Raw genomic sequence first — 57671 nt, 5'->3', positions numbered from 1 at the left:
TCTCACGTTATTCTCACCGGCAGAGGTGCCCCAGCCGCCCTGATTGAGCGAGCCGACTTAGTAACGGAAATGACCCTCGTTAAGCATCCGTTCCGGGAACAGGGCGTCAAGGCGCAGCCAGGAATCGAGTTTTGAAGTTCAAAAAATCAAGAAACCCGTTTTCTTGAAGAAAACGGGTTTTTGGAGGAGCTAATTGTTTTTCTGGTGATTAGTCCTTGGTTAGTAGCAACAAACTACTGACAACTACCTTGATTTGCACCGCCAAAGCTTACTAATTGTTAGAAGTTAACTTTACAAGCGTTCAAGATTTGCTGGTCGTTAGCGCTAATTTTGTTAATTGGGTGATAGCCCTGGAGCCGTAAACTATCTTCAATGGGCAACCGACTATCGGCAGAGGCGACTGGGGGGGCTTCGCTGAGGGCAATTGAGTGAGAATATGTTGTACTGTCGTAGGGGTCTTGAACGGTTAGATTGATTTGCTGTGCCCCAACCTTGCCGGAAAAACAACTATATTCTGAGGAAGGCATATAAAACGCACCCCTTACCTTTCCCTGACGCGCCTCAAATACTATATATTCTTGACCAATCTCTTCTGTCTTTTGGGAGCTACCATACAAATAAATACCGTCAGCCACTGAAGTGTCTGATGCTGGCATTTGTGCAAGGGAAACGGAATTTGTGCCAACGATTCCCGTCTTACTAAAGGATGTTGGTGCTTGCAATGCAACTGTGCTGGTTGCGAAGCTCATCGTTAGAAGTAATCCTAGGGCAGGTACTTCAAGCGGAAGCCGAGACATAAATTGCTGATAAAACTTGTTAAGCACCGTTTTTTCCCCCCTAGCAATTACGAGCAGACACCCTCAAGCATCTAATTACAAAGTACCTAATTCCTTAGGTGTAAAGCTTCACCCATTTGAATGAACCGTAGGTCATCCGAAAGGAGTTTTTTTTGTTAAGACAAGCAACGCATTCATCTTTGATTCCCGGTTATTAAATTGCCTTCTAAAATCAAAATGCGTATTTATACTCACTTTATTCACCCGTTTTATGAGCTTTCCCAAATCGGGTCAGTGTGGGCTTGTCTGTAGTGCTTGTTCCTTAACTGTGGATGACTTCACCGGCAGCCGTTTGAGTTCCCGAACTGCGTTACGAAACTTTACAAAAATACAAAAAAAGAGCAGTAACAGATTTTAGATGTCTACAAAAAACTTCAACAGGTAGACACATCTACTCGACAGGGGCTAAAAGCGGGGATTGAAATGACTGAAAAACCCGCCCTTACTTAGCTGTAAGGACGGGTTTTAGGAGCGATCGCTATAGGATGATGTGGGAGGCAGGAGCATAGCGGGTCGATCCCGCCTCTACAATTAACTAGCAGCGATATACTCGCGGACATTCGCCTGACGACGGCGCAGATGGGCGAGGGCTTGGTGTTCTAGCTGGCGTACCCGTTCGCGGCTGAGGCTTAGGCGTTCGCCGACTTTTGCTAGAGATAGCTCGTTACCATCTTCCAATCCAAAGCGCAGAGTTAGCACTTCCCGCTGCTGTGGGGTTAGTTCTGCCAGAAGATCGTCCAGGTCTTGCCGCAGCGACTCCTGAGTCATATAATGGTCAGGGGTTGGCCCTTCGTCTTCCAGAAGGTCTTGCAGTTCGGTATCCTGGTTATCGCCAACGCGCACATCCAGAGAAATTGGTTGACGGGCGATATTCAAGTACTCGCGGATCAAGGCGGGTTCTAAGTCCAGCGCCTTAGCGATTTCACCGGGGGTAGCACTGCGACCAAGCGTCTGAGCTAGTTCCCGTTGCACCCGCTTAATTTTATTAAGCTTTTCGGTGATGTGGATGGGCAAACGAATCGCACGGGCTTGTTGAGCGATCGCGCGAGTAATCGCTTGGCGAATCCACCAGTAGGCGTAGGTCGAAAACTTGTAACCGCGCATCGGGTCAAATTTCTCGACGCCGCGTTCCAAGCCGAGAGTACCTTCCTGAATCAAATCCAGGAATTCCATGTTACGCTTCTGGTACTTCTTCGCGATCGCGACCACTAGACGCAAGTTAGCTTCTATCATCTTGCGCTTTGCCCGCGTTCCCAGTTTGATTATCCGGTCAAGTTCGGGTTCACTCAAGCTAACATGGTCTGCCCACTCTTGATGAGTTGGTTCTCGCTGCAATGTCTCAGCCAAGGTCTCCTTCGCCTCCAGCAGCGCCATCATTTGCTGCACCTGCTTGCCGAAGACAATCTCTTGTTCGTGGGTCAGCAGGGGCACGCGCCCAATCTCATGCAGATAGGTGCGAACCATATCAGCCGTAAACGTGGGTTGTTTAGTCGTCTTTTTTAGGGTGTTGGCAGTGGGCATGAGTGAGTGGTGACTCCGTAAACAAGCAACAATTCTGTAGCAGGGGTTGACCTTAGCGGGAGATTGCCAGCTCTTACAATGAGAGTAGCTAGGTCAATTAGTGGAACACATCCTGCAAAAGTTGTAAAGATCGCCTACCCAATTGAATAGGCAAACATAACACACAAAAAGCTAATCGTCAAACCTTTCGGCTGGGGGATGCCTTAAAGAGCTGGTATCGACCCCCATTTAGCCACTCCTGATAGGTAATAAAGGCTAAAAAGTCAAAGTCGGTATGAGTTTGTTTTACATTTCTATCGTATCACTAATGATAGACGACGCTCCAGGTTGAAAGGTTCATCCGATTGGGTTAAACTTGCTGCTCTGGCAAATTCCTGTTAACCCTTGAGTACCACCCGGAAAATCATTAGCTAAAAGCGTCCTATCTGTGTCCTATATATATAATCATCCACGGAAAACCCTTCAACGGGTACTCTAGTCCTTGTGGGATAACCGAACTATTTTTGCCTAGAAGTCCGTAGTCAATAATCATTGGACTATTGACTACGAATTAAAAACCACGATCAAAAACCAATATCAGCTTTAGCGGCTTCAGCCGCAGCGAACACTTCATCGTCTGGCATCTCTTCCCAGCAAGTATCGCCAATTTCTCTGTAGAACGTTTCATCGTAAGGACGAGTCCGCACCACCACAGGCATTGGAACCGCGTGACCCAAAATTAAAGCTTGTTGCTTGGAATCCAATTTTGCTAGAACGGAACGCAGACTCATGCCGCCAGAGACGCCGGTAAAAATGGCATCGATGTCTTTGTCATCATTTAGCAAAGCCGTGATGCGGGTACCTATCTGGGACATCACCTCATTATCAATTCCAGAGGGACGCTGATCTACCACCAGAAGGGTGACAAAGTATTTTCGCATCTCGCGGGCAATTGTACCGAAAATGGTACTTTGCACGATGGCGGAGTCAAGGAAGCGGTGGGCTTCTTCTATCGTAATGACTAGCTGCTGAGGACGATCGATGGGGTTTTTGGTCTGCAAAAACAATTCAGACTTACTTACATAAGCTTTGTGAATGCGGCGGGTGATCATATTCGTCACCAGCATATAGGAGAGCATATCTGACTGAGAACCAAACTCAATCACCACGTGCTGACCTGCATCGAGGCATTGCAAAATTTGATTGACGTAGTTGTGGGGACAGGCAGTACGTAGATATTTGAGATTTTCCAGGCGCATCAGCTTACGCTGCAACGCCATAATTGAACCCTTATGACCCTTCTTCTCCTCGCAGAACATCTGGATTTCCTCGTTGGTCATATTCAACAGTTGGACAATCCAGGAGTTGCCAAACTCGGCGTGCAGAATATTGGCATTGTCCAAAGCTGCTTCGGAAAGACCTAACTCATTCCGCACAAGCATGATGTCTTGGACTTCGATTTGGTCGTAGCTGAGGTACAGTTCCTGAGAGTCACGCACCCCGCGCCGCTTGGTAGATTGGGGGTCAAGGGTGTAAATTTGCACCTGTCCTGGGAATAGCTGCCGCAAGCCTTTGACAGTGCTGAAGTGTTTGCCTTCGCGGACAGCTTCCCAGCCATATTCCGAGTGCATATCAAAAATTAAATTGACCGCTGCCTGCCTGCGGATGATGCCAGATAAGAGTAAGCGGGTGAGAAAGGATTTGCCGGTGCCAGATTTCCCGAAAACGCCGTTGCTGCGTTCCACGAATCGGTGTAAATCCAGACATACGGGCACATCCATATCCAAAGGTTGACCGATGGCGAAGTTGCACCGAGTGGGGTCATCTTCCCAACCGAAGACGGCGCGGAAATCGCGTTCCGTCGCATCATAAACCTGGCTGAAATGACTGGGAATTGTCTTAACGGGCATCAACTCCATCTCAGTATCAGCACTGCTTTGTAGTTGAAACGATCCCAGAGTTGCACCGTTGGATTTGCCGTTGGAGTTAGGATTTTCGGCACCCACCACATAAGCGCCTACTGACTTTGTTGCTTCTCGTGTCAGCATTAACATCGGCGTCAGATTGATGGTGCCATAGGTGCCACTCCCTGCTAGAACCGCTTGCAAAAAAGTGTCCTCTGGACTGGGAGGGTTGGCAACAATTCGCTGACTGGAGGTGCCCAGCGAAACGTCTGTGAGCATACAGAAGAAATCTGAACGGGCACCTTTGACTACCAGAAATTTGCCAACCCGCATATCCTCTACAGAAATATCGGGATGTAGTCTTACTTCTAGTCCCTGACTGAGGGAGCCTTGAATTACCGACCCTAATGGCATTTCCATAATCGCTTCTGGAGTCTTTTTAGTGTTGCTTCAGAACACTTAGGCATCCAAAGTTTACCCTAATTCTCGGAGCCTAACTATTCGCTCAATCTTAGATTTTGGATTTTTCAACCAATCCAAAATCTAAAATCTAAAATGGATTGCCTAATCTATCTCAATTGATGTTGGCGTTGAGCCTGTGGCTCCGGCGGTTGTGTTGGCACTTAGGGGTTTGCGATAATCGGCATAAAGGCGATCGCGCCAGTTGAAAAATGTCTCGTAAGCGCTACGGTCAGCCAAACCAGGGATTCCTTTGCCTCTAAGGGTTTCGGGAAGGTCAAGATAGGGGCCAGAGGGAAATTTAATCAGCATACTCAGCCCAGCGACGGCAAAATCTGCCAAGGTTGGATAGTCGCCGACTAAGTAAGGGCTTTCCAATAGTAGCAGGGATAGGCTCTCTAGGTCTTGCTGAAGATCCTCTGTCGCCGCTTGTACGGCATCGGGGCCGTATCCGACGCCAAGACCCAGGAGATTCAGCACTTCACCAGGCAGTGCCCCCACGAGAGTCTTGAGAGCATCTGGCGTGTTGCTGGGTAAAATCGAGGTGCGGAAGCTCTGATTTTGGCTGAGTGCCCCAAACAACACCTTACGACTTTTGAGACCGATAGATTCATCTGCCCAGGCTTCAATCAGTAAGCACAGTCCCTTTTGTTTCGGGTCAACGGGGATTAGGGGTCGGTCGGGATATTGCTTATCGAGGTACTTAGCGATCGCTGTCGAATCAGCAATTACTGTATTGCCATCCTTCAGGACAGGTACCTGTCGTTGACCAGACATGCGGAACAATTCTACCTGTCCCACTCCTGGCGTTACCTCAATTTTGCGGTAGGGCAGACCTTTATAATCCAGCAGCAGTCGCACTTTTTCGGAGTAGTGGGATAGCTCAAATTGGTACAACTCCAGCATTTTTTATCTCCTTCTATTTTTAAGTAACACTGTTAATCTAACGTTTTTAGCCTACTATTGTTATTATTTGCATCGCTGGAACTAAAAGCAAAAGTTATTGTTTTTGGGCAGTTACACTTATTGAATTACTTATTTTTACTGATAAAAAATCCAACTTGGAAAATTACAATTTTACCAAATTAAAAAATTAGTTCAAATGGCTTTATTTTTATTCTTAATAAAAAATGAGCAAATTGGCTCTATTAAATGCAGCCAAATAACGACGGCTGTAACACAAAATAGACCCAATAAAAATACCCCAGGCTAAGCTGGGGTGCTTTCTAAATGCTAGATGGTAATAAAAGGGAACCCTTAATTAAGCTCTCTGGCGAGTTAACAAGCCCCACAGGAATAGCAGAACCATTGCGCCTAGAACAGCAAAAGCAATACTCGGTACTGTCAACGCTCCGTAGGCTGCGCCTCCCGATGACCCCAGTAAAACTTGGCCTAAGTAACCACCAACCAAGGCACCTAAAATACCTAATACCATTGTGGCGAGGATACCGCCGCCTTGATGACCGGGATAAATAGCTTTAGCAATCGCACCTGCAATCAGACCTAAAACAATCCAAGCAATAATTCCCATTTTTTTGCTCCGTTCTTATTAATGTTTTTTGTTGATGTTGTTATCTTTTTGTTGTTATTAGAATAACAAGCTGGCTTAATTGTCCACCTCTATCAGAGGGTATAATCAAAAGGCATAGATAATGAAGCTATTGCTTAAGTTTGTTTATATATAAAGAAGTAGTATTTCCAGTTAATTAACTCGATTGCAATAAATTTTGGCTGACTGAGGGCGGTTGAAGCCAGAAACGGCAATCATGACTCAACTCGCCCAGTGGAGAGAGCGGTGCTAGCCTCAGCAAAGCGGAGAACAAAGCTCTATTTAGTCAGACGCGCGAACTTTTTACTCCCCTAACAGAAAGTAGGCAGGAGGGAGAAAAGCCGGAATCGCTACGAAATAGAAATAGTTTCTGCCTAGATGAGCGTGGGTAAACGTAGGCGCGATCGCAACAAAATTCTCCTTTTAGTCTGAAGAGCATACCAGCCGCCTTGCAACCTCTAACTCTTAACAAGCCGCCACGAAGAAAGCTAACGCTGACATTCTTAATAAGAAATAAGTTGCACCTTTTCGCCTATTTAGCTACTTAGATTGTTCAATCCCCCTGTGTTGTCCCGGTTTCCCCATCGGTTGGCAGAGGAACTCACACTTTAGGCAGAGGTAAACATATGTAACAAAATGTGAACTTAACTAAGTCTAAGTTTTTAGGGAAACCCTTAGCAATGACCAATCAAAAACGCAACAGTTTGATTAAACAACTGGCTAGCCTGATGGGAGTTATCGGTGCTAGTACCCTTATGGGTCTGCCAGCTGGTGCCCAGGTGAATCCCAACCCTGAAATTCTTCAATCAGACGTTTTCAGCAAGCCGCCCTACAATCGCGATCGCAGCGCTCAGTCGACCCCAAGAACCGTACCATCCCCTACCGCTATCCCTAGCCAAGGCGCTCAGCCGCAGCCATCTTCTACAGAAGGGATGATACAATCCCCCAGCAACAGCACTCAGCCCCCTGCTACAGAAGGGATGATGCAATCCCCCAGCAACAGCACTCAGCCCCCTGCCACAGAAGGGATGATGCCAGCCCCCGGCGAAGGTCCTGACCCGGCTGCTACACAAGGGACGATGCCTTCAAGTAGCAACTTGGTTGCGCTTGCTGCCCAAAATGGTTCATTCAAAATTCTAACTGCTGCTTTGGAAGCCGCAGGTTTGACCGAAACCCTCGAACAACAAGGACCGTTCACGGTTTTTGCACCGACTGATGCAGCATTTGCAGCTTTACCCGAAGGCACTGTCGAAAAGTTACTGCAACCAGAAAATAAAGCGATGCTGGTTCAGATTTTGACCTACCACGTCATTCCCGGCAAAGTGAGTTCTTCCCAGTTGAAATCTGGAGAAGTGACGACAGTTGAAGGCAGCCCAGTCACCGTTAAGGTTGGAAACGATGGCGTGATGGTGGGCAACGCCAATGTCTCTCAGGCTAACATCGAAGCCACTAATGGCATCATTCATGCGATTGACAAGGTGATTATGCCACCGATGCCGACCAAGTAGATGTGAAACAGAGTCATCGTTTGTAACGCTAACGTTTCAAAAGAATAAACACCGTTCCGAGAAAGCTTGGGGCGGTGTTTTTTATCTCTGGCTATGAATAATTTGGTACTGAGGAAATTCAGGATAAATTAGAATACAATCGACACAAACATGGAGCATTTTGCTTCATGGGCGCTGAGGAGTGGGGAAATGGAGCGTTTCAAGGATTTATTTCTGCAAGAAGGAGTCGCCTTAGAAGGTGACAGGAAAAAGGTAAAAAAAAGCCTTTTTTACTTTTTATTTTTTGCGTTTTACTTTTTGCTTCCCGTAACCGATTCGGCTTCCGGTAAGATAGGGTTTGCTTTTTGTCAGCCAGCATCGGCTCAAGCAGCATACGGCAGCTATGTGGGTGTTGGTGCTACAGTGGGGATTAATGATAATGATTTTGGAGAAGGTCGCCAAATCGGTGGGGTGGTTGCTGTACGCTACAAACTCTTGCAAGCTCCCCTTTCCTTAAGGGCACAAGCGCTAATTGGGGCGAGTCCAGCGGTTGTGCCAACGATTTCCTATGATATCCCCCTCAACTGGCAAACAGATGTCTATGTGGGTGCAGGCGTTGCTTTTGGCAGTGGGAATCGGACACCTTCGCCGGTAGGGGATAAAACCAGTTTTGCGATTCAACCGGGGATTGATTACGTCGTTCCCAACAGCAATGCTGTTCTGTTTGGCAATGCGATTATTGCTTTTGATGCCTACCGCGATGGCGGTGGTACTGCTGTTTCAGTGCAGGGTGGTGTGGGTTTGAGATTTTAGGATTGCCTGTGGCGAGACAGTGGATTTGAAATGATATGCGATCGCTCGCTTTAGATTTCTAGACGCCTGCGAATCTGCTGCACAATTACGTCCAGCGGCTCGGAAACGTCCACCCAGAGGGCATTCTGTGGTTCCTCAAGGGTGTCAAACTGGCTTTGCAGGAGTGTTTTGGTCATAAAGTGACTTTGACGCTCCTCCAGCCGCTGCGCGATCGCCTCAAAACTCCCTTTGAGATAAACGAGGCGCATCTGTTGTGGATCTCGCCACAGCATCTGACGATAGGATTCTTTTAAGGCAGAACACGCTAGTACCCGATTCTTGCCTTCCTGTAGCCATTGGTCGATGGCGTGTTGCATTGCTTGCAGCCACGGCATTCGGTCGGCATCGGTCAGGGGAATGCCTCGGCTCATCTTTTCAATATTAGCGGTTGAGTGGAAGCAGTCGGCGTCGCTGAAGCCCCAGTTTAGTTCTTGTGCGAGTAGCTGGGCGACGGTAGATTTGCCGCTACCAGATACGCCCATGACGAGAATAATCACTTTTTTATTACTAATCCGTTTCAGTTATTTTAAAATGCGATCGCTTCCATAATCTTGTCGATTTTAAATAATTGAAATTAAGCGATCGCGCCCATTAAATCGCCACACCTACATAAAGATATACTATTAAATAGTTACACGACTACGGAACGGTAATCATGACCCAGAAAACCCACAGACGAGTACCGCGTGGCAGCCGAATTTTTCCCGATCGCCCCCCGCTTTCTCCAGAAGAGATAGCAAAACGCAAGGCTGAGGATGAAGCATTTGGTAAGCGATGTCGGGAAATTTTTAACCAAGTTTACCCGGAATTAGTCGCGGAGCATTACGACTGGTTCATACATATTGAGCCAGAAAGCGGAGACTATTTCATTGACCCCGATGAAGAAGTCAGTTTCCAAAAAGCCAAGCAGAAGCACCCTACAGCAGTGCTGATGGCAATGCGCCTGAATGGAACCGGGACTTGCGGCAGAATATGATCCAAGGCTATTTTGGCGAGAAGGGCGAGCTATTTTTTGAGATTGACTTAATCGCGGATGATGGTTCATTAGTTACAGTGAATGCGTTGCTAGACACCGGATTCACTGACTGGTTGGTAATGGATATCCAAGATGTAGAGAGTTTGGGATGGTCATTTGTCAAGAAAGAGCAAATGCAGACAGCAAGGGGAGAAGCAACGTTTAATCTTTATCGAGGAACTGTTGTTATGGAGGGTAAAGAGTTTACTATTCCCGTTTTAGGGGGTGAAGAAATTACCGAGGTTTTACTGGGTTTACCCTGGCTAGAAAATCGGCGGTTAGTAGTAGATAGAAAAGCAGGTTTGCTGACGTTAGGAGAAGAGTAAGGAGAAAGCGATCGCCTTCCAAGCGCTTCATAAAAAACAACGGCGATTTCTCTAATCTTCCATCATCATTTCCCACAACCACCCGACAATATTTTCAACTAAATTCGGCTGATAACAGAGAAGAATTGCAGTGACAAGAAGCCATTTGCTAAAAGCAATACCGCTGCGATACGGCTAAATTTCGCGCTGTTTCCTTCTGTTGCCAAGAATACTAGAACGCCGTGGCGATCGCAGTGCCGTAAGCTCTATGCACAACTGCCATCAAATACTGAGTCAAAGTATACGCATCAACTCCTAACTCAGTCCGCTCCTCGGCTGCCAAAATTCCGGCTTGAGCGTGCCACCAAGCCGCACTTTGCACCATCTCTGCGATGGGTAACTCTTGCTGAGATGCCGTTGCGACCAATCCACCCATTAGCCCCGTTAGCACATCTCCACTACCGCCACGGGCTAAAGCGGGAGTGCTTTCGGGAACAATCCATACTGAGCCACCAGGATGGCAGATCGCAGTCCTTGCCCCCTTCAGGAGTACCACTGCCCCACTCTGCTGGGATGCTTCCCGAACTGCACTCACCCGATCTTTCATGGCATCGGGTGCATCTGGAAACAAACGCTTAAACTCACCTGTATGAGGCGTGAGAACAGTGGGTGCTTGTCGTTTAGATAGGGTTGAAATTGTATTGAACTGGGCGAGGATATTCAAGCCATCAGCGTCTAAAACAATCGGCAAATCGCTTTCTAATACTTTTTCCACGACTGACGTGGCATCTTTTGTCAAACCGGGACCACAAGCGATCGCATTATACGAACTCAAATCAATTTCTTCTGGCAAAGATGCGATCGCACCTGTCTCGGTTTCTGGACAACCGATAATCAGCGCTTCCGGTAATTGAGCCACCAACAAAAGTTTCAGGGATTCTGGCACCGCAATTGAGAGCATCCCGACGCCACTGGATCTGGCTCCCAAACCGGATAAAATTGCCCCTCCCGCATACTTGCGAGAACCGCAAATCAGCAGCAGATGACCTTGTTTGTACTTGTGAGTCACGGCGGCGCGAGGAATCGGAAGATGCGCGATCGCAACTGCCGGTGTCACCCGCTGAATGTTGGGCGTCTCACCCAGTACCGCCGAGATATCCGCCACCGGGATACCAAAATCAATCAGTTCGGCTTTTCCAACAGATTCCAAGGCTCGATCTTGCAGAAATGCTAATTTCCACAAGCCCAAGCAAAACGTGTGAGTTGCACGAACCGCCGTTCCCAGAACTTCCCCAGTATCGGTGTGCAAACCGGAAGGCAAATCGATACTAATGACTGGCTTAGACCACTGATTAAGTTGATGAATCGCAGAAAATATCGGTTCTGCGATCGCTCTTTCCAACCCAAACCCAAACAAACCATCAATAATGAGATCGCATTCTTGTAGCGGCTCAATCTCCTCAACACAGGGAATGCCCAAACTCTCAGCATACTGGGCGTGTTGCAAAGTTAATTCTTTCAGCTTGGCAATTGGACGATAGATAACAACTTCATAACCCTGAAAATGCAACTCACGGGCGACCACCAACCCATCGCCCCCATTGTGACCTGGCCCTACCAAAACGCCTACACGCAGTCCCTTCTTACCTCCCCCCGTCAATGGGGGGAATGAGGGGGGGAAACAAGGATAAAGCGCTTGAACTCGACTGGCAATCAGTCCCCCCACCTTTTCCATCAAAGCCGCCACCGGCATTCCAGCAGTAAAGATACGCCCTTCAATCTCGCGCATCTGCTGGGCAGTCACCACCATTTGCTGAATCTTTTCCTGCCTTTGTTGCATCTGTGCCAATTTCAGTGCTGATTCCTGTGAGTTCTAAGTTTTATCTTATTCAGCATAAGCACGGGCAAGGTCTTCCCGCCCCTACGCAGGGGCGCGCTATTGACCGAAATAAACAACCCGCGCATCCATACCATTAGACCGAAGAAAGCGACTCCAGCGTTCTGCTTGTGACTGATTCTCAAAAGGGCCGACCGCAACGTGGGGTCCGCGTGGTACTTCTCTTTGAAACACCTCATCCTTGGGGAACCCCAGCCGGATCATGTGGGCAGCAATGTCAGGTAAATACTCCTGACTCCCTGGAATCACAACGAAATAGGTAACTTCCTCCACTTCATCCCTACGAGTGACTGGACGAGAATCGAAATTCTCTGCATCAGCATCAAAATTCTCCTCAGAATAAGCGCTAATTTTCGCCCGAATGCCCCATTCTTCCAGATCCCGAATCCGCTGCTGGGCTTTAACTTCATCAGCAAATACTCCCGCTTGGATTACACCCCCGCCGTACCGCACAAAAGCTTCGGGTTCTATTTTTCGGACTTGGGCTAACAACAGTGGGCTATCCCCATTAATAAAAACCCCAAAGAGACGAGAATTCCGACGCACCGGGGGAGAATTCTCATCTCTACTTCTGCTGGGTGTCCTTCTGCTAGGTGTAATTGGTGGTGGTGCCTGAAATTCAATCTCACGCCTGCCCGAAGGATTCGGTGAAATCGAGGGCAAAGTATCTTGAGGAAACGCTGGCGGAGTATTTGGTGATGTAGGTAAGCCAGGAAGCACATCAGGTGGTGTAGGGAGAGGTCTGGCTGCTGCTGGAATCGGGCGTGGAATGAGCAAATATCCACCCCAGAACAAGCACGAGGCAAGGGACAACAGCCAACAGGTTTTTCTTTCCCTGTTGCCATGAGTGAGTAAACGCTGCTGATTGCTCCTCATTTAAAATCAGCTCTCCTCGGCGATCTTCCAGGAATTGTGCGGACAAAATTTGTAGTCAATCTAGCATAATTAGTCATCAGTCCTTCATCATTAGTGATTAAAACGTTGGAATATTGTCAGGTTGGAACGTTCTAACTTGATAACGCCTACAGACAAAGGACTAATCACTCTAGACAAATGACGATTATCAAAGTGTTAGTCTAGAAAAGAAAAAACTGATAATTCAGTAATTCACTTTTTCGTTCTATGAATAAAGTCGTCGTCGGCCTCTCCGGTGGAGTTGATAGTTCCGTCGCAGCTGCCACCCTCCATCATCAAGGATATGAAGTTGTTGGTCTTACCCTCTGGCTAATGAAGGGTAAAGGTCAATGCTGTTCTGAGGGAATGGTCGATGCGGCTTCTCTTTGCGAACAGTTGGGCATTCCCCATTACATTGTTGATAGTCGGGATGTTTTTCAGGCAAATATAGTCGATTACCTGGTTGCGGGATACGAATCGGGGATTACTCCGTTGCCTTGTTCTCAGTGCAATAAGGCGGTGAAATTTGGCCCGATGCTGCGCTATGCCTCTGAAGAGTTGGGGATTGATAAAATTGCCACGGGTCATTATGCGCGGATCGGGTATGACGCAGAAACGGGACGTTATCAGCTACGTCGGGCTGTAGATTTATCTAAGGATCAGTCGTACTTTTTGTACGATTTGAGCCAAGAAATGCTAGCGGGATCGATGTTTCCGTTGGGAGAACTACACAAGACAGAAACTCGGCGTATCGCCGCAGAATTCGGCTTAAAAACCGCTGATAAGCCAGAAAGTATGGATTTGTGTTTGGTTGAATCCCACGGTTCCATGCAGACGTTTCTAGACAAGTACATTTCCCAGCAGACGGGGGACATTGTTGACCAGTCCGGGAAGGTGTTAGGTCAGCATACGGGTATTCATCACTACACGATTGGACAGCGGAAGGGAATTGGTGTTGCGGCGGCGGAACCGCTGTATGTGGTGGCGTTGGATGCGGTACGGAATCGAGTGATTGTAGGCGATCGCGCTAGCACTCACAAGCCTGAATGCACCGCAGCGCGGTTAAACTGGGTTTCTATCCCAGAACCCACCAGTCCCATCCGCGCCGAAGTGCAAGTCCGCTATCGTTCAAAGGCAGTGCCAGTCACCGTAATTCCTCTGGAAGATTCGCGAATCAAGCTTGTCTTCGATGAACCTCAGTTCGGGATTACCCCTGGACAAGCTGCGGTTTTGTACGATGGAGACATTGTACTCGGCGGTGGCATCATCGACAGGTTTGAGTAATTAGAAACTCAAAGGCTCGCCAAGATACGCAAAGGGAATTATACTTAGCGTCCTCCGCAAGAAATAGATAATTTATTTGGAGGCAAAGATAAAGTCTTTTGCCTCTTTTTTATCCATATTTAATCAGCTACAGAGGTAATTTTGTGGGAAAATCATGAATTTAATTTAGACTTTTTTCTGATTAAAACTGGATAAGTGAAGCCATTACAGATTCTAAAATTCTTCAAACAGCACCAAAAAGTTATCCGAGGCATCTCTTGCAGCCGCAGAATAGAAGCTAATTATATTATCCTATCCGTGCCGTAATGTTATACATTTCCTGCATCGACTCTTGAAAACGGTTGAATTAAAAATTCTGTCCTGTTTCTAGGTAAAGCAAGATACTGTCTGGTACCTTTATATCCCTTCAAAAATGCCTATCTATGAGCTTTTGGAAAGAATAAAACCTAGACCTGGTATGTACTTGGGAAAGAAGTCTATTACCTTATTAAAGGCATTTATTTCCGGGTACTATTTTGCTAGACAAACAAATAATGTTGCTATTCTAGAAGAAATTCCTCCATTTGGACAATTTCATGATTGGATTGCTAGATATTACAATTGGGAATCATCAACAGCAGGATGGAATAACATTATTTTGCAAGAAGTTGGAGACGAAGCCAAAGCTCTAGATGTTTTTTTTGAGCTACTCGAATTATTCAAACAACGATTGCCCATCTTAAAGCATCGTGTGTTTCTAAGTTCGCAGCATACATCTACCAGAGTCGTGCGTCGGTATCGCTATGTAAATGGGGAAAAAATAGAGCTATCTCCACCTCAAGAAATTAGAATTGTGCAATACATACCTGACTCTGGTTTCTATCTCTTTCAAATATCGCAGGAGTGGGGAGCTTCCGAAGAAGGTTACTTTGAAACAGAGGAGTTAGCGATGGAACAAGTCTATAAAGAGTTTCAAGTTACCTTGGATGAATGGGAAGCGATCGCATAATGAGCGCAAACACATTAGTTGAAAAATCGCTCCTCTTCAACCCCAAGAGAAGGGAACTGGGGGGTTAGGTTTTTCACCGTCCGGTTCTATATATTGGTACGATGTTTTTTGCAGCTAAAATTAACAATTCGATATGAGTCAGCGTCCAGACGGCATAGCACCTCACGGCGGTCAGCTAATTAATCGCATCGCAACACCAGAACAACGACAAGTATTTCTCGATAAAGCCGACTTTCTGCCCAGAGTGCAACTCGACGAACGAGCAACATCGGATTTAGAGTTGATTGCCATTGGTGGATTTAGTCCGCTGACTGGCTTTATGGAACAAGCAGACTACGATCGCGTAGTGACTGAAATGCGGCTTGCCAATGGGCTACCGTGGGCAATTCCCGTCACGCTTTCGGTGGATGAGTCGATTGCGGCGAATCTCAAAGAAGGCAGTTTGGTGCGTCTGGATGACCCGACAGGTAGATTTGTGGGGGTTATGGAACTCACACAAAAGTATCGCTACGACAAAACCCGCGAGGCGGTGAATGTTTATCGTACCCACGATGAAAAGCACCCAGGCGTTAAGGTTGTCTACAAGCAAGGGGAAATTAATCTCGCGGGTTCAGTTTGGCTGTTGCAACGCGACTCTCATCCTTTATTCCCTAATTACCAGATCGATCCCGCTCAATCTCGCGCCATGTTCAAAGAAAGGGGATGGAAAACGATTGTCGGCTTCCAGACTCGCAACCCCATCCACCGGGCGCATGAATATATCCAAAAGTGCGCTTTAGAAACCGTAGATGGCTTGTTCTTGCATCCCTTAGTGGGAGTCACTAAAGATGATGACATCTCGGCAGAGATTCGGATGCGCTGCTACGAGATTATGCTGGAACACTACTACCCCCAAGACCGGGTAATTTTGGCAATTAATCCCGCCGCGATGCGCTACGCTGGCCCTAGAGAGGCAATTTTCCATGCCCTGCTTCGCAAGAATTACGGCTGTACGCACTTCATCGTTGGACGCGACCATGCGGGTGTCGGCGATTATTATGGAACTTACGATGCTCAGCACATTTTTGATGAGTTTGAGCCGGGTGAATTGGGCATCACGCCGATGAAGTTTGAACACGCCTTCTACTGCACGCGCACGCAGACAATGGCGACGACAAAGACGAGTCCCAGCACTCCCGCTGAACGCATTCATCTATCGGGAACGAAGGTGCGAGAAATGCTACGTCGGGGTGAATTGCCACCACCAGAGTTTTCTCGTCCAGAAGTTGCGGCAGAATTGGCAAGGGCGATGCAGGTGCCAGAGGAAGCAAGCAAATTTAAGATTGCAAGTTTCAAATTTGAAATTTGAGAGGGGAGGCGACTTAAATTTGAAAATTTGCCATTCTTTCTATTCTCTAAAGCCTAGCCCCTGATAGGCTGATCGAGTACTGGCTAATGGCTAATGGCTGATATGGGATTGAATCGGCGAAGTTTTCTGCAACGGGCGGGGTTGGCGCTAGCGGCGCTGGGCGTAAGCGAAACGGCCCTATCTCTACTGGGAGATCAAAGCTTTGCGGTGCCTCTGCTAGATCGCTATTATCAGGCGCTGGCACAACCGAGTGGGCGGAAGTTAGCGCTACTGGTAGGAATTAATCAGTATCCGCGTGGGACAGAGACGCGATCGCTTCCGTCTCTCCAAGGTTGTGTCACAGATGTAGAACTGCAACGGGAACTTTTGATTCATCGCTTTGGTTTTCACCCTAGCGATATTCTGACGCTGACAGATAGCCAAGCAACGCGGCAGAATATTGAAACTGCTTTTCTGGAGCATCTCACAGAGCAGGCGGCGGCGGGAGATGTTGTCTTGTTCCACTTCAGCGGCTGCGGTAGCCGCGTCAGAATCGGGGCTGAGGAGAATGGACTGAGGACTTTGGGTGCCGATAAATCTTCACTCAGTCCTGAGTCTACCCTTGGGGACGGGGAAAGGGTTGCGGCTGCACAGCTAACGCCTACAGTCTTCAACACTCAAAATAGTTTGGTGCCAGTAGATGGGGTGCTGCTGACGAAAGGGGCACCGGCGAATGATTTGTTGGAAGAGACTCTGCTGTTGCTGTTGCGATCGCTTCCCACAGACCAAGTCACAACGGTACTGGATACCAGTTACACTGACGCCGATACTCTCCTCCACGGCAACTTGCGGATTCGTTCTGCCCGACAACCGCTAGCAGAGCAAGCGAGTGACGAGGAACTCGCTTTTCAGGAACAACTCCTGCTGCGTCTCAAATCTTCGCGGGAACAGCTCAATAAGCAGTATAAGCCCGGTCAGATGCCTGGAATCGTGCTGGCAGCGGCTGGACCCAGTCAACTGGCGGCAGAGGCTCCTTGGGGCGGTTTCAGCGCTGGATTGTTCACCTATGCCCTGACGCAACATCTCTGGCAGGCGACTCCTCCCACTACGGTTCAAGTCAGTTTCAGTCGAGCAGCTGGGATCGTCGAGCAGCTGGCGGGGAAAGAGCAACAACCCCAGTTGAGCGGTCAAAAAAGTAACCAGCCTTCCTTGTTACCCTATCAGCCGGAAATTAGTATCGGTGCGGATGGCGTCGTTACAGCGGTGGAAGAGGGCGGTAAAACGGTACATCTGTGGCTAGCAGGATTACCTGCACCCGTTTTGGAATACTACGGAGTGAATTCTCAGCTGAGTGCTTCCCTACCTATGTTGGAAGCTCAGACTCCAGACAGCAACGCGACAGGTGAAGTTTCCTCAGTTCCGACTCAACTGCAACTCCACATTCGTTCCAAGGAGGGTCTCACCGCCAAGGCGCGAGTTATCGGCAGCACAGACACTTCTAGCCTCTCTAGCCTCCAAGTGGGGCAACTGGTTCACGAATCCGTCCGGGTGTTGCCCAAAAATATAGGTTTGACAATTGCCTTAGATGCCGGACTGGAGCGAATTGAACGGGTGGATGCTACCAGTGCTTTTGCCAGCGTTCGCGCTGTATCATCCGTGGTAACGGCAGGAGAGCAACCCGCCGATTATTTGTTTGGCAAGGCGCAGACACCCGATTATCAGGGGGGATATGGGTTATTTTCTCTCGGTCGGGATTTGATTCCCAATACCGTTGGGGAATCGGGTGAGGCGGTGAAGGCGGCTGTGAATCGGTTAGTGCCCAAACTGAAAACGTTGCTGACAGCGAAATTATTGCGTCTGACGATCAATGAAGGGTCTTCCCGCTTGGGAGTGAGAGCAACGTTGGAGATGATTTATCCCAACCAAAAGGTGCTGCTAAACCGAGAAACGCTGCGGATGACAGGGGACGCCGTTGTGGATTCTAATTCCAGAAGCGAGTCATCGCGTCTCGACAACTCAAAAATTACTTCTGAGGGAGGCATCCCCGCCATCCCCATCGGTAGCCGCATCCAGTACCGAGTTCAAAATTATAGCGATCGCCCGATCTATTTGATGCTTATCGGCGTTGATAGCGGCGGTGCTGGTGTTGCTCTCTATCCGTTGCAATTTCCCCAAATCGGGGACAGTCCGGATGCGAAACCAACGATCAAAGAGCTGGTCGTCGAGGCGGGTGCTACCCTGCTCGTGCCACAACCTTCTGGCTCTTTTGAATTGACGATTCACGGTCCTAGTGGGTTAGAAGAAACTCTTCTAATTTGCTCCTCGGCACCCTTTACCCAGACGATGGCGGCTGTAGCATCAATTCGCGGGTTGAAGGGAGAGGGAGTGGGCGAGTTGTTTAAGCCGCTGAGTGTGGCGCAGGCGGTGCTGCAAGACTTGCATCAGGCGAGTACGTTAGGGAAGCGGCATGAAGGGGAAACCGAAGCGATCGCTTCAGTCCCTACCGAAACGATTGCTGTCTCTTCTGACTCCTACGCTCTAGATGTGAGAAGCTGGGCAACACTCAGCTTTATTTATCAGGTGGTTTAAAAGCGATCGCCCTACCTTTACATTTCAGATGTGCCGATGGGTTGGGACTGGGAAGGGGAAATTAGCGTTTTGAGTTTTAGAGACGCGATAAATCGCGTCTGAGTTTTGAGTGAGAAGAGCATTCTTTAATTCAAAATTCAAACCCCTGGCATTGAGCGAAGCCAAGGGTTATAACTCAAAAAGTCTTTACCCATTCCCCATTTCCAATCCTCTGCGACTAATCTGCAAATTAAATGCACATCGGCTGATAGTTTTGGCACGGATTGGGAATACTAAGACTGAAAGCTAACAGGATGAAAAATGAAAATTCCCAATCTGGTTGCGATCGCAAAGCTTGCGCTTCCTGCACTGGCGCTTTCTTCCCTGCTAGTATCTGCCGTTGCTACCACTGCCCAACCCCAGCCTAATTCACCTCCAACCTTGTCGAATCAAGAACGAGAGGAACTAGAACGACTGCGGCAAGAGAAAGAGATACGCGATCGCGTCCAAGCTGAAGTTGACCGAGCCTTTAGCCGCATCACCACGCTGCTCAATACTTTGGTACTTGTTCTGACGCTGTTTCCGATTGCGATCGCTGTTAGTGCCGTTCTGCTTCGTCGCAGTATGACAAATCAAATAATTTCAGATGCTCAAAAGGAATTCGCGCAACTACAAGAACAACTTACTAGACAAATAGAAGAGACAGTCAAGGCTAACTTAAAATTAGAACAATCTGCTTTACCGCAAGAAGCTAATCTTTGTGGAACGGATACTTTAAACCAATTAAATACAACTTTATCCCAAGCTCAGATTATATTAAAAGACCTAAAAGAACAGAAACAAAGTGTACAACAAGAAATTGCAAAATTCAGTTACGCACAAGCTGTTAAAATTCCGACCGTTATAGATAGAGAAGTTGAAACCTCTAACTTTGAGCATTTTTATCAAAATCATGAACTGGTTTCCGATACCCTATCGGAGCCTATAGCTCAAACAAACGATGCAGTGTCTGAGCAAAGAGTGGCAGAAACAGAATCTGTCAATCAAAATCTTGATTTAAACGCCAATGATTACTTGATTTTAGGTAATTCTTGCTTCTCTGAAGGTCGATATTTAGAGGCAAATCAATCTTATAACTTAGCGGTTAAGATTGAACCAAACTTTTCGGAAGCTCGATATAACAATGCTCGCTGCTATGCAATGCAATACCGCCTTAATCTAGCAGTCGGAAACCTACAATGGGCAATTGATATTGAGCCTAGGTATAAAGAAATCGCTAGAAATGACGAGGCTTTTATCGCAATCCGAGGAGAAGAGTTATTTAAGCAACTATTGGATGAATAGTTTTATCTAAACTCTCTTTGTAGGTTTATTTATTAAGTATTAAAATTTACAAAAAAACGCTTTCTCTTTAAAGGTGAGGGCTTTAAAACGCCTAATTGTTGGATTATTAATTATCATAAATAAAACTTTAAACTACAGCCATTCGCTATACTCAATCGCTAAAATCAAAAGATGATGACAAAGCGCTATAACCACCAACAAATCGAATCGTTCGCCCAAGCGGTTCTGAACGATGGCTATTGTGTGTTGCCCAATCACTTTTCCCCGGTAACACTTAATTCTTGGCGTGAAGCTTTCACGCCTTTGCTAGAAGATCACATTGTCCGCGAAGGCAAGCTTCGCAATCGCGGTTCAGCCCGCTATTATGTAACCCTTCCTTTCACGGCTCCTTTTGCCGATCCTAGTATTTACGAAGATGACGATATTCTGGCACTTGTAGAGTTATTAGTAGGCAAAGATGCAGTGATGTGCCAACTAGCAACTGACACACCTTTGCTGGGGTCTGAATATCAAGACGTGCATCGAGATGCGCCGCCACTTTTCCCCGAAATGGGTACAGAAACGCCGCCATTTCAATTAGCTGTCAACTTTCCACTTGTAGATATCACTCTGGAAAACGGGCCAATGGAGATTACGCGCAGTACGCACATGATTTCCAAAGAGGAAGGACTGCGCCGCATGGAGTCTGGAGAAGTCAAGTTAGAACCTGTCACAATGCAACTGGGTGATGTGATGATCCGGGATGTGCGGGGTCTGCACCGGGGTACTCCTAACTACACGGAAATACCGCGTCCGATGGTTGTAATTGGCTATAGTCGCCGCTGGATGTTTCGTCCTGAGGTGTCGATTAATATTCCGCGTGCAACCCTAGATACACTCTCCGAACGCGCCCGTCACTTATTGCGTTTTAATCCGATTGTGGAATCCGTAAACGATAAATCCGAGGTTGAGGTTTATCAATCGTTCGCTTACTAAGTTTAGTTGTGACTGTTCTAAGTTCAAGTAGCGGTCGGTCTTCTTCTGTCGTCAATCAAAACTCTCAGAGGAGCGCTATCTGAATATTACGAGGATAAAAAAACCAGCGTTGGATTCTTAAGCTCCAACGCTGGGTGAAAAACCATTTGTTAATGTTCTAGGTTTTTTTGCTTTTCAAATTCTGCTTACCGATAGAAACCACTAAGGAGCTAGCGCGTTACCCCGTAACAAGCTACCAATCGTTTTGGCAGTAATTTTCATCTGAATCAAGGGATTTGCCGGAACGACTGTTTTGTACAGGTAGCTATCGAAGGTAAGCTTCTGCACGTCTTTGTCGGCGCACATTTCCACAAAGGCTTCGCGAGTGGCATCAGAGCGATAGAAGACGGTTTGCAGAATGTCTAGCACCTTGTAGGTGATGCCGTATTTCTTATCCCAACGCTTCAGGTACAGCTTCAGGTCGGCTTCTGTGGGGATGCGAGTGCCACCGTTGGAGGTTTCGACAATGGTTTCTGCACACATCCGCGCCGACTTGGCAGCAAAGTAAATTCCCTCTCCTGAAGACTTGGTAACAGTACCAGCGGCGTCTCCCACTAGAGCAACGCGACCGACAACGCGGCGGGGTCTGGGATGCTCTGGAATCGGGTGAGCTTCTACTTTGATGATTTCGCCGCCTGCGAGTTTTCTAGCGGCACGCTTGCGGATGCCTGCTTGCAGATTTTTGATGTCGGCTTTGTTCACCTTCATGGTGCCGGTGCCAACAGCGACGTGGTCGTATTTGGGGAATACCCAGGCGTAGAAATCGGTGGAAACATCGTTCCCGACGTACATTTCTGCCAGGTCGTTGTAATAAGCCATTTTGTCTTCTGGCAGGCGAATGCGCTCTTGGAAAGCGATCGCATAATTGTAATCCCCGGCGTCAATTGCCTTCGCAACGCGGGAATTCGCCCCATCTGCCCCAATCACCAGATCGACTTTCAGGGTTTTCATCTCCCCTTCAGCGCTACCGTTCGAGTGATCGGCGTAGTGCAAGGTGTAAGGGTCAGTATTGCCCGTGGGAATATCGAGTTTATAAACAGTGCCGTTAATTAAATTTGCACCCAATTTAGCTGCGCGATCGCGTAGGTATCCATCCAATACCTCGCGGCGACACATACCGATATATTCATGTTCTTTTTCAATGTTGATATCTACCTCAATGTTGGAAGGTGAGATCATCTTCATTTTTCTGACCCGCCGGTCAATAATCTCAGGCGGTAGGTCAAACTCGCTCACCATGCATAGCGGAATTGCCCCGCCACAAGGCTTTGCGTTGTCTAGCTTGCGCTCAAACAGGTAAGTCTCAATTCCAGCTTTTGCTAGCGTTTCGGCAGCAGAGGAACCCGCCGGACCCGATCCCACAACAGCAACCCGTAGTACCAAAGCTATTCTCCCGATTCTCTTACGGCTACAAGGTGAGATGGTATCACGGACTTTTCGGTTGTCCCAGCAGGATCGTGCAGGTTGTGACTGAATTGCAACAGAGCTTAACACATTGAAAACTAAATCGCGGTTCCTGGGGTTGTAGCTACTCCCAATCACTCCAGAGATTTTTGCTCCAACTCTATGAATGCTCCTTCCCTCGATTCTGCAATTCGGCAAATCGCGATCGCTTCTATCGGCGGCTATCAGAGGCACATTTCACCCCGCAAAGGGTTTTCTTGCGCTCATCGATTGCTTTACAAGGGGGAATCTTGCTCTCAGTACGCCAAGCGCATGATTGCACAACAGGGTTTGGTGGGGGCGATCGCCACGGTGCGCCAACGATTCCGAGCTTGTAAAATCGCAAACCAAATTTTGCAAGCCAGGTATAGCAGTCAAGCTGATAGCGATCGCTCCAAGCGCGAACGCAGAAATAGAAACTGGGGCTGCAACTGTGATGATTATGGTGCTGTAGATTGTGTTACAGGTGTCTCAGAGCTGAGCTGTGAAGCGCTAGATTGTTTCTCTGAAATGGATTTTGCTTCCTTAGATTGTGGAGTCGCAGATTGTGGCTCTGGGATAGATTGTGGAGTCGCAGATTGCGGGAGTTGCGGAGGATAAAACATTCATCCTTCTTTTTGTTACCCCCCGACTTCAACTTAATTTAAGAATACTGTGGGGGAGAGCAGGCAAAATCTAACTGTTCTCATTTTGCCTGCGAGTTTTGTTGACCCCCAGGTTTCTAGCAAATGTCAATTAATGCAAATAGATTTTAGGTATGGTATATATGTACGTTAATCTCATCGATAAACCGGAGATTTGTCTATCCTGAACTTTGATGGGTCAATGAAAACCCAGATTAGGATAGCTAAAAAAATATTCTTGTCTAGGGGTCGAAAGTAGTGGGCATTGTTGTTGAAAACGTCTCTAAAGAGTTCGGCAGTTTTAAAGCCGTTGACGAAGTCAACTTAGAAATTCAATCAGGCTCCTTGGTCGCGCTTTTAGGACCTTCGGGTTCTGGTAAATCTACACTGCTGCGACTGATCGCCGGTCTGGAAATGCCAGATAGCGGGAAAATCTGGTTGACTGGTCAAGATGCTACTCATCAGAGCGTTCAAGACCGCAACATCGGGTTTGTATTCCAACACTATGCTCTATTTAAACACCTCACCGTCCGCAAAAATATTGCCTTTGGCTTAGAGATTCAAAAAACTCCCAAAGGCAAAGTAAAGGCGCGGGTAGAAGAATTGCTGGAGTTAGTGCAACTAAGCGGACTAGGCGATCGCTACCCTTCCCAACTCTCCGGCGGTCAGCGACAACGAGTTGCCTTAGCCAGAGCGCTAGCAGTTCAACCCCAAGTATTGCTGCTAGATGAACCCTTTGGAGCCTTAGACGCCAAAGTGCGTAAGGATTTGCGGGCTTGGTTGCGACGCCTGCACGATGAAGTCCACGTCACCACCGTGTTCGTCACCCACGACCAAGAAGAAGCGATGGAAGTTTCCGATGAAATTGTAGTGATGAACAAAGGCAGAGTCGAACAAATCGGCACACCCGCTCAGATTTACGATCACCCAACGACGCCGTTTGTCATGAGTTTCATCGGCCCGGTGAATGTGTTGCCCAGCACTTCCCGCATTTTCGAGGCAAACGGGTTTGATTCGACCCAAGCAGAGATTTTCCTGCGTCCCCATGATGTCGTCGTAGACACGAACCCCAACGGCAGCTCCGTACCGGCAAGAGTGAACCGCTTGATTCATCTCGGCTGGGAAATTCAGGCGGAATTAATCCTAGACGATGGTCAGGTCGTCACGGCTCATATCACGCGAGAGCGGTTCGACCAGTTAGATTTGGAGCCGCAACAGCGAGTATTCGTCAAACCAAAGGATGCGAAATCTTTCCCGCTGTATTTTTCGATCTAGCACTTCAGGCGTCAACACTCAGCTTTCAGCTGAATCGGCTTTAATTAGATATCTAAGTCGATTTGAAAGAGCGCATAGTTAAGTTATGAAGTGGGGACGCCTGTCTATTCATCGGTGGCGGTTCATCGGACAATTCTTTTGTCTGTTTTGTCTTTGTTGTTTTCTCGCGATCAGCTGTGGGAAGCGACCGGCGTCTGATTCAGCGACTTCTCCCAGTCCTGGTGGTACCAATTCGGGTCGGATTACCATCGGTACCACCCAGAAGCCACGGACGATGGACCCGGCAGATAATTACGAGCTAGCAGCCGTCTACTTGCTCTATAACCTGAGCGATCGCCTGTATACCTACGAATTGGGAAGCACCCAACTCAAGCCGCAACTGGCGACGGCAATGCCGAAAGTGAGTCCAGACGGGTTAACTTACACCATTCCTGTGCGTCAGGGCGTCGTCTTCCACGATGGCACTCCTTTTAACGCCAAAGCGATGGAATTTTCCCTGCAACGCTTTATCGAAAATAAAGGAAAGCCGTCATTTCTTCTCGGCGATGCGGTGGACTCAGTGAAGGCAACTGGCGACTATGAGTTAACGATTAAGCTGAAAAAGCCGTTTGCTGCTTTTCCCGCCCTGCTGGCATTTTCCGGTGCCGCTGCGGTTTCACCGAAAGCTTATGAAATTGGCGCTGGAAAGTTCAAGCCAAACACATTTGTGGGTACTGGCCCTTACAAGTTGGCTCAGTTTAGCAGTGAGTCGCAGCGATTGGATGTTTTTGACCAATACTGGGGCGAGAAACCAGTAAATAAAGGAATTGACGTGCAAGTGCTGAGTAATTCAGCCAACTTGTTTAACGCATTTCGCACGGGAGGCGTGGATGTCGCCTACCTATCCCTCGATCCCGACCAAATTGCCAGCTTGAAAGATGGGGCGACCAAAGGGAGCTGGCAAGCGATCGAGTCTCAGGGGAGTGCTGCTAGCTTTCTGGTGCTGAACACCAAGAGTAAGCCGCTAGATAACCCAGTCGTGCGCGGTGCGATCGCATCCATCGTCAACCGACCTTTGGTGAATGAGCGATCGCTCAAAAATCAAGCTGAACCCCTCTACAGCATGGTGCCCACTACCTTTGATGTCTACAAGCCAGTATTTAAAGACCAATACGGGGACGGCAATACCGAAAAAGCAAAACAACTGTTGCAGCAAGCGGGATACTCTCCTACCAATCCCTTGAAGCTGCAAATTTGGTATCCCTCGACTTCACCGACTCGCCGACTCGCTGCCAGTACCCTCAAAGCAGTGGCAGATCAACAACTGGGAGGAACGCTGCAATTTGAAGTCAACACCGTAGACTCTGCTACCTTCTTTAAAAGCGTCTCCCAAGGTCTTTATCAGACCGTCTTACTGGATTGGTATCCAGACTTTCTCGACCCTGACAACTATGTTCAGCCATTTCTGGAGTGTCCGAAAGGATCGGCGGCAAACGGCTGTGAAGACGGCGCAAGCCAGAATCAGGGTTCCTTTTATTACAGCGATCGCATGAACCAGCTGATTGCCCAAGAACGAAAAGAGCAAAACCCCGAAGCCCGCAAGAAGATTTTTGCGGATATTCAAGACCTACTGGCGAAAGACGTACCTTACGTTCCACTCTGGCAAAGTAAAGACTTCGCCTTTACCCAAAAAGGTGTCAGCGGTCTCCGCATCAACCCCACCCAGGATTTCGCCTTCTGGACAATTAGCAAATAGTCTTGAGTTTTGAATTAAAAGTCAAGAATACTTTTGAGTTTCCGGTGTCGAGTTTTGAGCTAAAACATTTTAGAAATCGAAAATCAAACGACGATTCCTCAAAAAAACTCAAAACCTTGAACTTTAATTCAAAACTCAAAACTCAAAACTCAAAACTCTTTTATGTCACGCTCCAAAGCCCTACAGTCTTACATCTTCGTCCGCCTTCTCCTAGCACCCTTGATGCTATGGATCATCATCACCCTAGTGTTTTTGCTCCTCCGTGCCACCCCAGGCGACCCGGTGGATGCAGTTTTAGGCGGTCGCGCCCCAGAAAGCGTCAAAGAGCAATATCGTCAACAGTTGGGGCTATCAGATCCCTTACCGTTGCAATATATTCGCTATTTGGGTTCCCTACTTAGCTTGAACTTGGGGACTTCGCTGACCAGTCAGGGTCAAGATGTTTGGGGTGAGATTCAGAAATACTTTCCCGCGACAGTAGAATTAGCAGTATTTAGTATGGCGATTGCTTTCCTAGTCGGCGTCGGCGTTGGCATCCTTTCCGCCACCCGCCCTGGCACGGCTTTAGACGCGAGCGGTCGTTTGTTTGGCATCATCACCTACTCGCTCCCGATATTCTGGGTAGGGATGATTCTACAGTTGATTTTCTCCGTTCAGCTAGGCTGGTTTCCCCTAGGATCGCGCTTTCCCCTAACTACAGCACCACCACCGATCATCACGGGTCTTTACACGATTGATAGTCTCCTCAGCGGTAACTTGGAGCATTTTTTCACCGCACTGCATTATCTCGCCCTCCCCAGCTTGACCCTCGGAGTCCTCCTCAGCGGTATTTTCGAGCGGATTGTACGGGTAAACCTGAAGCAAACGCTTAAAGCGGATTATGTAGAAGCTGCTAGAGCCAGAGGTATTCCAGAATCGCGGATTCTCTTTGCCCACGCCCTGAAAAATGCCATGATTCCAGTCATTACCGTCCTGGGGCTGACTTTAGCCGCATTGCTTGGCGGCGCAGTTTTAACAGAAGTTACCTTCTCTTGGCCTGGTTTAGGAAATCGGCTTTATGAAGCCATTTCTTTACGAGATTACCCTACGGTGCAGGGAATCATGGTATTTTTTGCGTCGATTGTTGTAGTTGCTAGCATTTTGATTGATATTATCAATGCTTACATCGACCCTCGAATTCGTTACTAAAACCGGCAACTAAGACAAAAAAAATGGCTAAATTAATCGGTTTTGGTTGATAGGGGGAAATTAATTCAGCCATCTTGATTGGCTGCTGCCCTTGTTGCCAAAAGCGGAACTTTATGGTGCTTCGGCTGCGGTATTGAGCGAGCGACAACCTTCACCTGTTGCAACGATTCGGTGAAGTATGGTGACGCAGAAGTGATGGAAGTGGTTGAAAACCCGGTTCTTTAAGAAACCGGGTTTCTGATATGCAGCCTCATTTTAGGTTGATTAACGGACAGTAACGGTGTTTGAGAAGGTGGGAACTCCGCGATCGCACTGAGAGCCAAATGCCAGTTAATGAGATATCCAGCAAATTTCCCGATGAAGTAGGGAAAGGAAGCAGCCAATAATCTATTTAGATTTCCGGCTGCATAATGCGTAGAATTCGGCTGCTTGCTTTAGCTACCATCAGCTTTGTTGCGACTCTAGTAGGCTCCTTGTTTGACCCGGTAACATTCCTGCACCGCCTTCTCGCAATAGCGCTCAGCACCGTTTTTACCCTCAATATGGGTATTAGCAGTACCCATACCGATACCTCCTCTGTTGCCGTTGCTGCTCATCCGCCCGCCATTCAATCTGCATTCAACAATAAGCTGAATCAATTTGCTTCTGAGTCGCAACAACCGCAAATCCTAGCAAGCCAACCCAGCCCTTTTGAGAGGACCGCCCCGACAAATTACTGTGGTTCTGGCACCATCACCAAACCTACCAGGGGAATCGATACAGACACGAGAGTGTATTCCGTTTTCTATGACTTCAGCCGAGGTCAAGAGTCAGTGAATTCTGCCGCTTGTGGTCGGGAATATTGGATTCCAGCCGAGCAAAGCAATCCTTATTACGGACTTGTATTTGTTTATTGGGTGGATGGATACAAAAATCGCGTTTCTGCCACTCGTTATGTGGAAACGAACAACGGGAAACTCATCGCTTGGGATGGTAATCCAGTCAATCCTCTACTGAGAAGAATCCTGACGCGGCAAGATGGAAACCAAGCCCTTTCTCATGCGATCGCGCAGATTCTAAATTGGAGGCAACTAAGGCGCACTCAGACTGCCTCTATCCCCCAAACTCTGATAAATAACCAGAACCAAGCTTCTACAGCAACCCAAACTGCCTCTACTCCTGCCTCCCCAAACCCTCAAACCAGCAAAACAGCAGCTCAAAACTATTGTGGCTCTGGGATGCTAACTCAACCCGGTAAAGGAGTTGATAAGGATGGTCGCCTTTACTATGTTTTCCATCACTTCAATCGAGTTCCAGAGAAAGTGAATCCTGCCGCCTGCGGTCGGGAGTATTGGATTCCAGTTGAACGCAGTAATCCTAACTACGGTCTTGTATTTGCTTATTTGGTGGATGGGCAAAAAAATCGCGTTTCTTCAATCCGTTATGTGGAAACCCGCAAACGGCAGCTGATCGTTTGGAATGGGAATGCAAACTCTCAACTCCGGAGAACCACGAGGCAGCGAAACGGAACCCAAGTGATTTTTCAAAACTGGTTCCGGATGGTTTTGAATCAGAAAAAGCTGATGGGTCAAGGTCAGACCCTCTATACTCCTCCGACAACTGCTCAGACACCCGCAACTCCTCCCCTAACCCCCGCAACTCCTCAACCCGTACCTAACACTCCCCAAACCAGTAATCCATTGCTAATTGGTTTTGGTGGCGACACTAGCAACGTAGAAGGAACTTGGATGCACAGCCTTGACGTTGCCAAAGAAGTCGGTTTACCCAAACCGAAAGCTGCATCGCTTGGAGTAGAGGTGGGATGGCAACCCATTTGGTTTGGTTGTGTGGCTGGTCAGAAAACTTGCGCGACGACAGACCGAATGTTTAAAGAAGGGGTTGTCCCCGTCTTTATCGTTAACTTGATTACCCACGATGTCCAAAGTAAAAAAACTTGGGCTGAAATTGAAGCCAGAAAGAGTTGGTACTTCTCGGAGTTAGATCGCCTCGCGAAAGATGTACTCTCTAAGACCCAAGGGACGGTGTATGTATCGCTGGAACCGGAGCATAATCTGGTAGGAACGCTCCGCGATCCCGTCAATGCGAATTATGGGTGGGATGCCAGTATTCCGCAGAAGTTCGGGCAGTTAATGGCTGAAGCTGCCCAAAGATTACGTACCTCAGCGAGTTCGGTTCCGGGACTGAATTTGAAAGTGGGTTTGGCTTTCGGTGACTTTAATGCTTCCCCCACGGGTCTGCAAAACTATTTACCTGATTTGAAGGCGGCTGCACCGGGAGTCGATTTCTTTGGGTTTCAAGTAACCCAAGGCCCCTGGCGGAATGACGGAAACGGATGCCAACGCTTAACCCCCGATCAAGCGAAGCTTTATGATATGCCCGACCGAGTAATTGCGATCGCCCAATTCATCCAAACCCAACTGCAAAAGCCGTCTCTGATCGATTACTTTTTCCTGATGGCTGATGCTGGCACCGATTGGGACGAGGGAGGCGCGAAAGTTTACCAGGAATTACAACAGCGCTCCTTAGAACTGCAAAACGCTGGATTGATTGGCTTGTTGCACTTTACCCTCATTGATACGCCACAATCTGCTCCAAACTCGTACTGGTGTGACGGTGAGAAAAATCGGGGTATTATCAAGCCCGCAGCCCAACTTTCTAATTTCAGTTACAAGCGCCCCCTTCAGCTGAAAAAGATGGGCAAGGCGCTAGGAGATTGGATTAACGCTCAAAGCTAAACGAGTGCATTTCGCCCAGTCACGATCCTTTCTGGTGGGGCAGATAGAATGCTCTGCGTGTTTGTGCGATCGCCAACTCTCTTAATAATCCAAGGTTTTCTTTAGAAAGAATTTAGAATCCTTGCGTATAATCTGTACAGGAATCTTTGGATTCCGATAAAGGTTCTTATAGAAACTTTAAAATACTGTAGCAATAATTTAGTAGTGATGCCCCGGATACTCGTCATCGACGACGACGCTGCGATCGCAGAATTAGTTACCATCAATCTGGAAATGGCTGGATACGATGTCAGCCAAGCACCAGATGGCATTAAAGGTCAGGCACTGGCTTTGCAACTGCAACCAGACCTCATTATGCTTGACCTAATGCTGCCCAATGTGGACGGTTTCACCGTCTGCCAGCGGTTGCGGCGGGATGAACGCACTGCCGATATTCCGGTGTTAATGTTGACAGCACTGGGTCAGACTCAAGATAAGGTAGAAGGCTTTAATGCCGGAGCCGATGATTACCTGACCAAGCCGTTTGAACTCGAAGAAATGCTGGCACGGGTCAGAGCCTTGCTGCGACGAACAGACCGTATTCCCCAAGCCGCCAAACACTCGGAAATCTTGCACTATGGCTCTTTAACCTTAGTCCCAGAACGCTTTGAGGCTATTTGGTTCAATCAGACAGTGAAGTTAACGCATCTGGAGTTTGAATTACTGCACTGCTTACTCCAGCGTCATGGTCAAACCGTTTCTCCTAGTGAAATCCTGCGGGAAGTTTGGGGCTACGATCCCGACGATGACATTGAAACGATTCGGGTGCATATTCGGCACTTGAGAACGAAGCTAGAACCCGATCCCCGCCACCCGCGCTATATTAAGACCGTCTATGGTGCGGGCTACTGTCTGGAGTTGCCGACTGAAGAGCAAGTTAGCACAGACGCAAGCTGATTGATTGTTGATTTGCCTGTGTTGTGTTCATCAAGATGTGTTCATCAACAGCCCTTTCTTCCTAGGTGGGGAAGGTCTGCTTGAAGAAAATGGAACGGTTCTAAGCTTCCCGGAGAAAGCAAAAAAACCGACCTTGGCAAGCAGGGAGTGCCAAGCATAAGGGAGTGTTAAGCCACCCGATGGGGCTGTATAGATAGAGGAATTGGGCAATGCGCCCCTAAAAGAGATTCCGCTTCTACCTTCTGGATCGGAATTTCGATAATAAACTCTGTTCCCTTTCCCGGTGTTGACACGCACTCGAGTTGACCCCCGTGACGTTCAACCACAACTTGGTAGCTAATGGACAAGCCCAAGCCAGTCCCTTTTCCCACGGCTTTCGTCGTAAAGAAGGGGTCAAAAATTTGTTTCTGAATTGCTTCGGGAATGCCAGGGCCATTATCCGCAATCCTGATGACAACAGAGGCAGGATTGGGACTTAGGGATGTAGGGCTTTGCCCTTCTCGAAGGGTGGGATGAGGATTGGCATTGAATTCATCCTTTATCCTGATTCCTTCATCCTTCAAAGAGGTGCGAATGGTAATCTGGCTGGGGTTGGCTTTGAGATCCTCCGGCGTCAGCGATGCTCCTCCTGCGGAGACTTGCTGGGCATTGTATTCTTCTAAAGCATCAATTGCATTACTCAGAAGATTCATAAACACTTGGTTGAGTTGCCCAGCGTAACAATCTACTTTGGGCAAATCGCCGTATTCTTTAATAATCTGAATTTTGGGATGGGAGCTGTCTTCTTTCAACCGATGCTGCAAAATCAACAGCGTGTTATCTATGCCCTCATGAATATCAACCGCCTTCTTCTGGGATTCATCCAGGCGGGAGAAATTCCGCAGCGACAAGACCAAATCGCGGATGCGGTCGGCTCCCATTTTCATGGAAGTCAGTAGTTTGGGAAAATCTTCCACCAAGAAATCTAAATCGATATCCTGATTTGCAACTTGAATTTCGGTAGGGGGTTTGGGAAAGTGCTTTTGATAGAGATTTAACAGGTTCAGCAGGTCATGAGCATACTGATTCGCATGGTCGAGATTGCCGTAGATGAAGGAGACTGGATTATTAATTTCATGGGCAACACCTGCAACCAACTGCCCTAAACTGGACATCTTTTCGCTCTGAATTAGCTGAGATTGGGTTTGTCCCAATTCTCCCAAGGTTCGTTTTAGTTGGGTTGTTTGTTCTTTTAGCTGCGCTTCTGATTTCAGCCAAGCGATTTCTGCCTGTTTGCGTTCGACCAGTTCGGCGTTTAGCTGTTGGAAGAGAACGGATTGCTTAATTGCTATCGCTAGCTGCACGCTCAGCTGTTTGAGCAATTCTACTTCTGATTCTTGCCATTTTCGGGGTTCCCGACAGTGATGGGCAATCAGCAACCCCCATAAATTTTCCCCTTGCAGAATCGGAACTACCAAGTTAGCTCTCACCTGAAACTGGGCAAGTAAATCAATATGGCATTGTTGGATACCCGCAGTATAGATATTGTCAATCGCTCGAACCCGACCTTGCTGGTATGGCGAGACGTAGCTTTTCCCAAAGCAAGGATCTTGGATGCTGGTTCCTAAAATAGGCGTCCAATCCTCACCGACCGACTCTACAACCACAACTCCGTTCCGATCTAGATCGAAGCGGTAAATGAGTACCCGGTCAGTAGAGAGAAAATGGCGCACTTCTGCCACAGTTGTATTGAGAACTTCTTCTAAATCTAGAGACTGACGGATGCGCTTAGCGATCGCTCCGACCAGCCGTTCTCTCAAAAATTGCTGTCGCGACGCTTCCTCTGCTTGCTTGCGTTCGGTAATATCCATCACCGTTCCCATCATCCGCACGCACTTCCCCGTATTGTCGCGCACAACGGCACCCCGTGACGCCACCCAGCCAATTCCATCAGGACGAATGACGCGATACTCCATCTTTAAGTCTTTCCCGACTTCTACGATGCTCGCAATCTCAAGTCCCACGCGGTAGCAATCTTCAGGATGAATGCATTGGAGATAAGCCTCGTAGGTGCCAGTAAAGGAACCAGGAGCCAGACCAAAAATCCCTTCCACCTCTTCAGACCAAGTCACCCGATTGGTTCCCAGATCCCAGTCCCAAACCCCCATACTTGCCGCACCCAGAGCCAGCCGCAGCCGCGTTTCCCCTTCGCACTGCGCCTCTTGGGCGGCTTTACGCTCGGTAATATCCGTCTGGACGCCGATAAATTGCGTCACCCGACCCTCTTCGTCATATACCGGCGAAATACTCAGGTCATTCCAGAAAGGTGTTCCATCCTTGCGATAGTTTTTGAGAACCACCTGGCATTCTTTCCCTGTTTGCAAGGCTTGACGAATTTGCTCAATTGCGGCTGGATCGGTATCATTTCCTTGCAAAAATCGGCAGTTTCGTCCCAAGACTTCGGCAGTCGAATACCCGGTTATTTTTTCAAAGGCGGGATTGCAATAGATAATTGGATTATTTGGTAGACTGGCGTCGCTAATGACGATGCCACAGCTGGTTGCTGCCATCGCTCGGTCATACAGCCTTAATGTCCCCTTGTCCCCTTGGTGCCCCGTGAGGTCTTGGAACTCCCCACATCTAGCTTGCTGGCTTGCCATCAGAATTTAAGAACCGAACGTTAACAGCCTTTCTTCAAGATAAATCAATATTAAAAATAACTTAAATATTCCCGAAGATAGATCCCCCGCTTTTCTATCATAAATAAAGCTTTTTTGCCAAGATAATATCTAAAATTAAGCCTCATCAAAACAAAGCAAAATCGGGAATTTCCCAGAATCGAGAAATTGCCACAAAAGCCTAGCAGTCGGTAAAAAATTTACAGCCAGTATTAATTTTTAAAGGAAGAATACAAAGTGATTCGCTCCAAGACGTAGCCTTCCAATTTAGAGGCTCGATGGGCTGCCGTATGTTGTGCCAAAGCGCGAGTCCAAGCGTGCTCGCCGATTGCAATTCTCTCAGCTTCCGGAGTTTCTTGAAGATCCTGTAAAGTATCGGCAGGCGACTCGGCAATCAGAATTTCTTTACCCATTTCAAAAATTGTTTCCAACCCCTACCAATAATCACTAATCATTGGAGTTCCACACGCAGATGCTTCAAATAAACGCCTGATGGGAGAATAATCTGCTTCAACCATATTAGTCCGTCTAATATTAAGAGTGAACAGTTGGAAAGGGTAAAACTAGCGGTGTCGAGCAGGTGGCAAATGCTCGATTTGCTCAACATTTTTGGGCAAGTTAATATTATTCGGATACTGTGGCCCTGCCACCACAAAGCGACCTTCTTGCTACTGATGAGCTGGAAGCAACAGATTGTCCAGGCTAGGCTGTCAGTCGCCCCGTGTAAGTTTCCCTATCGTCAAGATGCCAAAATTGAGGAAACTGTTCCTGATATCGCAATCCTAAATGATTTGTGAAGGCGAGTTCCCCGACTTCTTACGGAAGTCGGGAGCTGAACCGCTGGAATCTCACAAGGATTGCTATAGAACCTTACAAATTGATGAAACTCGGGTTTTAGGAAGGAATAATGTCAGTAGTTAAAGGAAGTTTTAATTAAAAATTTTCAAAGCATTTGAAGGATTTCTTTGGCAGCGCGATCGCAAACTCCCACTTCTCCCAATGAGGAGCGCATTTCTTGATAATCTGCAACAGTTTGCTGGCGACGTTCGGGATTGAGTAAGAGTTCTAAAGCTTCTTGGACAATGTTTTCTGGCGTAGCTTGATCTTGCAGCAATTCGGGCACAATCGACCGCATCATTACCAAGTTGGCTGGCGACATGAAGGGAATCGAGAATTTTAGAATATTACGGGCAATCCAATAGGTAAAGCGACTAACGCGGTAGAGAACCACCTGCGGCACATTTAAAAGGGCAAGTTCCAGATTTACAGTCCCCGACTTAGCGATCGCTAAATCAGCCGCCGCCAGAACTTCCTGACTTTTACCAGCAACCAGAGTTGCATTTAAACCATAACGTCCAATCGCCGCTTCAATTTGGAGCCGATAAGCTTCCAGAGACAAAGGAATCCAGAAATGAACTTGAGGCAGTTTGTTTTGGATCGCTTTCGCCGCCTCAAACATCACCGGCATCAGATACTTGAGTTCTTGAGGACGGGAGGCAGGAAGAAGCGCGATCGCAATTTGTTCTGACTCTATCTCTAAGATTCTTCGCGCCGCTTCTCGGCTGGGAGCCTTTTGCATCCGATCCACCAAGGGATGCCCCACCCAAGCAGCCGATGCCCCCCGTTTTTGGAAATATTGCGCTTCCTCTGGGAAAATTGCCAACACTTGGTCGCTAATCTCGATGATTCGAGTCGTGTCGCGCTTGAAGGGCGACCAAACCCATACCTGCGGCGTGATGTAGTACGCGACTGGCACCTGCGGCATCTGTTGCTGGATATAGGTGCCGACGCCAATATTTGGACCCAAGTAGTCAATTAACACCACCAGATCGGGCGGATTCTCTCGAAGGTACTGTTTAGCTCGACGCTGGACTTGTAAGGTCGGTAACACATAAGGGAGAGATTCAAAAAGCCCCACCGAACCAATCCCGCTGGTATTGCTCAAGAGAGTCGCACCCGCTGCCGCCATGCGATCGCCCCCCAAGGCAACAATTTCTAATTCCAAGCCAGTTGCCTGTGCTTGTCGATAAAGTGCCTCAATCAGTAGCGCCCCTTGCAGATCCCCTGAAACTTCACCAGTGCTGATAAATATACGCATTAATTTGGCAATGGGTAATGGGTAATCGAGTTTTGAGTTTTGAGTTGAGTTTTGAATGAAACAAATTACTTTGAACTCAAAACTCAGACGCGGTTTAGGGCGTCTCTACAACTTGTTTCCCAATTACTCTTCATCCTTATTCTTCGTTCTTTTCCCTGGAATCGGACCGCGCCGCCCTGGCGCTTGAGAAAGTTGCAGGAACCGGCGCAGGTGTTGCAAGTATTCGTTATCTGGGAGCAGATCCAGTTGTTCTAGGGATTGATTCAGGGGTAATCCAGAACGATAGAGAATCCGAAAAGCTTTTTTGAGAATTCCCAACTCAGCGGCAGATAAACCAGCGCGTTTAAGTCCCACCAAGTTGAGACTGCGTACCCGCGATGGATTTCCCTCTACGAGCAGATAAGGAGGCACATCGCGGTCAATGCGACTCATCCCACCCACCATTGCGCCTCGCCCGATGTGGACAAATTGATGAATCCCTAGGACGCCACCAATCACCGCCCGCGAATCAATCTGGACGTGCCCAGCGAGCGACACCGCATTGGAAATAATCACTTTATCTGCGATCGCGCAATTATGAGCAACGTGGACATAAGCCATCAACAAGTTGCCATTGCCAATTACCGTCGCTTCACCCTCGCCAGTTGCCCGGTTAATTGTGACATACTCTCGAATTCGATTACCATCACCAATTTTTACCCAGGTTTTAGCCCCGTCATACTTGAGGTCTTGGGGTTCTAAGCCAATTGCTGCCCCCGGAAAAATGTGATTTTGTGCACCAATTTCCGTTGGTCCCTCGATTACAACATGAGCGCCAATCGTGGTTTCAGCACCAATTTTTACTTGTTCTCCAATCACCGCATAAGGCCCAACTTGCACGCTGGGGTGTAGTTGAGCGTCAGGGTGAATTATCGCGGTGGGATGAATCATATACAGGACTGTTAGCGCTCTTCGGCGCGATCGCGCGGACTGTTAGCAAAGCACGGACTGAGTAAACAAAAGTGACAAGTCACAAATCAAAACTGAGGAATGAGGAATAAAGTTAGCGTTAGGAGTTATGAGTCAGAATTTAACCATCAGCTTCTTCAACTAATGTGCCATCAAACTTCTTTTCTCAAACCTGTTTTTTAGCCTGCGAATAGAGTAGCGCTAAGCAAACACTCCTCAGTCCTCATGACTGTTTTAGTCAACGATGGAAAACATCAGTTCGCCTTCTGTAGCCAATTGACCATCGACTTCGGCACGGGCGTGCATCTTTCCAAAACGACGCCGTTTGACACACAGCAGTTCCACGGTCATGACTAGCTGATCTCCCGGTACTACGGGGCGACGGAAGCGGACTTTATCAATGCCAGCAAACATAAATAAGCCGCTTTCAATATCTGGGAGTTGGGTCAATACGATCCCGCCCACTTGAGCCATTGCTTCCACAATTAATACCCCAGGCATAATCGGACGACCGGGGAAATGCCCTTGAAAATGGGGTTCGTTAAAGGTGACATTTTTGATGCCCACAGCCCTTTCTCCGGGCACGTACTCGATAATCCGATCCACCAATGCAAAAGGATACCGATGGGGCAGCAATTTTTGAATGTCTTCGATCGTCAGGATGGTTTTGGCAGCAGATTGGCTGTTTTGTGCTGTTTCTTCCCCGACATTCTTGGCTTGGGGCGTCGCAGTCTCAGCATCGGGTGTATTGACTTCAATCAGTGTGGACATGGGCTGTATGACAGGGATTAGAGGCTAGGGGCTAGAGTTGCGATCGCGCAGCCACTTTACACAGGCTCACTCAGTGCCACTCACAAAAGGGAGTAACTGCTGAGTGAGTTGGATATGCAGGTGATGGCTGGCTTTGTAGGCGAGGATATGAGCTTGCGGGAAATATCCCAGTAAACTTAAATCTCCTACTAAATCTAAAAGTTTATGACGCACTGGCTCATTTGAAAATCTTAAGGGAGGATTAAGCCATTCTTGTGAATCGCAAACCAGGGCATTTTCTAAACTTCCGCCTTTGATTAAACCTGCGGCTTGTAACTGCTCAATTTGGTGCGCTAGACCAAACGTGCGGGCGGGTGCGATCGCGTCTGCAAATTTTTCTTGCCTCGGCGTCCAGCTGTGCCACTGATTGCCAATTGCTGCTGAGTCGAAGTCAATTCCGTAGGAAAAGCGCAACTCCGGTGCGGGTAGGGCGGCGACAAAGGCATCGCCTTGATAGACCCATACGGGCTTTTCTAGCTTAAAAGTGGAATCGGGAATTCCTTCATCGTTATCGACCACGCCCGCTTGCGCGATCGCTTCCGCCCAAATCAGCGCTGAGCCATCCAGCAGGGGCACTTCCGGACCATCAATCTCAATTCGAGCGTTATCGACACCGCTGCCTGCTAAAGCGGCTAGCAGGTGTTCCACAGTCCGAACCCGCGCCTCTCCACTGCTAGCAAGTTCGGTGGAGAGGGTTGTCTGACTGACTGCTTCCACCCGCGCTGGAATCACGGGTGCCCCAGCCAGGTCAACTCTGACAAAGTAACGTCCCTCTCCAGCCGCCGCTGGTAGCACTCGGACATGGGTAGGGACGCCGCTATGTAGACCGACGCCAGATTGTTCAAAAGAGCCTTTTAGCGTGTGTTGTTTCATAATTAAAAATTAAAAATTAAAAACTAAAAATTGAAGAAATTCTCCTAATTTTTAATTTTTAATTTTACATTTTTAATTTTTAGAATCTCTCCCCAATTCCAAAGTGGAGGCGGCTGTCCCCTTCGTTATTAAAACCATAGTCGATGCGAATCGGGCCGAGGGGAGATTGCACGCGGACGCCAAGACCATAACCAAAGCCGCTTCCGGGCTTACCCCGCACCCCAGCCGGATCTCCGGGTACGGTGCTACCAGTCCCGAAATCGGTTGCGGCATCGACAAACAAAGCACCGCCCACAATCGAGAAAATAGGGAAGCGATACTCTGCGGTCGCTTGGATAAAGCTGCGACCGCTGCCGACATCTCCTTCCTCAAAACCCCGCACCGAGTTACTACCGCCTAGAGAGAAAGCTTCATAGGGAGGTAAATCGCCGAGGACGGTTCCGGCTTGAACGTTGAAAGCGAGCGCTTGTGGACCTGGGGAGAAGTTCGTATATCTGACAGGAAGATAGTAGCTATAGCTACCGCGCAGACGGTTAAACAGAATCCCTCCCACACCTACGGGGAGAGACTGTTCAACGCCTAGGCGCAGTAGAGATCCAGAGGTCGGAATTACGGCGCTGTTACGGCGATCGCGCACAACCCCAAATTGCAGGGTCAACAAGTCGTCTTTCCCTTCCCCACTAAAGCTCAAGTCGTTGCCTAGCTCATCCTTCGGGCTAATGTCGCCGTCGGAATTTCGGATCGAAACCCGTTGATACTGCAAGCCCAGACTCGCTCTCCATTCCGGATCTGCAAAAACATCTCGGGAAAGCGGACGGGTAAAGGTGACGCCACCCCCCAATCGCAGGACGCGGGGTCTGTCTCCATCGGGTAATTCCACCTCTGTGTCACCGCCATCAAAAATCAGCGAAATGGATCGGCGTCTGAACCCATTGACGGTGTAGGAAGTCCGGTAAGGATCGCCAGCAATCCAGGGATCTGTAAAGTTGACATCAAATAGCAGTTCTCGCTGACCGACCTGCAACTCTGCCCCCAGCTTCTGGTTATTGCCCCCCAGATTTTGCTCTTGATAGCTAATGGTGCCGAATAATCCACTGGCGGAACTAATCCCAGCACCCGCCGCCACTGAGCCGGTGTTCTTCTCAATCACGTCCACGACCACCACCACTTTGCGCGGATCTTGCCCCGGTCTGAATGAGAGTCGCACATCTTCAAAGATACCTAAGCGAAAGACTCGGCGCAGATCCCTTTCCGCTTTCGTCCGGTTAAAGACCTCTCCAGAATTCAGTTCGATTTCTCGCGTGATGATGAAATCGCGGGTGCGACCCCGGATGGGTTGACCCTCATCATTTGCGGGTTGTCCGTCTTTGTCGAGAAAGCGGACTTCAATATCCTCAATCAGTCCTTCTGCTACCTCTAGACGTACCGTGCCATCCTCAGCAATCTGGGGTGCGGCAACTACTTGTGCCAAGTCATAGCCGTTTTCTTTGTACCACTGGTTTATTTTTTTAATGCCTTCTTGCAGTTCGCGGATGTTGAGGGTGCGACCATACTGAGACGCGAAGGCGTCATCGATTACCTTTTGGGGGAGTGCCCGCTGATTTTGGTCGGCAGGGACGGGGACAACCACTACCTGACGCAAAACTGGGTTAGGTTCTACTACAAAGACGACACGGACACCCAGCGGGGTATCCTGTGGCTCTACTCTGGCGTTGCTGAAAAAACCTGTGGCGTAGATGGCATTCACATCTTCCTGTAACTGGCTCCGGGTCGCCGTTTGTCCGGGTCGGGTGCGAATTGCCTCATAAACTTCGTTTTCGAGATCCCCTTCTACGCCAGTAACAACGACTTCACCCACTAGCACTCTGGCTTCTGGCTGGTCGGTAGGCGCAGGTTGTACCGTTTCAGGCGTTGTTGCAGGTTGTCCACCTTCAGGGGTTGGTACAGGTTGTTCCCGTGGCTCTGGCAACTCAAGATTCGGCTCACCAGTCGTCCCTGGCGTGAGATCGAATTCAATGGTATCCGGCGTTTCTTGTTGCGGTGTTGATTCTTCGCCGGTGCGGGGAACCACTGGCTCTGTTTCCGGCGTGGGAGAGGATGGAGATTGGGTTGTGGGAGTTTGGCTGAGTACGGATGAGGGGGATTTTGCCCCTACAGGCTCTTTTGTTGTTGGAACGCTCATGGTGTTAACCACCACGTTATTGGCGGGTGGCGGTTCCCGACGACTGCTACTGGCGACCTCTACGCGCTCCGGTTTAACTGGGACGTTAACTGGGACGTTAACTGGGGCGGGTGCGGTGGTGGAGCGTGTAACAATCTCAGTGAGGCTGGGCGACGGTCTAAGCGCCCTCCCGGGCGGTGTCGTCTCTGGGGCACTCACAGCATTGACGACTACGTTATTGGTTGGTTGAGATTCTGGGCGATCGCGTCCTGCGTCAGCCTGGGTCTGCTCAATATAATCGCCATACCACGCTGTTCTCTCGGAGGTGTCCGACGAAGAATTTGTCGTTTGCCCTCTGGCAGGAAATGCTACACAGCAGGCAGATGAGGCAGCCAAAATCGTCAATAAAAAGGGAGATAAGCGCATTCTTTTACTCGTTTTCGACACTTCCACACACATTGAAAATAGAGACAAAAGTAAAAAAGCAAAAAGCCAAAGAAAGAATTTTTTCTGCTTTTACTTTTTACGATTTACTTGTTCGAGAACTCTTTTTAGAACTTGCTGGTAGGCATCTTCCACCTGCCCCAAATCCCGACGGAACCGATCTTTATCTAGCACTCGCCGGTCGGGATCGTCTTCAGACTCATCCCAAAGACGGCAGGTATCGGGGCTGATTTCGTCTCCCAGTCGTATCTCGCCATGCCGGTCAACGCCAAACTCCAACTTGAAATCCACTAGGGTAATCCGGCATTGGTGAAAAAAGTCTCTGAGGATTTCGTTAATCCGCAAGGCGCTACTTTGTAATTGGTCAAGCTGTTCTGGTGTCGCTAATTTCAATAACATCAAGCGATCGCGTGTTAACAAAGGATCTCCGAGATCGTCATTTTTAAAATAAAATTCCACCAGCGGATCGGGCAGGACGGTACCTACGGGCAACCCTGTTTGTTGACACAGACTTCCCGCAGCAATGTTCCTGACCACCACTTCTAGGGGCAGAATCTTTAACGCTTGGACGCGCATTTGGTTGGGTGCCGGACAGTCAATGAAGTGGGTTGGGATGCCCGATGCTTCCAAAACCTGGAACAAATAAGCGGCAATGGTGCAGTTAATTTCACCTTTGCCGATAATCTGACCGCGCTTTTTGGCATTAAAGGCGGTAGCTTCGTCTTTGAAGTGAGCCAGCAGAATGTCCGGATCGTCCGTGGTATAGAGAATCTTGGCTTTGCCTTCGTAAAGGTTGGTTGATTGGGCGGACATGGAGAGTCGTTATTTGTATTAATGGATCGTCGGCAGCAGCACAGAAGATTTTAATGCCTTAGGAGCCGAATGGCGTCAACATCTGGGCATCTGCGAGTAACTGGCATAATCTTTGATTAAGATAAGGTTAAATTTTGATTAATTTGTAATTAAAATAAGCGCAGCCCTTTGTGCAAAGATCACAATAGTGGTCAAGACTCGAACAAAACACCCGGTAAATCCTGATTCCAACAGCGGGCGATCGCAAGAAAGTTCTACCGACTCCAAGGTGGATCGGGCAACGGTCGGAATACCTCCCTGTTTCTGTTGCTAGCTTTTCCAGCTTGGGCAAAAAACAGGATTAACGATTGGTTCGTTTCTCACGCCAGTAGGTTGAGTAGTTTATCCCAAGGAGGTAATCTATGGCAGACCGCTCTGATTTTCTGTATCCTCGTAGTCGTTACTACGGTCAAGTCAAGCCAGAAAACCTGGTTTTTAACGCAAATTTGCAGGAATTTGCTCAACGGGTGAATTTCATCTGCAACCTGGAAACTGGGGGGAAAATTTCATCCTCCGAAGCCTACGAACAAATTAAGAGTCTCTGGAAGCAGTTGAAAAAAACCAAAAAGCAACTCGCCATCGGTGAGAACCCTTTCCAGAGTGGAGAGGATAATCCGGAAAGGTGAGGTGCAAAAGGGCAGCGTCTAGAGAATTTACGCCCATTCGCGAATAGCGATTAACCTCATTTGCTGGTCATCGTGTGGACTCCGTCCCAGGCATCTGAAGGCGGTTGCCGAAGGTAGTTCTTACACCGTTCCAAGTGGACGGTGACTGCCTGATCCGTGGGTCGTAGGCTGTAGGCGTCCTCAAAGTAGGCGATCGCTTTCTGGAAGCTTCTTCCCGTGTAGGCTGTACGCCCCAGATGATAGAGATCGAGAAACTTCTTCGTAGAATCGTCGAGATGCTGTCGATGGTCGCCGATCAACTCGTAAATACTAACGGCGGTATTTTTGCCCTTGACGCGGATTTTGTCTAACTCTCGCACCAAGATGCGATCGCGGCACAAGTTGTAGGTAAACTCGCTCAAGATAATATCGCAGCCGTACTCCTTGGTGACGCTTTCCAGGCGAGAACTCAAGTTCACCCCATCCCCAATCACCGTGTAGTCCATCCGTTTGTGGGAACCAATGTTGCCGGAAACGACTTCTCCAGAACTTAGTCCAATGCCAATATGAATTTGCGGCTGGTTTCCAAATAAACGGCGACGGTTAAACTCTGCCAACCGGCGGCGCATATCCAACGCCGACTGAACCGCCATCCAAGCATGATTTTCTGCCAAAGGCAGGGGCGCACCAAACACCGCCATCAAGGCATCGCCGATGAATTTATCTAAGGTGCCTTCGTGGTTAAAGACTGCCTCTACCATCGTTTCAAAATACTGATTCAGCAGCGAAACCACTTCCGAAGCCCCTAAATTTTCCGTCAGAGTGGTGTAGCCCCGGATGTCAGAAAATAAAATTGTCACCTCCTTGCGTTCGCTCATCATCAGCGCTTTATCGCCCAGTGCCATGACTTGCTCTGCTACTCTAGGCGTCATGTAGCGATACAAGGTAGATTTCATCCGTTTTTCGTGGCTGATGTCTTCCAAGACCACCAAGCCTCCTCTGACGCCTCCTTCCGGGTTGGTAAGGGGATTAACGGTGAGATTCATACTTCGTTCAATTTCCTGGACTTGATCGGCACTCAAAATCTGATGACAACTGTGGGTGGCGACAGTGCCAGGACTGCATGATTCATTCCAAGGAATGAAGATGTTTGGATTGATGCGATCGCGGATTGCCAGAATATGGACTCCAGTAGGTTCTCCCTCCGAGTGAGTCGCTTCCAAATTGAGAACTTCTGCTACCTGCTGACACTGGGCGCATTGTGCCTGCACGGACAAGTCTGGAATTGCTCCTACGGCTGCTACTGATGGCTGGTGGCTCTTCTCTAGATACAATCCTACTGTCAGGGTTTGCTCCGGCACATATTGCTTGGCACCCGTCTTCAGACTATCCTGGAGGCGAAACTGGAGATGTTCGATGGGCACCACATCCCAAACGAAACGACCGATTAGTTTCTGCTCCCATAGATGCTTGTTGTTTTTACCCGTGGTTTCCCGAATCGGGCACCCCAGCAACTCCAGTGCAGCTTCGTTAATCGTGACAATCCGTCCCTGCATATCTGTAGAGATGACTGCATCTGAGAGACTTTGCAGGATATCTTTTTGATACTGCTTTTCCAACAACACATTCTCGAAGAGCTTGGCATTTTCCAGCGCAATTCCCGCCTGGATATTAAATGCCTGCATAAACTCTTCATCTGAACTCGTGAAGCTGCCGGGTTGCTTGTTAATTAACTGCGTAACGCCGATTAATTCCATTGATGAATTAAATACCGGCATACACAGGATATTGCGTGTCAAATAACCCGTCCGTTGGTCGGCGCTGGGATCGAAACGCGGATCTTTATAAGCATCCGGGATATTTAGCGGCTGACGAGTGGAGGCAACATAACCGGCAATTCCTTTGTTAGAAGGAATGCGAATCGGGATGATCTCCGTGCCATCTTTGTTGGCAACTTTCGTCCAGAGTTCTCCCGTTTCTTTGCTCAGCATAAATAGGGTACTGCGATCCGCCTGCATCAGAATCCGCGCTTGCTCCATCACAAAGCGCAGAGTTGCTTCCAAGTCAAGACTTTGACCGAGATAGGTGGTTGCCCGCAACAGTGCCTCTGCCCCCCGCTGCTTGCGTGCCGCCATATAAAACGATTGGCAGCTTTCTAGGATAATGCCGATAGAGGCAGCAAAGTCGCGGAATCCCTGCTCATCCTCCTCGGTAAACGGCCCATCCCCAGCTTTATTTAATAGCTGAACGACCGCAACAATCTGGTTTTTGCTGCTATAAATCGGCATACAAAGCAGACTGTGGGTTCGGTAGCCCGGTCGCTCGTCAACTTCTTTGTTAAAGAGTGGGTGAGAGTAGGGGTCTGGAAGATTCAAAGATTCGCCGGTGCTGGCGACGTGACCGGCAACGCCAATATTAATGGGAATCCGGATTTGTTTGGTGGCTCTCCCAGTCTCCGTATCGGGAATTTTTGACCAAAGTTGATTTTTTTCTTCGTCTACTAAAAAAATAGTGGTGAGGTCTGCTTGCAGAATCTGACCCATTTTGAGGGTAAAGGCGTCCATGACCTGCTCCAGCATGGTTTCCAGCGCTTCGTTGTTGATCATGTCGATCGCCCGCAGAAACTGCTGGAACTCAGCGGTAATAAAGTCGAGTAAGCAGATAAATTCGCCGAATGACAGGTCTTTGACGCGCGAGGTCAGGGCGCTAGTACGATTGAGTTGCGTAAGCTGAGTTAACGTAGCCAGAACGCTGCCGGTATTAGAGAGTGTCATGGGGAGAAGCATTTGCAAGCTGTGGTTTTAGCTGTTAGCTGTTATTAGTATGCGATTCACACTTTTTTTAGATTCAATTTAGTCAAAATACCCGTAAAAGCCTAAAATCGCGATTAATTCTGTAAAGACTAGCCGAAAAACGCAAATTTTCGCATCTTTACGGGGAAAAGCGTTGTTCAATCTGGGTTTGTTTGGTCTCCACCTACTGAGCTAATCGTTAACGCTTAAAAAATAAGCACCCACTAACTTAATTTAACCTCGGAGACCTGAAATCCTCATCCGTAGTGTTTAGGAATATGTATTAAATAGGAGCATTTCAGGGTTCAGTTATCAGTTGTTTTTCGGAAACCCTGACTGCTAAACCCTGACTGTTGATGATTGAGTGTTAACGAATCGCTGTTTCGTAGTAATTTTGCAACTGGCGGGTGGCGGCAGCCCAACCCCAGCGTTCGGCTTCGAGGCGGGCATTTTGCCGTAGGGTTTCCCGTTCTTCTTGATGGGCCAAAAGGCGCTTGGTAGCAGCGATCGCTCCCTCTTCATCTTTTGGGTCAAATAAGTAACCGTTAACGCCATCAGTAACGATATCGGGAATCCCTCCGGAACGCGCGGCGACAACGGGACATCCGGCTGCCATCGCCTCCAACAGCACTAATCCTAAAGTTTCTGTGCGCGAGGGAAAAATAAAGGCGTCTGCTGAGGCAAAGGCTGAGGCGAGTTCAACGCCGGTCAGATAGCCGACGAAATGGGTGGGTGTCCCGGCAAAGTGTTGTTGCAAGGCTTGTCGATGGGGGCCATCTCCCACTAAGGCGAGACGCGCGTTGGGAATGGCTGCTAGGACGGGCTTAATGCGGTCAATTTCCTTTTCTGCGCCCAGACGCCCTACGTAGAGTAATAAGGGGCTTTCCGGGTGTCCTTGGCTAAGACGCGATCGCATTTCTCGGCTTGACAAGTGGGGCTGGAATAATTCTGTATCTACTCCTCGCTGCCACAAATCCACTCGCTGGATGCCGTGACTGGTAAGTTCCTGCACCATCGCCGTAGAAGTACAGAGATTTAGCCGCGCTTGATTATGGGCTGATTTGAGCAATTCCCACAGCACACCTTCTAACATTCCCAAGCCGTAATGCTGGAGATACTGGGGTAAATGGGTATGATAAGACGCTAGTAAGGGAATCTGCATCGCTTTGGCGTAATACAGACCCGCTAGTCCCAAAATAGCTGGGTTGACAACATGAATGATATCCGGTTGAAACTTCTCTAGTTGATAACCAATGGAGGGGCGAGGAAAAGCCATTTTCAACTCTGGATACCAAGGCAACGGGAAGCCAGAGACTCCGTAGATCCTGGCTCCTTTATATTCGGTTAACCCCCCATCTGGGGAAAAAATCAGCACTTCGTTGCCGCTGCGCTGTAAATGTTCAACGGTGTGGCGCAGGCGCGTCACAATGCCGTCAACCTTGGGCAAAAAGGTTTCGGTAAAAAGAGCAATTCGCATAATTCAGTGCTGAGGGATGAGGACTGAGGGCTGAGTGATAGATTTAAGCGCGATCGCGACTGAGGGCTAAGGACTCAATGAACGGTCAAGTCTGAGGAGTTATTAAAGTTTATCTGTCTTTTCAATGCAACAATTCAACCCAGCAAATTGCTTACCAGTTGCCACTCTCTCCTCTATCTCTCTTTTCACTCAGTCCGTGCTTCGCACCGCTTCGCTAACAGTCCTCAGTCCTCAATCCTGATTACTGACGGTGCCAAGAAACTTTGGGCATGATCTGATTTTTATCGACGCGGTGCTGGTACTTGACGGCAAAGTTGAGCAACGAGTCGAGTAGGGCGTCGGATAGATAGTGAGGTTGTAAGCCGAGATCGAGCAAATTGGTGTTTTTGGCGTTGAAGTAGTGTTCTTCTTTCTCGACTCTGGGATTGTCGAGGTTGTGGATATCAACATTCAGTCCCAAGGAATTCCCGGCTTTTTTCACCATTGCAGCTAAGTCACCGATGCTAAATAGTTCGGTGAATTGGTTGAAGACGCGGAATTCGCCGGGTTGGGCGGGGTTCGCGATCGCGAGTTCCATACATCGCACTGTATCTCGAATATCCAAAAAGCCTCTCGTCTGACCGCCTTTCCCGTACACCGTCAGGGGATGCCCAATTGCTGCTTGGATACAAAAGCGGTTGAGTGCCGTCCCAAAGACTCCATCGTAGTCCAGGCGGTTAATTAACAGCTCATCCATGCCCGTCTCTTCTGTCAAGACGCCGTACACGACGCCCTGATTCAAGTCGGTGGCGCGTAGCCCCCAAATCCGGCAAGCAAAGTGGATATTGTGGCTATCATGAACTTTGCTGAGGTGATACATCGATCCGGGCTGCTTCGGATAGGGCAAAGTATCCTTACGCCCGTTGTGTTCGATGGTGATGTAGCCTTCTTCAATATCAATGTTAGGTGTCCCGTACTCGCCCATCGTCCCTAATTTGACGAGGTGACAGTCGGGGAAATCTTCTTTGATCGCATACAGCAGATTCAGCGTCCCCACCACGTTGTTCACCTGGGTGACGACTGCGTGTTCTCGGTCAATCATCGAGAAGGGTGCCGAACGCTGTTCGCCAAAGTGAACGATTGTCTGTGGTTCAAACTGGTGCAGAGCTGACTGGAGGAACTCGTAGTTAGTGATATCCCCAATAAATAGGTCTATGGATTTGCCGGTGAGGTCCTTCCAGCGCTGAAGGCGTTGTTGAATGGGTGCAATAGGGGTTAGGGTATCTGCGCCTAGTTGCATATCCCAGTGACGCCGCACCAGGCTGTCTAGAATGCCGACTTCGTATCCTCGACTGGAAAGATAAAGCGCGGTTGCCCAACCGCAGTAGCCATCACCGCCAATAACCAAGACTTTCATACGGGTTCAATTAATCTTGCTTGCCAACACTCGGTAAATTTACCAGGTAATGGTACCTTCTAGACCATCGAAGTGAATTCCTTCTGAGCGATCGCCGGTACACCCCATCGAGCTTGTAGTCGTTTGCTTCTTTCTCGTATTTCTTCCCTCCTTCGTCATCAATCTTTGGGGGGAAAGCGTTGTTGTCCCAGTGGCGGCGACCCAGCAATCAGGGCGACCTAGCAATCAGATGTGAAAGTGTCTCCAAGACCTCCAGATTGAAAGTTGAAGGTTCCTAGCGACAAGGAACCTTCAACCTTTAGCTTTGAACCCTTTACACCTTCACTTCCTCGGCAAAACTTCCCCAACGGACGAACTCGAAAGGACCCCCGACCGATCCCCAAATATGCTCATCGGTTTCGGGATCGCGTCCCCGATCGAGACTGATAAACCTGTTTTCGTCAATCTCAAAGGTGCTGTCGAGATAGGTGTTTTGACCTTTGCGAACCACCATACAACCTTTACCGGGTTCGACGTAACCTTTGAAGCTGTGACCTGTCCATTCGACGATCATGTTACAGCCTGGTAATTTTTCCAGTTGGTCTGCTTTGAGGTTGTGCAGGCGCTTGGGGTCGCGGGAGGCACCATAAAATTGTTCTTCATTCTTAACTGTGTAGTTTTCAATTTCGATGCGATCGCCATTCGTAATTAACTTTAAAACCCGCAGCCGATATGGGTCATTAATCATATAGTCATACGCTTGTTCCACCAGGAAACTCACGCCCGACAACAGTTCCAGGGGTAGAGGACGCATACAGACGCGGATATGGGCAAAGATGGGAGGATTTTCAAATGCTTGTGCTTGGTTGCTGAAATCTGCTGCCATCCAGCGAGCTAAGGTAGCAATATCAGTAGAATGCGTCATTGTTTATTAAAATGCCGTTGTTGAGAAATGATCCCCCTTATTTTAAGATGCGCGATCGCTCCTCCTAAAGTTTCTTGAAACGATGAAGCCATTAGAACGAATGCAGTTGTCTTTGACGGGGCTTTCTGTCGGAGATGCCTTGGGTGAAAGGTTTTTTGGGTTGGTAGAGGAACTGAACGAAAGAATCCAACAGCGTCAAGTTCCTCCCAGACGCTGGTGCTACAGTGACGATACCGAGATGGCACTGTCTATCGTGGAGACAGTGTGGCGTTATGGGAGGATAGATCCCGATGCTCTTGCCGCAGCGTTTGCCGAACGCTTCAACCCTTCTCGCGGCTACGGTGCAGGGGCGCAGCAGCTGTTAACAAGGCTGCAATGGGGCGCAGACTGGCGCACGGCAGCTTCGGAGATGTTCGGGGGTACTGGTTCTTATGGCAATGGTGCAGCGATGCGGGTAGCACCGTTAGGCGCTTATTTTGCTCACGATCTAGACGCAGTGAGAGAAAACGCGATACTCTCAGCGCAACCAACACACGCTCATCCAGAGGGAATTGCTGGAGCGATCGCTGTTGCAGTTGCGGCTGCGATCGCTTATAGGGTGGGTGAAGGTGAATTGATGTCTGGAGAGCAATTTCTCCAACAGGTTGCTCTGAATGTCCCGGAAAGCGAGATTCAGAGCAGCATTCGGCAAGCGATAGATATTCCGAGCGATCGCTCTCCACCTGTGGTAGCGCAACAACTGGGTTCCGGCTACAAAATTTCAGCTCAAGATACGGTGCCTTTTGCCCTTTGGTGTGCCGCCCATCATTTGGAAGACTACCAGGAAGCTTTCTGGGCGACAATTAGCGGTTTAGGCGACATGGACACAAATTGCGCCATTGTAGGCGGGATTGTTGCCCTTTCCGCACGCCAAAAAGGAGTCCCTACCTCGTGGATTCAGGCGAGGGAACCGTTACCAGATAATTTTTCAAGCATTTTTGCTGGCGAAAGTCATTAAAAATGCAAAATCAAGTTAAAAAACTGAACGCGCTACCCGTTTTAGGTAGATGCACAGGAGATACACACAAGATTTTCTTACTCCCCTCTCCGTGAAGCTCGATGGGCGGGGAGTGAGGTTTTTCCTATCGCCTTCAAACAGGTTTAAGCTTAAGAAAAAATCCCCTTTTTGTTATTTTTTTTTAGGTTCCTCTATTTGGGCTGGGCACACTGCTTGATAGAAATCCCCGATGATGCTTCCCGATTGAATTTTTGCTTCTAGCAGCTTGTCGTTTTTACCTACATCGATATCCCCGACAATTCGACCGCTTTGGTCAAAACGAATAGACCGACGCCATCGGAATAAGCCTTTTTTACACTCTATTGCATGAAAATTGTCTACTCCAATCGCACCATCTGCTTCCGGAGCTTTAAATAGATTCCGTCGCCAGAATTCCACAAGATTTCCCTGACGAACAATCCGCGCGTCGTCGATATAGATAGGAGTGTTGTCGAGGGTTTTGCTTACGGGTACCCAAGCCGCGATCGCTCTTGACGTAGCAATCATTGTCATCAAGCCGATCCCGGATACTATAGCGAGACGCGAATGTTGGAAGGTAAGCAACTTAGTCATGAGATTGCAAAGATTATCGAGATGAATTGAAGGGTGAGAGATGTAAGCGTTAACTGTTTTTAACGCCTGCTTTTGAGTCGGAACAATAGGAACTGAGTCGTCTGTTTATCTTGGAAATTATCGTCACTGACTAGAAGTAAACTTTGGCTACCATCCGGCAAGCGGGGGCCAAAAGTCATGCCTTCCAAATTGCCCAACGGAATGCCTATTTCATCCAAGTCCAACAGCAACTTTTTCTTCACTGGCTCAATCCCAGTAAGCTCACCTTTAAGGCTGGGGACACTAGAAATATCTGTTGCCCCGCCCATTGCTGCCTGATAAATTCTCACCCTGTAACCTAACAGACTCAAAGAACGTTCCAAGGTGAGGAAGTGCCCCCCTGCATCTAAAGATAAAAATTCCGGCAAGCCATCTTTGAGTGCCCCACTCGGAGGCGGTTCCATTTCGTATAAATGTTCGGCAATCAGCAGCGGCGGGCCATCGCTGAGCAAATAGTGCAAGATCCGACATTTTGCTCCCTGCTTTGAACTAATTGCTTCGCTATCCTGCATCAATGATGACTCAGTGGCAGTAAATAGACGAAACGGTTCCCCGGTTGCTGGGAGAGTACCGACGGGATTGAGCGTCAGGGCTTCAAACCCCAGGTTATTCTGGATGCCACGAGTCTGGGTTGTATTGCCACTGACATCGGGAAGATAGCGTTCCGGGATGGGTAAGTTCTGCCGCAGACGTCCAGTTTTTAAGTCAAATTCCCCGATAAAGGGGGCAATGCCATCGCGGGCGACACCTTCGCTAGAGATAAATACCGATTGTTGAGGAGACACGGCAATCCCTTCTGTATCCAGCGTACTCTTGGGATAGGTGTTGCCATCTTCCTTGGTTAGAAAGGTAACGTTCTCAACTTCTACTTTCTGGATGCCGATTTTGCCATCGCTGGCGTCATCGATAACCATGTTGAGAGTGTAGAACCGGGCTGGGGCAAACTTGCTGCGATCATCTGAAATTGCGTAAAAACGGTTCTGCTTTCGGTCGTAGGTCAGCCCTGATAAGCCGGAAACAGGTGTATCCTTAAATTTCGTCTTGGGCAGCTGGTATTCCCCCAAAAAGTCGAGGGATAGATCCAGAAAAACTCGATCTTGTGTCATTCCTGGCTGGACTCCGCAGGAAGTGACAAAAGTCAATAAGGCGATCGCTATCCCCAGCACCCAAGATCGTGGTCTAAATTGCCCACCGTTCACCAGCTTTCTCCTAAACTTCACAACAAGCGCGGAAACTATCGCTTTACTGTAGCAGTCAGTTGGGTGAGAAACGCTACAACTTCTGATATTAACCAGGTCTGCTTGTATAGTTTGTTATTAACAATTTAAACTGCTCGCGCTAAAAATATTATGCAGAATTTGCTTGCTCGTCTGTGGTTGCAGCAACGTCGCTCAAGCGCTTTAGGACTGGGAATTGCTGCCGTTTTGTTCCTACTGTGTTCCGGTTCTGCCGGATGGGCAGCAACTGCGGCGGATAATAAACCCAAACCCAACCCCTTAGAGATAACGACACCCGATCCGCTGCTGCCGCAGCCGCAGGTAGATCGTCCCCTGACTCTTCAAGAAATCAGCCAACTCAGGCAGGCTCTGGATGAATTAAATGCCCAGGCAGCTGCTCAGCTTAAAGCCGGTAATGCACCGGCAGCGTTTGAAATTTGGTATCGGGAATTGCGATTGCGGCGATCGCTAGGGACGGTGGAAGAGGTAGAAGCGCTAGGACGGGTTGGCGCGATCGCTTGGGAAAATAATCAAAAACTTGATTTGCAAATCATCACCAAGCGTCTGCAAGCAATTCAGGATCGGGCTTTTGGCAGGACACCAGAGCCGAAAGGCAAGCCGCGCCAGCAAACAAACCAAAATGGAGGCAAAACCGAAGAAATTGTTTTGTCTTCCCCTGTCTCCGCAGTGGACATAAAGCTGTTGCAAGCTTTGGGTCAAGCTTACCAGCAGATACGACTGCCAGCCCCCGCGCTAGAAGATTATCAGCTGTTGCTGGCTGATGCACGGCAGCGCCAAGATAAAGCCACAGAAGAGGCAATGCTGAAAATCATTGCCCAATTGCACCTGAACTGGTTTGATTATCCTAAGGCAGCGGCAACTTATGAGGAATTGCTGAGTTTTGCCACTCAACAGGGCGATACGGTCAACCAAGTGGTTTATCTGCAACAGCTGACTTACATTTACGACAAGGCGAAGCAACCGGAAAATTCTTTAAAAGTGAAGCAACGGCTGGCAGAAAGTTACCTCGCCATTAATGATTTAACTCAGATACCAGCGTTGAAGATAGCGATCGCTACCGATTACGAAGCTCTCAAAGAACCAGACGAAGCGAGTAAAAACTACCAAGAAGCCTATAATATAGCGTGGTCTTTACAGCAGTTTGCTTCTGCCAGCGAAGCTTTGAAAAAACTAGGAGATCTCTACCGAACTTATAAACAACCTGAATATGCTTTGCAGGTTTATCAAACTCTTTTGCAGGTAGAGCGGCAGTCCTACGATTACTATAACTTGATGAAAACCTACGACCAAATCGGTCAGATTTATCTAGAACGCGGGGACTTAGCGCCAGCAAAAGCAGCGTTTGAACAAGGGTTGGAATTGGCAAGGTCGTTAAAGTATCAGGAAACTTACTTTGCCAATCAGCTAGCGCGAGTGACTCAGCAAGGTTCGCAGTAGATATCGGTTCAGAGAAAAGCGATCTCTTGTTATCTATAAGCCGCAAGCATTTCCAATCCCTAGTCAAAAATGGTCTAACTGGGCATTCTGCCCTTACAGGCGTTTGTCCCAGCAAAACAGAAAGTTTTATATTCCTTCAGAGAGAGCTAAGACCTCAGGAAGTTTCCCACCGAAGATTGATTCTGTTTGTTTTGGAAATTGATAACTTTATAAACATAAAGACAGCGCGGTTCTGAGCCTAAGTATTAAATATTAGAACTGCTATCAAAATTATCTCCCTTCCTGAGATAGTCTTTCTCCCTTGGTTATAGACTTCTGTGATTTGGTGTTTGCTCTTAGAGCCAAGTAGAAATCCTTGGTTCGTTTTTTTACCACAAAAAGAGTACATCTTACTTTTGTAAAAATGCAAGCGTGAGTTAAGTCACGGTTATAGAAATCAAGAAAAAAACTGTAAAGGTAAGGTTAATTTCTATCTTCCAGGAAGGTTTTCTGGATGTTTTAGTGGCTTACATCAGTTGTCTTTCGTCAGCTAGATAGTAATTCCACAAGCGTTTTACCTAGATATTCATACTGCGCCGGAGTGTTGTAAACTTGAGCTGAAATCCGAATCAGCTGTTTGGGAGGTGCAGGCCAATAAATCACCGGCACCTGAATCCCAAAGTGATCGCATAACGCATCTTGTAGTGGCGGCGTTATTTGCATTTCTCCTGGGCTGTCCGGTATTTCATCCGGCAATGGCACGGTTGCCATCGAACCAATCATCTCATCGGGACACGGTGGCGACACCTGTAGCGTTTCGCAAAGTAGTTGTCGTGCTGTTAATGCCATTGCTCGGTTACGCGCCATCAATTCGCGCCATCCCCCCGGCAACAGCGAACCCAAAAACCGAATTGCCTCTGCGACACACAGATAAGCGCTGGGATCGTCGGTGCCCATCCAGTCGAATTCTAGATGAAAGCGCGATCGCTCTTTTCGGGGCGAGTTGGCACCATGACTAATCGTTAGCGGACGAATTGCCGATTGCTTGTCGCGCCGCACATATAAAAATGCGGCTCCTTTGGGGGAACACAACCACTTATGACAGTTACCAGTGTAATAAGTCGCTCCAAGTTCCCGCAGATTCAGCGGCAGCATCCCCGGCGCATGGGCACCGTCTATCAGGGTATCGACGCCGCGCTCTGCCAGTTGGTGAGCAAGCTGTTGGATGGGAAAAATTAGCCCTGTCTGGCTGGTTACATGATCTAGCAGCGCTAACTTTGTTCTAGGTGAAACCCGCTCCATCACAGCTTCGATGACTTGTTCTGGGGATGTGATGGGGAAAGGCACGGTTGCCACGACTATCCGCGCCCCAGTCCGACTGGCAATGAAATTGAGCGCATTGCGGCAGGCATTATATTCCTGATCTGTTGTCAGTAATTCGTCGTCTGGGGAGAAAGCAAGCGATGCATCGCTCGGATCGGCTAAGCCAAGCGATCGCAATATCGCATTCACTCCAGTTGTCGCATTCGGGACAAATACCAACTCTTCTGGATCGGCACCTACGAACTGAGCTAACTCATCCCGTGCAGCATCCAGCAGCGGTTCAAACTCGCGCACAAAAAATCGCAAAGGTTCCCTTTCCAGTTGCGCCCGGTAGCGTTGTTGGGCTTCCAGAACTGGTAGCGGGCAAGCACCAAACGAACCATGATTCAGGAACGTTACGGCTGGGTCAAGCGACCATAACTTCTGAAATTCTGAATGGCGAAGGATGAAGTCTGAAATTTTCTCTTTCATGCTTCATCCTTACAATTAAATTAATTAAACTCCCCAGGCAAGATTCGAACTTGCGACCAATCGATTAACAGTCGATCGCTCTACCACTGAGCTACTGAGGATCGTTCACTCAATCTTTTCAACAGTTACTAATATTAGCGAGTGCCAATATAACTTGTCAAGCCCTTTTATAGTTTTCTGAGAAATTTTTTTGAGCCGAATGAATGTTCAGTTATTTCTGGTTCAAACGCCACTCAGCCAGACGCTCGCGAGCTTTAGCATCCAGGGAATTCGCTAAAAAACGCCCCGACGAATGTTTCTTGGGTCTATTTTTGCGTATAACCGCACGAGCGGTTAATTCTACGTCGTAACCCAGCTGTTGCGCTGACATCCATTCTGCGCCATACCCCACTACTGTTAATTGCTGCGCCCGATCTGATGTAGCGACAATCAAGCGCCGTGCCGATCTGTAGGGATTGTAACGAAAGGAGGCACAGGTTTTTTCGATGTAAGTATCTGCTGTCTGTCCAAAATCCGTGTAATAGACTGATAGCTCGTGGGTGATAGATTCACAATTACTGCGCGTGTCTTGATACTGGGCATCAAATACAACTTGAGTTTCAAAGCCCTTAAAAGCGCTGTAATTGACCAAAGCCTCAATTAATTCAAGACGAGCGGCTTCTAGCCCATTGCGATCGCGGGTTCTTTGCAGGTAAGACCATAGTCCAATGACGTTGTAGCCGTCAACGAGCAAAACAGCCTGCGGGGATGGGCGTTGCATTGTTTTAAGCCAAGATTTTTTTAGGTGAAAATAACTATTTCATCATCTTAACAATATAGTCAAGTCAGTTCTGTCGTCCTTTTTGCAGAACTAGCCAAAGCTTGCCTAAAAATAGTCTTTGTTTACAAAGGGGAATCTTGGGTTTGTAGGAGGCGTTGTCTTAAGCGTTTTGGCTCTCCTCGATCCACAACGCAGCCCTGCTCCAGCAAGAATGCACCGTCGGCATAATTTAACTCATCTAATCGATGCGTGACCCAAAGGGCAGTCAGACCCCGGCTTTTCACCAAGCTTTGCACTTGCGCGACTAAATCCAACTGAGAATCCGGATCGAGCAGGGCGGTGGGTTCATCTAATAGTAAGACTTCCGATCGGCGGGCGATCGCACCGGCAATGGCAATTCGCTGTTTCTGACCCCCACTCAGAGCATAGATGGGGCGTCGTTCCAGCGCGAGTAAATTAACCGCTGCCAGTGCTTGCTCTACCCGCCCGCGTATCTCAGCGGGCGAGAGATTTTCCTCCACCAGCCCAAAGGCAACATCAGCCCCGACTGTTGGCATCACCAACTGATGATCGGGATTCTGGAAGACAAAGCCAATTGGGTTTAATATCTGAATTTCTCCTGCTTGGGGACGCAACAGCCCAGCCAGTAATCTCAACAATGTTGATTTTCCACTGCCGTTGGTGCCCAAAAGCATCCAGAATTCACCCTTGGGCACCTCCAGAGAACAGGAATCTAAGACTTTCTCCCCTTTAGGCCAGTTGAAGCAAAGGTCTTTGACTTGAATGGCAGGCTTGACCATTTCGACACCAGCAGGAAACGTGTTCATTCAGCGAGGGCGAAGAAGCCGGGAGGTCTTCCAGCCGATGCTGTGCTGGATTTCTGAGATATCTGAACGGCAACAATCTCGCTACTGAGAATGCCGATTTTTTTCTCCGGCTGGCGTTCGCAAGTGAGTTCTAACAGTTGCGCGTTGCCAGAGCGGATTGCATTCAGAATTTCTTGGTAAACGCTTTGGGCATCTTCGTCTGACTTCCGTTGCACCGACAACGACATCGGCGTATTTTTCAAAATTAGGTCGATTGTAAACATGAGTTAAGCAATTGCAATTAAATATCGGCTCCACATCCCTAGTATCTCAGACGCGAGCCAGTTGCTGCCCGATGGGAAAATTCGTTGAGCAGGGGAGAAAGGATTTCATCTTCGCCTCTATCTTGGCGTTGGTAAGTTTCGCTAATCCTTTACTAGCCTGGACTTTAAGCGCACTCACCCCCTGAACTGTCGCGAGTGATGAACATCTGCGATCGCATCTGTCGCCCCTACCGCTAAATATTAAAATGAGTTAAATAAATTTACCCAAAACTGTGCAAGTTGGACATAATAAGATTAAACTCAGTAAAGAATCGTAAACTAGATTGACATCCTAGTTTGTTTTCTGCGTAGCCCATCTAGTGACAGATGGAGCCAGCAGAAACCGCGATGACTGTACTTATAACTAACCTGTTTGGAGATTTGCTGTCATGACTATCGCAGTCGGACGCGCGCCAAGTTCAAGAGGGTGGTTTGACGCCATTGACGACTGGCTCAAGCGCGATCGCTTCGTATTTGTCGGCTGGTCCGGCCTACTGCTATTCCCCTGCGC

47 protein-coding genes, 1 tRNA gene and 3 pseudogenes (1 of these 51 running past the window's edge) are annotated in these 57671 nt (G+C 48.4%); 23 read left to right on the top strand and 28 right to left on the bottom strand.

Features of this window, described 5'->3' with window-relative positions; all coding sequences use genetic code 11:
- Positions 1 to 135: the 3' portion of a cob(I)yrinic acid a,c-diamide adenosyltransferase gene (cobO, locus tag H6F52_RS14375; protein ID WP_190412975.1), read on the top strand. It extends 540 nt beyond the left edge of the window; only the last 135 of its 675 coding nucleotides appear in the window; its start codon lies off the left edge, out of view; the stop codon is at positions 133 to 135.
- 143 nt (positions 136 to 278) lie between these two features.
- Here the strand turns inward: cobO and H6F52_RS14370 are convergent, their stop codons facing one another.
- The 5 genes from H6F52_RS14370 to H6F52_RS14350 all read right to left on the bottom strand — a co-directional run bounded on the left by H6F52_RS14370 (position 279) and on the right by H6F52_RS14350 (position 6230).
- Complete coding sequence (locus H6F52_RS14370; RefSeq protein WP_190412974.1) at positions 279 to 797, bottom strand: hypothetical protein; 519 nt, start codon at positions 795 to 797, stop codon at positions 279 to 281.
- A 570-nt stretch (positions 798 to 1367) separates the two neighbouring features.
- Positions 1368 to 2357 (bottom strand): RNA polymerase sigma factor, RpoD/SigA family, encoded by a 990-nt coding sequence (locus H6F52_RS14365; protein ID WP_190412973.1) that lies wholly within the window; start codon positions 2355 to 2357, stop codon positions 1368 to 1370.
- Between the two features lie 563 nt (positions 2358 to 2920).
- Positions 2921 to 4660: an ATP-binding protein gene (locus H6F52_RS14360; RefSeq protein ID WP_190527488.1), complete on the bottom strand. Its 1740-nt coding sequence runs from the start codon at positions 4658 to 4660 to the stop codon at positions 2921 to 2923.
- Between the two features lie 144 nt (positions 4661 to 4804).
- Complete coding sequence (locus H6F52_RS14355) at positions 4805 to 5605, bottom strand: glutathione S-transferase family protein (protein WP_190412971.1); 801 nt, start codon at positions 5603 to 5605, stop codon at positions 4805 to 4807.
- Between the two features lie 355 nt (positions 5606 to 5960).
- Positions 5961 to 6230: a GlsB/YeaQ/YmgE family stress response membrane protein gene (locus H6F52_RS14350; protein WP_190412970.1), complete on the bottom strand. Its 270-nt coding sequence runs from the start codon at positions 6228 to 6230 to the stop codon at positions 5961 to 5963.
- A gap of 698 nt (positions 6231 to 6928) precedes the next feature.
- Here H6F52_RS14350 and H6F52_RS14345 point away from each other — a divergent pair.
- On the top strand, positions 6929 to 7756 hold the full coding sequence (locus tag H6F52_RS14345; RefSeq protein WP_190535695.1) for a fasciclin domain-containing protein: 828 nt from the start codon (positions 6929 to 6931) through the stop codon (positions 7754 to 7756).
- 189 nt (positions 7757 to 7945) lie between these two features.
- Complete coding sequence (locus H6F52_RS14340; RefSeq protein WP_242028977.1) at positions 7946 to 8548, top strand: hypothetical protein; 603 nt, start codon at positions 7946 to 7948, stop codon at positions 8546 to 8548.
- Between the two features lie 50 nt (positions 8549 to 8598).
- Here H6F52_RS14340 and H6F52_RS14335 read toward each other — a convergent pair whose 3' ends face one another.
- A complete protein-coding gene (locus H6F52_RS14335) occupies positions 8599 to 9084 on the bottom strand; it encodes a gluconokinase, GntK/IdnK-type (RefSeq protein ID WP_190527495.1) in 486 nt (161 codons plus the stop codon).
- Between the two features lie 158 nt (positions 9085 to 9242).
- Between H6F52_RS14335 and H6F52_RS14330 the strand changes: the two genes are divergently transcribed.
- Together H6F52_RS14330 and H6F52_RS14325 are read left to right on the top strand one after the other, a co-directional pair.
- A complete protein-coding gene (locus tag H6F52_RS14330) occupies positions 9243 to 9563 on the top strand; it encodes a hypothetical protein (protein ID WP_190535693.1) in 321 nt (106 codons plus the stop codon).
- Positions 9560 to 9928: an aspartyl protease gene (locus tag H6F52_RS14325; RefSeq protein WP_190412966.1), complete on the top strand. Its 369-nt coding sequence runs from the start codon at positions 9560 to 9562 to the stop codon at positions 9926 to 9928. The genes H6F52_RS14330 and H6F52_RS14325 overlap by 4 nt, the downstream gene beginning before the upstream one ends.
- 211 nt (positions 9929 to 10139) lie before the next feature.
- On the opposite strand, the gene H6F52_RS14320 is transcribed toward H6F52_RS14325, so the two are convergent.
- Together H6F52_RS14320 and H6F52_RS14315 are read right to left on the bottom strand one after the other, a co-directional pair.
- Positions 10140 to 11747: an NAD(P)H-hydrate dehydratase gene (locus H6F52_RS14320; protein ID WP_190535691.1), complete on the bottom strand. Its 1608-nt coding sequence runs from the start codon at positions 11745 to 11747 to the stop codon at positions 10140 to 10142.
- 96 nt (positions 11748 to 11843) lie between these two features.
- Positions 11844 to 12680: a hypothetical protein gene (locus H6F52_RS14315; protein ID WP_190535689.1), complete on the bottom strand. Its 837-nt coding sequence runs from the start codon at positions 12678 to 12680 to the stop codon at positions 11844 to 11846.
- Between the two features lie 246 nt (positions 12681 to 12926).
- Here H6F52_RS14315 and mnmA point away from each other — a divergent pair, with 246 nt between their 5' ends.
- From mnmA to H6F52_RS14285, 6 genes are all read left to right on the top strand, one after another.
- On the top strand, positions 12927 to 13982 hold the full coding sequence (mnmA, locus tag H6F52_RS14310; protein ID WP_190535687.1) for a tRNA 2-thiouridine(34) synthase MnmA: 1056 nt from the start codon (positions 12927 to 12929) through the stop codon (positions 13980 to 13982).
- Between the two features lie 412 nt (positions 13983 to 14394).
- Positions 14395 to 14970, top strand: a complete 576-nt coding sequence (locus H6F52_RS14305) for a hypothetical protein (protein WP_190535685.1) — start codon at positions 14395 to 14397, stop codon at positions 14968 to 14970.
- Between the two features lie 133 nt (positions 14971 to 15103).
- The gene (gene sat, locus H6F52_RS14300; protein ID WP_190535684.1) at positions 15104 to 16318 is read left to right on the top strand and encodes a sulfate adenylyltransferase; all 1215 of its coding nucleotides are present in this window, start codon (positions 15104 to 15106) and stop codon (positions 16316 to 16318) included.
- 102 nt (positions 16319 to 16420) lie between these two features.
- A complete protein-coding gene (locus tag H6F52_RS14295; RefSeq protein WP_199300558.1) occupies positions 16421 to 18886 on the top strand; it encodes a caspase family protein in 2466 nt (821 codons plus the stop codon).
- Between the two features lie 300 nt (positions 18887 to 19186).
- Positions 19187 to 20209, top strand: coding sequence for a hypothetical protein (locus tag H6F52_RS14290; protein WP_190535682.1), 1023 nt, complete (start codon positions 19187 to 19189; stop codon positions 20207 to 20209).
- 171 nt (positions 20210 to 20380) lie between these two features.
- Positions 20381 to 21184: a phytanoyl-CoA dioxygenase family protein gene (locus H6F52_RS14285; RefSeq protein WP_190535680.1), complete on the top strand. Its 804-nt coding sequence runs from the start codon at positions 20381 to 20383 to the stop codon at positions 21182 to 21184.
- 201 nt (positions 21185 to 21385) lie between these two features.
- On the opposite strand, the gene chlP is transcribed toward H6F52_RS14285, so the two are convergent.
- Positions 21386 to 22606, bottom strand: coding sequence for a geranylgeranyl reductase (chlP, locus tag H6F52_RS14280; protein ID WP_190412958.1), 1221 nt, complete (start codon positions 22604 to 22606; stop codon positions 21386 to 21388).
- Positions 22607 to 22789: 183 nt separating this feature from the next.
- Between chlP and yidD the strand changes: the two genes are divergently transcribed.
- From yidD to H6F52_RS14245, 7 genes and pseudogenes are all read left to right on the top strand, one after another.
- Positions 22790 to 23266, top strand: a complete 477-nt coding sequence (gene yidD, locus H6F52_RS14275; RefSeq protein ID WP_190535678.1) for a membrane protein insertion efficiency factor YidD — start codon at positions 22790 to 22792, stop codon at positions 23264 to 23266.
- 281 nt (positions 23267 to 23547) lie between these two features.
- A complete protein-coding gene (locus H6F52_RS14270; protein WP_190429500.1) occupies positions 23548 to 24564 on the top strand; it encodes a TOBE-like domain-containing protein in 1017 nt (338 codons plus the stop codon).
- An 85-nt stretch (positions 24565 to 24649) separates the two neighbouring features.
- Complete coding sequence (locus H6F52_RS14265) at positions 24650 to 26299, top strand: ABC transporter substrate-binding protein (RefSeq protein WP_190535676.1); 1650 nt, start codon at positions 24650 to 24652, stop codon at positions 26297 to 26299.
- Between the two features lie 162 nt (positions 26300 to 26461).
- Complete coding sequence (locus H6F52_RS14260; protein WP_190437579.1) at positions 26462 to 27487, top strand: ABC transporter permease; 1026 nt, start codon at positions 26462 to 26464, stop codon at positions 27485 to 27487.
- A gap of 23 nt (positions 27488 to 27510) precedes the next feature.
- Positions 27511 to 27653 (top strand): annotated as a pseudogene (locus H6F52_RS26445) (DNA adenine methylase); the annotation flags it as partial.
- A 244-nt stretch (positions 27654 to 27897) separates the two neighbouring features.
- The gene (locus tag H6F52_RS14250) at positions 27898 to 30222 is read left to right on the top strand and encodes a hypothetical protein (protein WP_190535674.1); all 2325 of its coding nucleotides are present in this window, start codon (positions 27898 to 27900) and stop codon (positions 30220 to 30222) included.
- Between the two features lie 207 nt (positions 30223 to 30429).
- Positions 30430 to 31158, top strand: coding sequence for a response regulator transcription factor (locus tag H6F52_RS14245; RefSeq protein WP_190411733.1), 729 nt, complete (start codon positions 30430 to 30432; stop codon positions 31156 to 31158).
- A gap of 167 nt (positions 31159 to 31325) precedes the next feature.
- Here the strand turns inward: H6F52_RS14245 and H6F52_RS14240 are convergent, their stop codons facing one another.
- Positions 31326 to 33797: a PAS domain-containing protein gene (locus tag H6F52_RS14240; protein ID WP_242033946.1), complete on the bottom strand. Its 2472-nt coding sequence runs from the start codon at positions 33795 to 33797 to the stop codon at positions 31326 to 31328.
- 230 nt (positions 33798 to 34027) lie between these two features.
- A pseudogene (locus H6F52_RS14230) lies at positions 34028 to 34348 on the bottom strand (glycosyltransferase).
- A gap of 54 nt (positions 34349 to 34402) precedes the next feature.
- On the opposite strand from H6F52_RS14230, the gene H6F52_RS14225 reads away from it, so the two are divergent.
- Positions 34403 to 34612, top strand: coding sequence for a hypothetical protein (locus H6F52_RS14225; protein WP_190527586.1), 210 nt, complete (start codon positions 34403 to 34405; stop codon positions 34610 to 34612).
- A 146-nt stretch (positions 34613 to 34758) separates the two neighbouring features.
- Here H6F52_RS14225 and lpxB read toward each other — a convergent pair whose 3' ends face one another.
- The 6 genes from lpxB to purC all read right to left on the bottom strand — a co-directional run bounded on the left by lpxB (position 34759) and on the right by purC (position 41962).
- Positions 34759 to 35913 carry a lipid-A-disaccharide synthase gene (lpxB, locus tag H6F52_RS14220; protein WP_190535670.1) on the bottom strand — a complete coding sequence of 385 codons (1155 nt, stop codon included), beginning with the start codon at positions 35911 to 35913 and terminating at the stop codon, positions 34759 to 34761.
- A 123-nt stretch (positions 35914 to 36036) separates the two neighbouring features.
- Positions 36037 to 36843: an acyl-ACP--UDP-N-acetylglucosamine O-acyltransferase gene (gene lpxA / locus H6F52_RS14215; protein WP_190535668.1), complete on the bottom strand. Its 807-nt coding sequence runs from the start codon at positions 36841 to 36843 to the stop codon at positions 36037 to 36039.
- A gap of 252 nt (positions 36844 to 37095) precedes the next feature.
- Complete coding sequence (gene fabZ, locus H6F52_RS14210; protein ID WP_190411736.1) at positions 37096 to 37632, bottom strand: 3-hydroxyacyl-ACP dehydratase FabZ; 537 nt, start codon at positions 37630 to 37632, stop codon at positions 37096 to 37098.
- Between the two features lie 66 nt (positions 37633 to 37698).
- Positions 37699 to 38544 carry a UDP-3-O-acyl-N-acetylglucosamine deacetylase gene (gene lpxC / locus H6F52_RS14205; protein WP_190535666.1) on the bottom strand — a complete coding sequence of 282 codons (846 nt, stop codon included), beginning with the start codon at positions 38542 to 38544 and terminating at the stop codon, positions 37699 to 37701.
- A 79-nt stretch (positions 38545 to 38623) separates the two neighbouring features.
- Positions 38624 to 41131, bottom strand: coding sequence for a BamA/TamA family outer membrane protein (locus H6F52_RS14200; protein ID WP_190535664.1), 2508 nt, complete (start codon positions 41129 to 41131; stop codon positions 38624 to 38626).
- Between the two features lie 90 nt (positions 41132 to 41221).
- Positions 41222 to 41962, bottom strand: a complete 741-nt coding sequence (gene purC, locus H6F52_RS14195; protein WP_190535662.1) for a phosphoribosylaminoimidazolesuccinocarboxamide synthase — start codon at positions 41960 to 41962, stop codon at positions 41222 to 41224.
- A gap of 401 nt (positions 41963 to 42363) precedes the next feature.
- Here purC and H6F52_RS14190 point away from each other — a divergent pair, with 401 nt between their 5' ends.
- On the top strand, positions 42364 to 42627 hold the full coding sequence (locus tag H6F52_RS14190; protein WP_190411740.1) for a hypothetical protein: 264 nt from the start codon (positions 42364 to 42366) through the stop codon (positions 42625 to 42627).
- A gap of 56 nt (positions 42628 to 42683) precedes the next feature.
- On the opposite strand, the gene H6F52_RS14185 is transcribed toward H6F52_RS14190, so the two are convergent.
- The 4 genes from H6F52_RS14185 to H6F52_RS14170 form a co-directional block, all read right to left on the bottom strand.
- Positions 42684 to 45380, bottom strand: coding sequence for a GAF domain-containing protein (locus tag H6F52_RS14185; RefSeq protein WP_190535660.1), 2697 nt, complete (start codon positions 45378 to 45380; stop codon positions 42684 to 42686).
- A gap of 385 nt (positions 45381 to 45765) precedes the next feature.
- Complete coding sequence (locus H6F52_RS14180; RefSeq protein WP_190535658.1) at positions 45766 to 46875, bottom strand: glycosyltransferase; 1110 nt, start codon at positions 46873 to 46875, stop codon at positions 45766 to 45768.
- A gap of 241 nt (positions 46876 to 47116) precedes the next feature.
- Positions 47117 to 48271 carry an NAD-dependent epimerase/dehydratase family protein gene (locus H6F52_RS14175; protein ID WP_190427239.1) on the bottom strand — a complete coding sequence of 385 codons (1155 nt, stop codon included), beginning with the start codon at positions 48269 to 48271 and terminating at the stop codon, positions 47117 to 47119.
- A gap of 313 nt (positions 48272 to 48584) precedes the next feature.
- On the bottom strand, positions 48585 to 49175 hold the full coding sequence (locus H6F52_RS14170) for a chromophore lyase CpcT/CpeT (RefSeq protein ID WP_190411745.1): 591 nt from the start codon (positions 49173 to 49175) through the stop codon (positions 48585 to 48587).
- 82 nt (positions 49176 to 49257) lie between these two features.
- Between H6F52_RS14170 and H6F52_RS14165 the strand changes: the two genes are divergently transcribed.
- Entirely contained in the window at positions 49258 to 50172 is a 915-nt protein-coding gene (locus H6F52_RS14165; protein ID WP_190535656.1) for an ADP-ribosylglycohydrolase family protein, read from the top strand.
- Positions 50173 to 50343: 171 nt separating this feature from the next.
- Here the strand turns inward: H6F52_RS14165 and H6F52_RS14160 are convergent, their stop codons facing one another.
- On the bottom strand, positions 50344 to 50724 hold the full coding sequence (locus H6F52_RS14160) for a surface-adhesin E family protein (protein WP_206754036.1): 381 nt from the start codon (positions 50722 to 50724) through the stop codon (positions 50344 to 50346).
- Between the two features lie 119 nt (positions 50725 to 50843).
- Positions 50844 to 52022 (bottom strand): esterase-like activity of phytase family protein, encoded by a 1179-nt coding sequence (locus tag H6F52_RS14155; RefSeq protein ID WP_347276215.1) that lies wholly within the window; start codon positions 52020 to 52022, stop codon positions 50844 to 50846.
- Positions 52023 to 52172: 150 nt separating this feature from the next.
- Between H6F52_RS14155 and H6F52_RS14150 the strand changes: the two genes are divergently transcribed.
- Complete coding sequence (locus H6F52_RS14150) at positions 52173 to 53498, top strand: tetratricopeptide repeat protein (protein ID WP_190535653.1); 1326 nt, start codon at positions 52173 to 52175, stop codon at positions 53496 to 53498.
- Between the two features lie 525 nt (positions 53499 to 54023).
- Here the strand turns inward: H6F52_RS14150 and H6F52_RS14145 are convergent.
- The 5 genes from H6F52_RS14145 to H6F52_RS14125 all read right to left on the bottom strand — a co-directional run bounded on the left by H6F52_RS14145 (position 54024) and on the right by H6F52_RS14125 (position 57121).
- On the bottom strand, positions 54024 to 55271 hold the full coding sequence (locus H6F52_RS14145) for an aminotransferase class V-fold PLP-dependent enzyme (RefSeq protein WP_190535652.1): 1248 nt from the start codon (positions 55269 to 55271) through the stop codon (positions 54024 to 54026).
- 29 nt (positions 55272 to 55300) lie between these two features.
- Positions 55301 to 55372, bottom strand: a tRNA-Asn gene (locus H6F52_RS14140).
- Between the two features lie 110 nt (positions 55373 to 55482).
- Positions 55483 to 56031 carry an NYN domain-containing protein gene (locus H6F52_RS14135; protein WP_190411750.1) on the bottom strand — a complete coding sequence of 183 codons (549 nt, stop codon included), beginning with the start codon at positions 56029 to 56031 and terminating at the stop codon, positions 55483 to 55485.
- Positions 56032 to 56153: 122 nt separating this feature from the next.
- Positions 56154 to 56831 (bottom strand): ABC transporter ATP-binding protein, encoded by a 678-nt coding sequence (locus H6F52_RS14130; RefSeq protein WP_190426205.1) that lies wholly within the window; start codon positions 56829 to 56831, stop codon positions 56154 to 56156.
- 23 nt (positions 56832 to 56854) lie between these two features.
- Positions 56855 to 57121, bottom strand: coding sequence for a hypothetical protein (locus H6F52_RS14125; protein ID WP_190411751.1), 267 nt, complete (start codon positions 57119 to 57121; stop codon positions 56855 to 56857).
- A gap of 428 nt (positions 57122 to 57549) precedes the next feature.
- Here H6F52_RS14125 and H6F52_RS14120 point away from each other — a divergent pair.
- A pseudogene (locus H6F52_RS14120) lies at positions 57550 to 57671 on the top strand (photosystem II D2 protein (photosystem q(a) protein)); the annotation flags it as partial.

It is taken from the genome of Coleofasciculus sp. FACHB-542, from assembly GCF_014695825.1.
In the GTDB taxonomy this organism is placed as follows: domain Bacteria; phylum Cyanobacteriota; class Cyanobacteriia; order Cyanobacteriales; family FACHB-T130; genus FACHB-T130.
The sequence above is the reverse complement of the archived record's forward strand: the minus strand, read 5'-3'. Positions and strand labels throughout refer to the sequence as shown.

Coding starts and splice junctions, on each gene's coding strand:
- H6F52_RS14370 (WP_190412974.1), bottom strand. CDS start 797: ATGTCTCGGCTTCCGCTTGAAGTACCTGCCCTAGGATTACTTCTAACG.
- H6F52_RS14365 (WP_190412973.1), bottom strand. CDS start 2,357: ATGCCCACTGCCAACACCCTAAAAAAGACGACTAAACAACCCACGTTT.
- H6F52_RS14360 (WP_190527488.1), bottom strand. CDS start 4,660: ATGGAAATGCCATTAGGGTCGGTAATTCAAGGCTCCCTCAGTCAGGGA.
- H6F52_RS14355 (WP_190412971.1), bottom strand. CDS start 5,605: ATGCTGGAGTTGTACCAATTTGAGCTATCCCACTACTCCGAAAAAGTG.
- H6F52_RS14350 (WP_190412970.1), bottom strand. CDS start 6,230: ATGGGAATTATTGCTTGGATTGTTTTAGGTCTGATTGCAGGTGCGATT.
- H6F52_RS14345 (WP_190535695.1), top strand. CDS start 6,929: ATGACCAATCAAAAACGCAACAGTTTGATTAAACAACTGGCTAGCCTG.
- H6F52_RS14340 (WP_242028977.1), top strand. CDS start 7,946: ATGGAGCGTTTCAAGGATTTATTTCTGCAAGAAGGAGTCGCCTTAGAA.
- H6F52_RS14330 (WP_190535693.1), top strand. CDS start 9,243: ATGACCCAGAAAACCCACAGACGAGTACCGCGTGGCAGCCGAATTTTT.
- H6F52_RS14325 (WP_190412966.1), top strand. CDS start 9,560: ATGATCCAAGGCTATTTTGGCGAGAAGGGCGAGCTATTTTTTGAGATT.
- H6F52_RS14320 (WP_190535691.1), bottom strand. CDS start 11,747: ATGCAACAAAGGCAGGAAAAGATTCAGCAAATGGTGGTGACTGCCCAG.
- H6F52_RS14315 (WP_190535689.1), bottom strand. CDS start 12,680: ATGAGGAGCAATCAGCAGCGTTTACTCACTCATGGCAACAGGGAAAGA.
- mnmA (WP_190535687.1), top strand. CDS start 12,927: ATGAATAAAGTCGTCGTCGGCCTCTCCGGTGGAGTTGATAGTTCCGTC.
- H6F52_RS14305 (WP_190535685.1), top strand. CDS start 14,395: ATGCCTATCTATGAGCTTTTGGAAAGAATAAAACCTAGACCTGGTATG.
- sat (WP_190535684.1), top strand. CDS start 15,104: ATGAGTCAGCGTCCAGACGGCATAGCACCTCACGGCGGTCAGCTAATT.
- H6F52_RS14295 (WP_199300558.1), top strand. CDS start 16,421: ATGGGATTGAATCGGCGAAGTTTTCTGCAACGGGCGGGGTTGGCGCTA.
- H6F52_RS14290 (WP_190535682.1), top strand. CDS start 19,187: ATGAAAATTCCCAATCTGGTTGCGATCGCAAAGCTTGCGCTTCCTGCA.
- H6F52_RS14285 (WP_190535680.1), top strand. CDS start 20,381: ATGATGACAAAGCGCTATAACCACCAACAAATCGAATCGTTCGCCCAA.
- yidD (WP_190535678.1), top strand. CDS start 22,790: ATGAATGCTCCTTCCCTCGATTCTGCAATTCGGCAAATCGCGATCGCT.
- H6F52_RS14265 (WP_190535676.1), top strand. CDS start 24,650: ATGAAGTGGGGACGCCTGTCTATTCATCGGTGGCGGTTCATCGGACAA.
- H6F52_RS14260 (WP_190437579.1), top strand. CDS start 26,462: ATGTCACGCTCCAAAGCCCTACAGTCTTACATCTTCGTCCGCCTTCTC.
- H6F52_RS14250 (WP_190535674.1), top strand. CDS start 27,898: ATGCGTAGAATTCGGCTGCTTGCTTTAGCTACCATCAGCTTTGTTGCG.
- H6F52_RS14245 (WP_190411733.1), top strand. CDS start 30,430: ATGCCCCGGATACTCGTCATCGACGACGACGCTGCGATCGCAGAATTA.
- H6F52_RS14240 (WP_242033946.1), bottom strand. CDS start 33,797: ATGGCAAGCCAGCAAGCTAGATGTGGGGAGTTCCAAGACCTCACGGGG.
- H6F52_RS14225 (WP_190527586.1), top strand. CDS start 34,403: ATGCTCGATTTGCTCAACATTTTTGGGCAAGTTAATATTATTCGGATA.
- lpxB (WP_190535670.1), bottom strand. CDS start 35,913: ATGCGTATATTTATCAGCACTGGTGAAGTTTCAGGGGATCTGCAAGGG.
- lpxA (WP_190535668.1), bottom strand. CDS start 36,843: ATGATTCATCCCACCGCGATAATTCACCCTGACGCTCAACTACACCCC.
- fabZ (WP_190411736.1), bottom strand. CDS start 37,632: ATGTCCACACTGATTGAAGTCAATACACCCGATGCTGAGACTGCGACG.
- lpxC (WP_190535666.1), bottom strand. CDS start 38,544: ATGAAACAACACACGCTAAAAGGCTCTTTTGAACAATCTGGCGTCGGT.
- H6F52_RS14200 (WP_190535664.1), bottom strand. CDS start 41,131: ATGCGCTTATCTCCCTTTTTATTGACGATTTTGGCTGCCTCATCTGCC.
- purC (WP_190535662.1), bottom strand. CDS start 41,962: ATGTCCGCCCAATCAACCAACCTTTACGAAGGCAAAGCCAAGATTCTC.
- H6F52_RS14190 (WP_190411740.1), top strand. CDS start 42,364: ATGGCAGACCGCTCTGATTTTCTGTATCCTCGTAGTCGTTACTACGGT.
- H6F52_RS14185 (WP_190535660.1), bottom strand. CDS start 45,380: ATGACACTCTCTAATACCGGCAGCGTTCTGGCTACGTTAACTCAGCTT.
- H6F52_RS14180 (WP_190535658.1), bottom strand. CDS start 46,875: ATGCGAATTGCTCTTTTTACCGAAACCTTTTTGCCCAAGGTTGACGGC.
- H6F52_RS14175 (WP_190427239.1), bottom strand. CDS start 48,271: ATGAAAGTCTTGGTTATTGGCGGTGATGGCTACTGCGGTTGGGCAACC.
- H6F52_RS14170 (WP_190411745.1), bottom strand. CDS start 49,175: ATGACGCATTCTACTGATATTGCTACCTTAGCTCGCTGGATGGCAGCA.
- H6F52_RS14165 (WP_190535656.1), top strand. CDS start 49,258: ATGAAGCCATTAGAACGAATGCAGTTGTCTTTGACGGGGCTTTCTGTC.
- H6F52_RS14160 (WP_206754036.1), bottom strand. CDS start 50,724: ATGACAATGATTGCTACGTCAAGAGCGATCGCGGCTTGGGTACCCGTA.
- H6F52_RS14150 (WP_190535653.1), top strand. CDS start 52,173: ATGCAGAATTTGCTTGCTCGTCTGTGGTTGCAGCAACGTCGCTCAAGC.
- H6F52_RS14145 (WP_190535652.1), bottom strand. CDS start 55,271: ATGAAAGAGAAAATTTCAGACTTCATCCTTCGCCATTCAGAATTTCAG.
- H6F52_RS14135 (WP_190411750.1), bottom strand. CDS start 56,031: ATGCAACGCCCATCCCCGCAGGCTGTTTTGCTCGTTGACGGCTACAAC.
- H6F52_RS14130 (WP_190426205.1), bottom strand. CDS start 56,831: ATGGTCAAGCCTGCCATTCAAGTCAAAGACCTTTGCTTCAACTGGCCT.
- H6F52_RS14125 (WP_190411751.1), bottom strand. CDS start 57,121: ATGTTTACAATCGACCTAATTTTGAAAAATACGCCGATGTCGTTGTCG.